We start from the raw sequence: 56,905 nt of genomic DNA, 5'->3' as shown, positions 1-56,905 counted from the left end.
TGATCGATGCCAGACGGCGACGGTTGTCCCGATAACCATACGGAAACTCTGGCGCACATATGGACTATCTACTTGCTTTGGCGGCCGACCCGGCGGTGTGGGCGGCGCTTGTCACGCTGGTGGTCATGGAGGTCGTGCTCGGCATCGACAACCTGATCTTCATCTCGATCCTGACGAACAAATTGCCGTTGGCGATGCGCGCACGCACGCAGCGCATGGGTATCGCATTGGCGCTGATCATGCGGCTGGCGTTGCTCGGCACGGTGGCCTGGATCGCCAAACTGACGACACCGCTCTTCGAACTGTTCGACCACGGCTTCTCGTGGCGTGACCTGATCCTGATCGCCGGTGGTCTCTTCCTCGTGTGGAAGGCGACGAAGGAAATGCATCACCACGTGGCGACGGGAACGGAAGACGAAGCGAACGGCGACGCGTCGGGCACGCTGGCGACGATCACCGCACGCGCGGCCGTCATGCAGATCCTGGTGCTGGACCTCGTGTTCTCCATCGACAGCATCGTGACGGCAGTGGGGATGACCGAGCACATCCCGATCATGTTCATTGCTGTGATCGCAGCAGTGACGGCGATGCTGTTCATGGCCGGTCCGCTCTCGCGCTTCATCGCGGCGAACCCGACGGTGGTCATGCTGGCGCTGGGCTTCCTGCTGGTGATCGGTATGACGCTGATCGCCGAGGGCTTCGGGTCGCACATCCCGAAGGGTTACATCTACGCAGCCATGGCGTTCTCGGCCTTCGTCGAAGGGCTGAACATGATGACGCGTCGTGCCAAGGCGCGACGTGACGCAGAGAAGACGCGCGTACTGCACTAATCGAGACGTCACCGAGAGGTGAATAAAAGCGGTGCCGGTGAAAATCGGCACCGCTTTTTCGTTTGCGCGGATGGGTTGAGTGTTCGGTTTTTTCGAACTTTGGTGAATAGAAATGCAGGTTTTTCCGTTTCGGCACGCTCGGTACATTGAAAGCGTTGTCCTTTACGTAACGGAGCGAAACGATGAAGTGTCCTGTATGCGGTACCCCGGATTTGCTGATGACGGAGCGTCAGGGTGTGGAGATCGACTACTGTCCGAAGTGTCGCGGCGTGTGGCTCGATCGCGGCGAGCTGGACAAGCTGATCGAGCGCACGGACGAGACTCCCGCGATGGCGGCGCAGGCTGTTCAGGGCGGGCAGGGCGGATTTGGACGCGGCGGGTACGACGCCCGAGAACATCGGGCGTCCCACGAGTATCGCGACGACGATGATCGTCGTGACGACGACGGCAGACACCGCAACACCCATCATGGCCACGACGACCGCCGTCGCCACTATGAACGTTCGCGCAAAAAGAAGTCGCTATTCGAGATGTTCGACTTCGATTGATCGATGCGCGGGGCGGGCAGAAAGCGAAGTTGATCTCAGCGATGACGTTGGCGGCCCGAAATGGGCCGCCGAGTTTTCATGCCGCTACGTCCGCCAGTCTCACGCGTATTGCGAGAGACCGAGCCCCAGCGACCAGTTTTCTTTCTCTACTTCGACAAGATTCACGAACACGTCTTCGGGGCGAATGCCGGGACTATCGCTGAGCAATTCGGCAATCCGCCGGAACAACGCCTTCTTTTGTTCCTTCGTGCGGGTGTTGTTCGCGGTGATCTGAATGAGCACGAGGTCGTCGCTTCGGGCGACGTCAAGGTAAGTCGACCCGTAGCGGAAGTTCGCCGCGTCATGTTCGGTCAGTGCCATGAACTGGTCGTCTTCGGGCACGGTGAAGGTTTCCCGCAACGCGTGATAAACGCCATCGAATATGGCTTGTCTGTAAGCCTCGGTCTTTCCCGTACGCATTGAAATGTGAGCGAGTGGCATCGTGAGTTTCCTCGGTGGTTGACCCGCTCCATAGTATCTATTCTGATAATCTATGCGTTCTTATTTCAATGATAAAGATTTGAAATGACTGAACGCTCACTTGATCTGGAGGCGGTTCGAGCCTTTATCCGTATTGCGGAGCTTGGCAGCTTCACGCGTGCTGCCGAGGCGTTACGGACAACGCAGGCGGCGGTGAGCCTGAAGCTCAAACGCCTTGAAGACAGGTTGGGTTTCCGGCTTGTTGAACGCACTCCCCGGTACGTCGAGCTTTCGGCGCAGGGCATCACCTTTCTCGACCACGCGCGTAAGCTGATCGACGCCCATGACCGGGCGGTCGCTGCGGTGGCGGGCGCGCGCCAGCGTCTCACCATCGGCATCAGTGAGCATGTCGCGGGGCCGGAACTGCCTGCGTTGATTGCGCGGATGAATGCGCAGGATCCTCAGCTTCTAATCGAGATCAGGATCGCAACGTCGGCGGATTTGCTTCAGCGTTATGACCGGAGAGAACTCGATACGGTGCTGGTTCGCATGCATGTTGGCCGAAGCGACGGGGAGGTCGTCACCGAAGAAAAGTTCGGCTGGTTCGCGGCACCCGGCTGGCAGCATCGCGCGGGGGAGCCGTTGCCGCTCGCCACGATGGCGGAGCCTTGCGGCGTGCGCGCAGTCGCTGAGCAACTGCTCGACGAGGCGGGTATCCCCTGGACGGAGGTCTTCGTTGGCGGGGGTGTGATGGCGGTTGCCGCTGCTGTGATGGCCGGGTTGGGTGTGGCGGCGCTTTCGCCACGGATGGTGCCGTTTGGTGCGGTGGACGTCGGGCCCAGACTGGCGCTGCCGGAGTTGCCGCGTCTGCCCATTGTGCTGCACACCCGCGTGAAGGACAGCCGGGCGCGCGGTGCGCTGGCTGCACTTGGCGCGGCCTTTCGGGGTGCGGTACGGAGCTGATCGACCGCTGTGTGACGCAGCGCGAGCAGAAAAGAAAAAAGGCCATGATTGCTCATGGCCTTTTTAAATTTGGTGGCGAATCAGTAGGGGCTTATTTTCGAAAATGATCTGATTCGTCGACATATAGTTTCCAAAAAAGCGGGTCGAATTCTTGATGGTTGCCCGCAACTCAAAGCAGGACCAGCAGTGTGCCGAATATGAACAGGAAACCTCCCGCAAGGAGCTCGGATTGGAGAATGCTGTGCCATCCTGGGTAGCCATATGGCACCGGCGGAGAGAATCTGGTTTTGACAGGCAGGCGTAAAAGCCAAGTGCGCCAAGTGCTTATTATCCCGAATAAGCCGAAAGTAAGGACAAATAGCGAAATCGGCAGAATCGTATCGAATTGAGTCGGGATGTTAAATATGTGCACAACAAAGAGTGCAAGCCCGCCTAGCACCAAAATTCCACACAGCGCGCAATAGAGCAAGGTGAGGCTCGTCTTCAGCCACGTTGGCGCAGCGCTTTCGCCGTGAGGTGCCCAGTTCATTCCGTTTTGCCAACCATAATGAGTTATTGAGGTCAGTTCTGTGCCAACGGTTAGCGCTTGGATTCGAGCCTGACGAAGGTCATTCGCTCAGAGTTGAGGGCGATACTTTCTTGTTGCGAATGATTCGCAAATCTTAGACGCGAGCGGGGAGGAAGGGCGGGGGGCAGCGTGTGAATGGGGTGTATCCCACCCGAATGTGCGTGAGCGAAAAGGCGACAAGGTGGGGCTGACTCGATAGGTTTGGATTTCGCTATTGGCGAAAATTTATTGCTTTTCGCGAAAACTCTGCTACTCTTGTTCCTGAGGTACCGGAATAACTCGCTGCTGTATTGACCATCCGGTCGTGGGGCTTATGCCCTAATGTTTGTCGTCGCTCGGTCTGTCCCGGTCGTACAGGGTAGATGGGTGCGGCGCGAGAGTGCACGTTGCGAAACCGTGCACTCACTTCGGATGTGGGGGGTAGTCCCGTCGTTTGCTCCGTTTCAGTTACACGCGAGAGCTGTCGCACCCCGCGGCAGCGTAACTGAAGAGGCCCTATATGGACCTGAATACCTCCAAACGACGGGGGCTAGTCGGCAAGATGGTGTCCGTTCTTATTCGGCCGGAAACTTGGCGCTGTGCTGTGTATTTCGTGCGCTTGGTCTGGTTGGTTGGGCGGATTTACGATCAATGGCGCCATTAGCGCCCCCCGCTTTTTGAAGAAGGAGCTTGGAGCTATGCTGCATCGTGCACTTAAGCTCATGCGAACGTTTCATCAGTTGTCGCAGACAGATCTCGCGAAGAGACTGGAAATTTCAAATTCATATCTGAGTGAAATCGAGTCCGGTATAAAAACACCGGGCATCGACCTCCTGTCCCAATACTCTCAAGTCTTCAAACTACCGGTGTCGTCGATCTTGCTCTTTTCGGAGCAACTGGACGCGGGTACGAGCGGAGGCAAGTTGCGCGTAAAGGCTGCTGACAAGATTCTGCGGTTGCTCGAATGGGTTGCGGACAGGGAGGCGCTTGCCAATGAGCGCTAGGCCCACTTATCCGCTCGATCAGTCCCCGTTGTTTCGGCTTCCCTCCAAGAGACGTGCGGCGGAAGTGTTGGGCATTGATCTGCATCAGATTGAGCAGTTGGTTGGGGAGCGGAACTATCGCGTATTCGTGAACGCGAAGGGGCGCACCATCCAGCATCCCGTTGGGGAACTGGCAGGGGTGCATAAACGTATTGCGTCTTTGCTTGGACGGTTAGACGTACCGTCCTACGTCCGATCAGTTAAGGGGGAGTCGTACGTGTCCAATGCCGGCTCGCATGTCGGCAACGGCCCCTTGATCAAGACCGATATAGCTCAGTTTTACCCAGGTACTAATTTCAGTGCCGTGTACGGCTTTTTCCGCCGAGACATGGGGTGTGTTCCGGATGTCGCTCACCTTCTGGCGCGGCTATGTTGTTTTCGGCAGCGGCACCTCCCGACGGGGAGCTACCTTAGTGGGCCGTTGGCGTTCTTCGCGCACCGTGCAATGTTTGATCAGATTTACTGTCTTGCACAGGATCGAGGGTGCGTAATGACATGTTACGTCGATGACATTGTCATTTCTGGGGCAGGAGCATCGAAGGAGTTGCTTTACCGAGTGCGGGGGCTCATTCGTGCCGCCGGCCGAACTAGCAAGGACGATAAATCCAAGACCTTTCCTGCCCACAAGCCTAAAACTGTGACCGGAGTGATCGTAACTTCAGACGCTCTGCGCCTTCCCAATTCACGTCACAAGCAAATGCACGAGACTCGATTGGCTATCCGAGAAGCTGGCGGGGAGGGGGAGCGGCGGTCGCTTCGTGCGTCGCTCAAAGGGCGGCAGCAGGAGGCCGGTCAGATTTCCAATTGGAACGTGCGAAATGCTGAGTTGCGCGAGATGGACCCGTAATGAACGGGTTTTGCGGAGCGAGCTGAAGTTTGCGGAGCAAAAAAAACGGCTTCCATCGCTGGAAGCCGTTCTCAAATTTGGTGGCGAATCAGGGACTCGAACCCCGGACCTGCGGATTATGATTCCGTCGCTCTAACCGACTGAGCTAATTCGCCGTAGGAAAAAGAGTATATGGGGAAGGCTATAGCCTGTCAACAGGTATTTTGCGAAAGCTATGAAAATACTTCGGGGGGCCTTCATGGGCGGTGTCTCGCCCGGGCACCGAGCCATCCCACAAACGACAACGCCGGGACTCGAAAGCCCCGGCGTTGCTAAGTCAGACGTACCTTCTACCTGTCCGACGGGTTACCCCATCAGTCGTTAGCGTAGATGTCGACGTCCTTCGTCTCCTTGATGAAGAGCATGCCGATGACGAAGGTGATGAGCGCAATCACGATCGGGTACCAGAGGCCGGAGTAGATGTCGCCCTTAGCGGCCACGATGGCGAAGGCCGTTGCCGGGAGGAAGCCCCCGAACCAGCCGTTACCGATGTGATACGGCAGCGACATCGATGTGTAGCGAATGCGCGTCGGGAACATTTCCACCAGCATCGCCGCAATCGGGCCGTACACCATCGTCACGAAGATCACCAGAATCGCCAGCAGGACCACGACCATCGGCTTATTCATCTGCGCCGGGTCGGCCTTCGGCGGATAGCCGTCAGCCTTGAGCGTGGCCGACATATCCGTCTCGAACGCCTTGGTCTTGTCCTTCGCGTCCGCTGCCTTGCCGTCGACCGACGAGATCACCTTGTCGCCAATCTTCACCGTGGCCAGCGTGCCTGCCGGTGCCGCTTCGTTCTGATAGTTCAGACCGGCGCGCGACAGGTAGCTCTTCGCGATATCGCACGAGCTGGTGAACTTCGACGTGCCCACCGGGTTGAACTGGAACGAGCACTCGTTCGGATCGGCGATGACCGTGATCGGCGAACGGGCGGTGGCCGCTTCGAGCGCCGGGTTGGCGTAGTGCGTGAGCGCCTTGAAGATCGGGAAGTACAGCAGTGCAGCCAGCAGGCAGCCCGCCATGATGATCGGCTTGCGACCGATCTTGTCCGACAACGCGCCGAAGAACACGAAGAACGGGCTGCCGATCAACAGACCCAGCGCGACCATGATGTTCGCGGTGTTGCCGTCGACCTTAAGCACCTGTGTCATGAAGAACAGCGAGTAGAACTGGCCCGTGTACCACACGACTGCCTGACCGGCGGTCAAGCCGACCAGCGCCGGAATCACGATCTTCAGATTCTTCCACTCACCGAACGATTCCTTGAGCGGGGCCTTCGAGGCCTTGCCCTCTGCCTTCATGCGCTGGAATGCCGGCGATTCGCTCAGTTGCATACGAATCCACAGCGACACGAGCAGCAGCACGATCGACAGGATGAACGGAATGCGCCAGCCCCAGTCACCGAACGCCTCTTCACCCATCACCATGCGGGTGCCGAGAATCACGAGCAGCGAAAGGAAGAGACCCAGCGTGGCGGTCGTCTGAATCCACGACGTGTAGAAGCCGCGACGGCCATGCGGCGCGTGCTCGGCAACGTACGTGGCAGCACCGCCGTATTCGCCGCCCAGGGCGAGACCCTGCAGCAGACGCATGGCGATGAAGATCACCGGCGCGGCGATGCCCCAGGACGCATAGCCCGGCAGCAGACCGACGACGAGCGTCGACAGACCCATCAGCGTGATGGTGACGAGGAACGTGTATTTACGACCGACGAGGTCACCGATGCGACCGAACACGATGGCGCCGAACGGACGCACCGCGAAGCCCGCAGCAAACGACAGCAGTGTGAAGATGAAGGCCGCCGTCGGGTTGATCCCGGAGAAGAAGTGACGGCTGATGAATGCGGCCAGCGAACCAGCCAGATAAAAGTCGTACCACTCGAACACCGTGCCCAGCGACGACGCGAAAATGACCTTTCGTTCTTCTTTGGTCATCGGCGCATGGGTGGTGGCTGCCGTTGTAGTAGCCATGCGGTTGTCTCCTGTAATGTAAGCACGCCCCTGGGACGCACCCGGGCCGCTGCAAATGATTATTGGAGGACAACCTTACCGTCGTCTGACGCCAAACTGACTCGAACCTTACGTGGCTAGGGAGTTACCCTCGAATTTGGTCGAAAAGTGGCCGTATTTAGCGGATTTTCGTCACGCATGAGGGTTTTCGATAGGCACCTCGGCGAGCGGTAACGTCACCCGAATGAGTGTGCCGGTTGCTTCGGGATGCTGCGCATCGACATGATCGAGCACACTCACATCGCCGCGATGAATCTGCACGATCTCGCGCACGATCGCGAGACCCAGTCCGCTGCCATCGCTGTCGCTGCCGAGAATGCGGTAGAAGCGCTCGAACACGCGCGGACGCTCCGACGCAGGAATGCCCGGCCCCGTGTCCTCGACTTCAAGATGCACGAAGCCGTCGGACGCTTCGTGACGCAGCCGCACCGTCACCTTGCCACCGGCCGGTGTGTAACGGATCGCATTGTCGATGAGGTTGTTGAGCAACTCGCGCAACATCACCGGCTGTCCGGACAGATGCACCGGAAACGGCGGCTCTTCGAAGCCAAGGTCGATGCGTTTGGCGAAGGCGGCCTGAAACCAGTCCTGCATGGCGCTGCGCGCGAGCAGGCTGAGGTTGAGCGGCGTGAAGGCGGCGGCGTCGTTGGCGCTGTTCTCGGCGCGCGCGAGTGCGAGCAACTGATTGACGAGACGCGCGGCCTGTTCGGAGCTCATCGCGATTTGCGAGAGCGAGCGGCGCAGTTCGTCAGGAGATGTCTGCCGCAACGCCAGTTCAGCTTGCATGCGAAGGCCTGCGAGCGGTGTCTTGAGCTGATGTGCAGCGTCTGCAATGAAGCGTTGCTGGAGTTTCATGTTCTGCTCGAGGCGTCCGAGCAGATCGTTCAACGAGTTGACGAGCGGCGCGATTTCCGGCGGCGCTTGTCGTGCTTCAAGTGGTGAGAGATCGTCGGGACGGCGCGCGCGAATGTGCTCCTGCAACGCATGCAGCGGCGCGAGACCGCGCGACAGACCGAACCAGACGAGCACGATGGCCAGCGGCAGAATCACGAACTGCGGCAGGATCACGCCCTTGATGATTTCGTTGGCGAGCTGGCTGCGTTTGTCGAGCGTCTCCGCGACCTGAACGAGCGCCATGCTGCCCGGCGGCTGCATGCGCGGCAGATCGACATAAGTGAATGCGACGCGAATGTCGTTGCCGCCTACGGTTTCGTCGCGAAACTGGACCACGCCGGGTTGTGGACGATCGTCCTCATGAGGCAACGGCAACTCTGCCGTGCCACCCACGAGTTCGCCCTTCGCGCCGAGCACCTGATAGTAGATGTTGTCGGTCGCGTCGGCGCGCAGCAGATCCCGCGCGGGCATGGGCAGCGTGAGCGTGACCTGGCCGCGATCCGAGTGAACCTGCTGAGCGAGAACGTAAGTATTGGTCTCCAGCGCGCGGTCAAACGGGCCGTTCGCGATGGATTTTGCGACGAGATACGTCACCGCAATGCTCATCGGCCAAAGCAGCAGCAACGGCGCGAGCATCCAGTCGAGGATCTCGCCGAAGAGCGAGCGCGGCGGTGGCTCGGCCTCGCGCTCTAATGGCGCGCCGAAGCCCGGGCGTACAAAAGGATCGGCGTAAGGGTCGAAGGGGTCGGCGGCGTCCGCGGGCGGATGGCGTGGGTCGTCCTGATCGGCATGGGACGCGGTGTCCGACGACGCAGGCGCGCCGCGATGGGGGTGACGAAAGCTCAGACGCATCGGACGAACCCGATCATGCCGCGTTGGCGGGGGCCGCTGCCGGCTTCTCCAGACAGTAGCCCAGTCCGCGGATGGTGGCGATGCGTACACCGCTCGGCTCGATCTTCTTGCGCAGCCGGTGCATGTACACCTCGATGGCGTTGTTGCTCACCTCTTCGCCCCATCCGCACAGATGATCGACGAGCTGTTCCTTGGAGACGAGCCGCCCGGTGCGCAGCAGCAGCACTTCGAGCAATTCGAGTTCGCGCGCGGACAGATCGAGCATCTGCTCGTTGATATAGGCGGTGCGCCCGACCTGATCGAAGCTCAGCGGCCCGTGGCGGATGACGGTCGAGCCGCCACCAGCGCCACGCCGGGTGAGCGCCCGCACGCGTGCTTCTAGCTCGGCGAGGGCGAACGGCTTGGCCATGTAGTCGTCGGCGCCGAGATCGAGGCCCTTCACGCGGGCGTCGACGCTGTCGGACGCGGTCAGGATCAGTACTGGCAGGTGGGAATTGCGAGCACGCAGACGGCGCAGGACTTCGTGACCGGGAAGACGGGGCAGACCGAGGTCGAGAATCAGCAGGTCGAACGTCTGGGCGGACAGCGCGGAATCGGCTTCGAGCCCCGTTTTGACGTGATCGACGGCGTAGCCCCCCTGACGTAGCGAGCGGGTCAGGGCGTCGGCCAGAATGCTGTCATCCTCTGCGATGAGAATTCGCATGGGCGTGATAGGCTTGTGTAGGCACCAATGCCTGACGGCACGGGTGTGTCTCCTGTGATGTTGCGGCGCGTGGTTCGCGGCTTTTTTTGTCGTTTCGGCGCTTTCGGACAACAGGCACTTGCAAAGAGCACTGGTTTTTTATACAGTACCGACAGTCACGCCTCACTCGAGCCGTCTCGCTCATCATATCAAAGGACGATTCATGGAAGAAAGCAAGAAAGGGTCTGCCAATCTGTCGGCCGAGAAAGGCAAGGCGCTCGCCGCCGCCCTCGCGCAGATCGAGAAGCAATTCGGCAAGGGCTCGATCATGCGTCTTGGCGACGGCGAGGTCGAAGCGGACATCCAGGTCGTCTCCACGGGCTCGCTGGGTCTGGACATCGCGCTGGGCGTCGGTGGCCTGCCGCGCGGCCGTGTGATCGAAATCTACGGCCCGGAATCGTCGGGTAAGACCACGCTGACGCTGCAAGTCGTGGCGGAAATGCAGAAGATCGGTGGCACCTGCGCGTTTATCGACGCAGAACACGCCCTCGACGTCGGCTACGCCAACAAGCTGGGCGTCTCGGTGCCGGAACTGCTGATCTCGCAGCCGGACACGGGCGAACAGGCGCTGGAAATCGCCGATGCGCTGGTGCGCTCGGGCTCGATCGACCTCATCGTCATCGACTCGGTCGCGGCACTGGTGCCGAAGGCCGAAATCGAAGGCGAGATGGGCGATTCGCTGCCGGGTCTTCAGGCACGTCTGATGTCGCAGGCGCTGCGTAAGCTGACCGGCACGATCAAGCGCACGAACTGCACGGTGATCTTCATCAACCAGATTCGTATGAAGATCGGTGTCATGTTCGGTAACCCGGAAACGACGACGGGCGGTAACGCACTGAAGTTCTACTCGTCGGTGCGTCTGGACATCCGCCGTATCGGTTCGATCAAGAAGGGCGACGAGGTGGTCGGTAACGAAACCCGCGTCAAGGTCGTAAAGAACAAGGTGTCGCCGCCGTTCCGCGAAGCGATTTTCGACATCCTCTACGGTCAGGGTATTTCGCGCGAAGGCGAAATCATCGATCTGGGTGTCAACGCCAAGATCGTCGAGAAGGCCGGTGCCTGGTACAGCTACAACGGCGAGAAGATCGGTCAGGGTAAGGACAACGCGCGTGAATTCCTGCGCGAAAATCCGGAAATCGCCCACGAGATCGAGAACAAGGTACGTGCATCGCTGGGCGTGACGGCGATCAACGAAACCGGTGAGATCGAAGAAAACGACGAGGCCTGATCGTTTGATTGGCGCCTGAGTTGTTGGAACGGCAGCGCGAAGCCCAACGGCGTCGCGCTGCCGTTTTGCATTCTTGCTGCGGAAAGCAGCGCTACGATGAACTCATGATCAATCGACGTCCTCCCCGTGATCCGAATGCGCCGCCGCCCCCGCCGGGCGACGAGGCTGTCGCGGTCAAGCGATCTCGCAAGCCGACGCTGAGTCTGAAAGGGCGCGCGCTGTCTTATCTGGCACGTCGCGAATACAGCCGGGCGGAACTGCGTCGCAAGCTCACGCCTTACGCAGATGCCGAGGATCCCGAAGCACTCGAGCGCGTGCTCGACGCGCTTGAGCAGGAGCGTTGGCTGTCGAACGAACGGTTCGCGGAAAGCGTGGTGAACCGGCGCGCCTCGCGCATGGGCACGACGCGTATCGTCGGCGAGCTCAAGCAGCATCAGGTCGACGCGGAAACCGTCGCCGCGATCTCCGAGCAGTTGCGGGAGACCGAACTCGCGCGCGCCCGGGCCGTCTGGCAAAAGAAGTTCGGCGAAGTCGCTACAACGCCCGAAGCGCGTGCCAAGCAGATGCGTTTTCTGGCGGCGCGCGGTTTCTCGCGTACCGTTATCAGCAAAATCGTGCGGGGCGCGGACGAGTTTCTGGACGACGTCTGACACCGATGTCGTCACTTTCGTTATGGATGCGTGCGCATTCATCGACGAAGCGTGCGTGGCGTCCAGCTTCACGCAACCCGCATGAATGCTCGCGTGACACGACGATGAATCTCGTGTGACGCGTGGTGTCTCGCTTATCGCGTTATGGCGTTGCACCATGCGCGGCCGTCACTCGGAATTTTGATAACCCGACCGATGGGTCGGGTTATTCAGCCTTATGCGACGGGCTTCTGCTGCGCTGCGGCAGACGGCGCCGTCGCCTATGCTAGAATCAAGATCTTTCTGCGTTCATGCATTGCACACTTCCGCATGCCGCTCTCCGCGCCTGCCCCTCGTACCTTGCGTCACCGTCGCACGATCGCTGTTGAAGCGTATTCGCGCGAAGATGGCCTATGGGACATCGAAGCCCGACTCACCGATCATAAGGATCGGGATTTTGCATTGGCAACGGGCCTTCGCAAGGAGGGCACGCCGATCCACGAGCTATGGCTGCGGTTGACGATCGACGAAGATTTCGAAGTGCATGACGCCGAGGCCGTCTCCGACTGGGTGCCTTATCCCGGTATTTGCGATCAGATCGGCCCCGAATATCGTCAATTGATCGGTCTTAACCTGCGGCACGGCTTCCGCCGCGGGGTTCGCGAGCGCCTTGGCGGCGCGGCGGGCTGTACCCATCTCACAGAACTTTGTAGTGTCCTGCCGACGGCAGCGATTCAGGCGTTTGCCGGCGTGGTGATTCATACCCCCGACACGGCAGCGGCCAACGATGCCGAGAATTCGGCACCTCCTTTCCAACTCGGACATTGTCACGCCCTGCGGTTTGATGGCGAGGCGGTGCGCCGGTTTTACCCGCGCTGGTTCAACGGCCGCGCAAACGATCGAGCGAACGAGCCCACGACGCCCGTCACATCAGAAGCGGTGCGCGATGCGGCCTCGACTCGCAAGCTCGAACCCAAACTTCCAACTCAGCAAGAAGGGAATCACGCATGAAGATTCATGAGTATCAAGGCAAGGAAATCCTCCGGAAATTCGGAGTCGCGGTGCCCCGCGGCATTCCGGCGTTTTCCGTGGACGAGGCCGTGAAGGCAGCCGAAGAACTCGGCGGTCCGGTTTGGGTGGTCAAGGCCCAGATTCACGCAGGCGGTCGCGGTAAGGGCGGCGGCGTGAAGGTTGCCAAGACGATCGAGCAAGTGCGTGAATACGCCAGCCAGATCCTCGGCATGCAACTGGTCACGCACCAGACCGGTCCGGAAGGTCAGAAGGTCAATCGCCTGCTGATCGAAGAAGGCGCCGACATCCACAACGAACTGTACGTCAGCCTGGTGGTTGACCGCGTCACGCAGAAGATCGTGATGATGGGTTCGAGCGAAGGCGGCATGGACATCGAAGAAGTCGCCGAAAAGCACCCGGAACTGATCCACCACGTTGTGATCGATCCGTCGGTTGGCCTGACGGACGCGCAAGCCGACGACTTCGCCAAGAAGATCAGCGTGCCGGAAGCTTCGGTTCCGCAAGCGCGCACGATCCTGCAAGGTCTGTACAAGGCCTTCTGGGAAACGGACGCTTCGCTGGCCGAAATCAACCCGCTGAACGTGAGCAAGAACGGCACGGTCACGGCACTGGACGCCAAGTTCAACTTCGATTCGAACGCGCTGTATCGCCAGCCGGAAATCGTCGCTTTCCGCGATCTGGACGAAGAGGATCCGGCTGAAGTCGAAGCTTCGAAGTTCGATCTGGCTTACATCTCGCTCGACGGCAACATCGGCTGCCTGGTGAACGGCGCCGGTCTGGCCATGGCCACGATGGACACCATCAAGCTGTTCGGCGGCGAGCCGGCCAACTTCCTGGACGTGGGCGGTGGCGCCACGGCAGAGAAGGTGACCGAAGCGTTCAAGATCATGCTGAAGAACCCGAACCTGACGGCCATTCTGGTCAACATCTTCGGTGGCATCATGCGCTGCGACGTGATCGCCGAAGGCGTGATCACGGCGTCGAAGGCTGTGTCGCTGAAGGTGCCGCTCGTCGTGCGCATGAAGGGCACGAACGAAGACCTGGGCAAGAAGATGCTCGCCGAATCCGGTCTGCCGATCATCTCTGCGGACAGCATGGAAGAAGCTGCCCAGAAGGTTGTCGCGGCTGCCGCAGGCAAGTAACCAGAACAGTCGAAGCCATTGCGGCGTGCCGCTCGCGAAAGGCTGAGCGCACACCGTCAGGCAACAGGACGAAGGAAATCAAGCAATGTCGATTCTGATCAACAAAGATACCAAGGTCATCACCCAAGGTATTACTGGCAAGACCGGCCAGTTCCACACCCGTATGTGCCGCGAATACGCGAACGGCAAGAACGCGTTCGTCGCTGGCGTGAACCCGAAGAAGGCCGGCGAAGACTTCGAAGGCATTCCGATCTACGGTTCGGTGAAGGACGCCAAGGAACAAACCGGCGCAACCGTGTCGGTGATCTACGTGCCGCCCGCAGGCGCTGCTGCCGCCATCTGGGAAGCCGTCGAAGCCGACCTGGATCTGGCGATCTGTATCACGGAAGGCATTCCGGTCCGTGACATGATCGAAGTGAAGGACCGTATGCGTCGCGAAGGTCGCAAGACCCTGCTGCTCGGACCGAACTGCCCGGGCGTGATCACGCCGGACGAACTGAAGATCGGCATCATGCCGGGTCACATCCACAAGAAGGGTCGCATCGGCGTGGTCTCGCGCTCGGGCACCCTGACGTACGAAGCCGTTGGCCAACTGACCGCTCTGGGTCTGGGCCAGTCGAGCGCCGTCGGTATCGGTGGCGACCCGATCAACGGTCTGAAGCACATCGACGTCATGCAAATGTTCAACGACGATCCGGAAACGGACGCCGTGATCATGATCGGTGAAATCGGTGGTCCGGACGAAGCCGCTGCCGCCGAGTGGATCAAGGGCAACATGAAGAAGCCGGTCGTCGGCTTCATCGCAGGCGTCACGGCGCCCCCGGGCAAGCGCATGGGCCACGCCGGCGCGCTGATCTCGGGCGGTGCCGATACGGCCGAAGCCAAGCTGGCCATCATGGATGCCTGCGGCATCAAGGTGACCCGCAACCCGTCGGAAATGGGCCGTCTGCTCAAGGCAGCGCTGTAATTCCCGCCGGACGACCCAGTCGTTGCAGTCGCCGGAACCGGCGGTTGCGCGTCGGGTCTTGAAAGAGGGAGCCCGGAACATCGGGCTCCCTCTTTTGTCTTTGTGCCGCAATTGGCATCATCCGTCTGACTGGTTTCAAACGTTCCCCGAGGATTTCCGCGCATGCTTGCGTTTTTTGCCGAGCTGAACTGGGCCGCCGTGCTGCAGATCATCATGATCGACATCCTGCTGGGTGGCGACAACGCTGTGGTGATCGCGCTCGCCTGCCGCAATCTGCCGGCCAAGCAACGCCTGCAAGGCATTGTCTGGGGCACGATCGGGGCAATCGTCCTGCGCGTGATTCTGATTGCGTTTGCCGTGACGCTGCTCGCCGTGCCGTATCTGAAGGCCATTGGCGGGTTATTGCTGCTCTGGATCGGTACCAAGCTGCTGGTGCCCGACCATGACGCGCACGACAGTGTCAAACCGGCCGACAAGCTCTGGACGGCGGTCAAGACCATCATCGTGGCCGATCTGGTGATGAGCATCGATAACGTGATCGCCATTGCCGGGGCTGCGGAAGGCGCGGCCGACCATCATCAATTGCCGCTGGTGATCTTCGGTCTGCTCGTGAGCATTCCGCTCATCGTCTGGGGCTCGCAACTGGTGCTCAAGGCGCTCGATCGCTTCCCGGTCATCGTGATGGCGGGGGCGGCGTTGCTCGGATGGATCGCTGGCGGTCTGATCGTCTCGGACCCGGGCATCGGTCATCTGCTGCACCTGCCGGGTGATGCGGCGAAATACACGCATTACGTGGCGTCGGCCATCGGTGCGCTGTTCGTCCTGATCGTGGGGCTGGTGCTCAAGCGCCGCAGCGAAGCACGTCAGATGCGTGCAACCTCTTCGAAATAATCGAGTCCATTGCCGGGACTGCGGGTCTCGCCGGATGAATCGTCCGGCTTCGCATCGGACGATTCCGTAGACCGATAAGGCACGCGCCGATTTTGATCTGCGGCAGGGCATTCGCGGCAGGGGCTATGTCATACTCCGCCCACTTCCCCGATGTCCCTTTTGTTTTCATTGCTTTTGCAGGGAGTTACACAATGCGTCGTTTCGGCCACCGGACTACCGGTCTCGCCAAATCCCGGGGTTTCACCCTGATCGAACTGATGATCGTGCTGGCGATCATCGGCGTACTGGTTACGGCAGGGGTTCCGTATCTGCAGAATTATCTGGTGCGCGCGCGTGTCGTCGAAGGGTTGGGCGCTGCGGCGTCGGCCAAGGCGCTCGTGAGCGAGAACGCCATGCACGGTGCACCGTTCAACAGTGGCTGGCAAGCGCCGAGCCCGACGGACAACGTGAGCGGCGTGAGCATCGATTCCGTGAGCGGTAACGTCACGGTGGCGTACACGCAGCGCGCGGGTGACGGCGCGATCGTTCTCGTGCCGACGAGCGCTGGCGCATCGGGTTCGCCTGCGGCACTCTCCGTTGGCAAGGCGCCGGAGGGTCAGATCGTCTGGACGTGCTACGCACAGGGCCGCGAAGGCGCGCCGGGTGGCGCAACGTTGCCGGGCAAGCTGGCACCGCCCGAGTGCCGTGGCGAAACGGCGGTCAAGTCGAGCTAAAGGCCGCGTCATCACGCGCGTCAGGCATGAAATGGCTGCCCTCGGGTGGCCATTTTTTCGTTATGCTTGCGCATCTTCCAACCGGTGCATTGCACGGCGGCGATCTTGTTTCCTCCTCTGCTTCTTTCGATGATCGGGCTCACGCTGGCCCTGATCTGGGCGCTGCCCTACAACTTCGTCAAACACACGTATCCGATCTCGACGTTCTATTCGGAAGCGCTGACCTTTAGTCTCTTCGCACTGCTCGGCGCGTTGTCGATGGTGGCGGTCTGGCAGCGTGACGGACGTGCGCTGCGCATGCCGCGTGTCACGTGGATGCCACTGGCGTTTGTCGCCGTCGTCCTCGTGCAGCGGGCCATCATGCCGACCGAGCTGCCGCAGTTGATGATGACGGCGCTGCTGTACGGGGTCGCGATGATCGTCGCGGTCAACACCGGGTATTGGCTGGCGCAGTTGGGGTGGCGCGGTGTCCTCATGCGCTGGAGCGCGGTGGCCCTCACGCTGGGCGGGTTGTATGCCGTGGGCGCACAGGTCGTGCAGGCGTTTCATCTCGAAGCGAATGTGCCGTGGCTCGTGGCGAAGTACACGGTCACAGCGGCACGCCGTCTGTTCGGCAACATGTATCAGCCGAATCATCTGGCGACGTATCTGTCGATGGCGAGCGCGGGGGCGTTCTATCTCTGGTATCAGCGAAAGCTGCCGGGCTGGGCGTTATTGCTCGTGTGGGCGATCTTCGACATCGGCATCTGTCTGACGGGCTCGCGCGCGCCGTGGCTGCAACTCGCGCTGCTGTGCGCATTTGGCCTGTGGCTCGTGTGGATGGAGCGCGTCGAAGAAACGCGCAATATGCGTCGTTCGATGCGCTGGTTTGTGCCCGCCGCCATTCTCCCGGTGCTAGGTCTGATGACGCTTGCCGTCGGCTGGGCGAATGTGAACTGGGGGCTGCAACTCGACGGCAGTGCCGTGGCGCGCATGCAGCAGGCGGGCCAGGTGGCCGGGCGACTGAATCTGTGGGAGTACGGACTGGCGATCTTCCGCGAGCACTGGTTCTTCGGTGCGGGCTGGTCGAATTACATCGATGCGCAGTTCGCGCTGGTCGACAAGCTCGGGCCGGTCGAAATGGCAGACAACGCGCATAACGTCTTGCTCGATCTGCTGGCGAAGACGGGCATCGTCGGTACGCTGGCGGTGTTGCTTCCGCTGGCGTTCTGGTTTGCGCGTGCGGTGCGTGGCCTGAAGTCGGCACCGATCGCATTTGCGTTCATCCTGCTCGGCATGCTCGCGATGCATGCGATGTTGGAGTATCCGCAGCACTATGCATTCTTCCTGCTGCCCGGCTTGTTTCTGCTCGGATTCTGCGAGACGAAGCCGATCGACAGCGTGTCGCCGACGGCGACAGGGGCCATCAATGGCGTGATCGTCCTGTTCGCATGCGTGGCGATTCCGTGGCTGTATCACGACTACCAGCGTGTCGAGGTGGCGTATCGCGCGGGCAAGGTCGAGACGTATCGCACCGACCCGGCGCTGTTCTTCGCGCCCTATGGCGATTACGCCGTGACCGGCGCGTTGTATTTCAGCCGAGATCAGCTCGACGAGAAGCTGGCCGCTCATCGTGAAGCGTTGGCGCTGGGTGCGGGGCCGACGATGATCAAGCGCTACATCGTGTTGCTGGCGCTGGCCGGGCGCGACGACGAGGCGTTGCAGGACATCCAGCGGCTGAAGAACTACAACATGCTGATCTTCGAGGGACAGTACGCCTCGCTGGTGCGCATGTTGCGCGCGCAGGGCGACGACCTGAAGCCGTTCGTCAAACGTGTCATCGATGCATGGGGACGGCCGAAGGGTGAGTCCGATCAGGACGCGATGGTGGTGCCGGGTGAGCGCGCGAGCCGTTCGTCTTGAACCGTCGTCGCTCGTCACCACGCATTGTGGTGACGCGCCCTCTTAACCCTAGCCCTGACGCAAACGAAAAAACGCCCGCAGCGATTGCGGGCGTTTTTCTATCCAGACACGGGTTCGTAAGGCGAGTCGGATGCCTACCGACGGGGCTTACGCTTGTGCGCCGCTATTGCCGCTATCGTCCTGCTCGGTTTCCTCGGTGCGTGCCCAGAAGAAGCGATCGGGGAAGTGACGGCCCATGCCAGGCCGGAAAGCGTTCTCGAGCACCTGTTGCAGATACTCCTGTGCTTCGCGCACGGCCTCGGGCACGGCGAGTCCGTTGGCGAGCATGGCGGTGACGGCGGCGGCGAGCGTGTCGATTGCGCCCGCGACGTTGTGGGCCGGACGGTCCCAGGCGTCTTCGCGGACGATACCGCCATCGCTGTAGAGCGTATGGGTGAACTGCGGGGCGTTGCCGTCGCTGATCAACACGAACTCGCAGCCGTTTTCCAGCAGGATCGAGACCGCTTCGTCGAGGGCCAGATTTTCGTTCTCGGTGATCGTCTGAGCCAACGCGACGGCGCTCTGCGGACTCACGACCAGCACGCTCGCCTGCGGTACGAGCAGGCTGGCGGTGGCTTCTCGCAATTCGTCGGTCGAGAGCAGATGCTCGCCTGCCAGCCCGAAGTCCGGCGCAACGACGAGGGGTGTTTCGTCATAGTCGGCCACGATCTCGGCAATGGCGGCGACGTTATCGGCATTGACCGCACTGCCGACCTTGAAGGCTGCGACCGGCATGTCTTCGAGCAACATGCGGGCCTGATCGCCGATCCAGTCGGGATCGATGGGTTGCACGTCGTCGCACGAACGCGAGTCCTGTGAGGAGTAGCCGGTGAGCACCGACACGCCGTAGCCGCCCATGCTGGCGAAGGTGAGCAGGTCGGCCTGCACGCCGGTGGCCGAAGTGGGGTCGGAAAGCCCGAAGGTCAGGAGAATGGGTGGGGATTCAGTGTGCATGGAGGCAGGATAGACGGCGATCTGGTCAGGCTTTGGGTTCGTTGGTACCATCACGCCTTAAATGCCCGTTTCGGAGCGCTCGAAAGCGCCGTGGGCAGCGCCCGCCGGACATTGCACCGGCAGGGTTCCCACAAGACCGTCCGGCATCTCTGCCGACGGGACCCGAAGCGGTTGACAAGCCATTGTAACGGAACGCTCGTCGCTGAAGAAAGAATGGAATACAAGAGCTGGATGTGCCTCATTTGCGGTTGGATTTACGACGAAGAGGCAGGATTGCCCGACGAGGGCATTGCGCCCGGTACGCGCTGGGAAGACGTGCCGATCAACTGGACCTGCCCGGAGTGCGGTGCTCGTAAGGAAGACTTCGAGATGGTGCAGATCTGAGGCCGCACGGCCAGGAGATGGCCCATGGTGATGTCTGAATCGTCCGGATCGTCCGAAGTGCCGCAATCGTCACCCGACTCCGTCGCCCCTGTTGCAGCGAACGCCGCGCGTGAGACGCGTGACGCGCCGCTGTGGCGTCTGCCCGAAGTCGCAGAAGCGCTGACCGAAGCGTCCGATGCCTGGTCCAACGGCCCGGCCGCGGCACTCGGCCCGCTACGGCGCGCGAACCGGTTGCTTCAGTCGAGCGGTCACGCCGACTGGGCGTTGCATGGCGAGCGTCTTGTGAAGGCGATTGCCGAAGCCGCCTATGGCGAGCCGGGCAGTCAGGACGCGCAACGCAATGCGCTGCGGCAGTTCGAGCGCGATATCTGGCAGGCGGGGGCTGTGATGCCACCCACAGCGTTGGCGTCGTCGGCGCCGTCGACATCTTCTGCATCTTCCGCATCCCCGAGTCCCGACAGTTGGCCCGGCGCACCCACGCCGGGCGAGCTTCGTATGGCGGGATGGGCGATTGCCGAGCCGCGTCTGCATGGATTGCCTGCGGGCACGGCGCCACTGCGCGCAGACGTCGAGCGTGTGCTCCTGCGTCTGCTGCGCCCGGATGCCGACGCCCTCGACACCACAGCGGCGTTGGGGCAACTCGCGGATCTCGCGGCTGATCTTCATCGAGCCGGGGCGACCGCTCCGCTCGATTACTGGCGTCTGGCGGCTGCTTGGCTGCGCTTTGCCCGTGCGCCTCTCTCGCTGGCGGACAAGCGGCAGATCGGGCGCATGAACATGGCACTGCGCAAGCAACTGACGCGTCCGGCCGAACCGGCCGAGGGCGGTGTAGCCGACACATCGGTGGCACCGGCGTCGGCAGCAGGCGCGTCCAAAACGGCATCGGAATTCGTCCCCGGACACGATCTGCTCGAAGCGCTGGCGACCTGGCATGCCCAGGCACCGGATAGCTGGCTCGGCACGCTACTGGCCGATTTCGGCGTATTGCGCCGTCCCGGCCATCTGCCCGAGCCATTGGCCGACGCCGCGCAGGCTGGCCAGAAACAGGGCGCGGGCGCGAGTTCGCGCGACTGGCTGCGCATCGGACCGCTCGCGGTTCGGCAAGACGTTTGCCAGACGTTCCTGAGTCTGGCGGATGAGGCGCTTCCGAATCTGAACGATCCTGCGGTGGCCGCGCAAGTGGCACAGTATTCTGCGGCTATCGGGCTTGCCCCGGTGGCGCGGCTGGCGGCGGCAGTGGCCGCCACGGGCGAACGTCTGGCGGCGTCGCCCCCGGCGGAGCCGGGTGGTCCGGCGGCATTGGCCATGACGGTCAAGGCGTTGCGCGGCATGCTGCACCAGTTTGCGGCGGACACCTATCCCGAATCGCGTCCCGATCTGATCGCCGAGATGGCCCTGTGGCGCGAGCGTGCGCTTGACGCCAGCGTGTTCGGGCAGCGGCTAGTCACCGGGCGTGACGTTCCGTGATACAGTCGGCCCAAAGGCTGCCGCTGGCGGCCGATGGCCGTATCACGATGCGGAAAAAGTTCGTCCGCTGACCGGCCGCGGCAAGTGACGCAGGGCGCCTGAGGGCGTCGGCGTCAGCGCTGCGGGGCGCGAAACCGCAATATCGCAGAATCGCGAAATTGCGGTACCGGGCGGCAGTCCGTCAAACAGGTTCCGATAAATTTTGGCCCTATGCCGAACGACCGTATCAACCTTACGAATCAGTTCCTAATCGCCATGCCCGGCATGGCCGATCCTACCTTTTCCGGCACCGTCGTCTATCTGTGCGAGCACAGTGAAAAGGGCGCGATCGGGCTGGTGATCAACCGTCCGACCGACATCGATCTCGCGTCGCTTTTCGAGCGGCTCGATCTCAAGCTGGAAATCGATCCCCTTGCGCATCAACCGGTCTTCTTCGGCGGCCCGGTGCAGACCGAGCGCGGCTTTGTGCTGCACGACGCCACGGGCACGCCGTACAGCTCGTCGCTGTCGGTGCCGGGCGGTCTGGAGATGACCACCTCGAAGGACGTGCTCGAAGCCGTCGCGAACGGCCAGGGGCCGAACCGCTTCCTGCTTACGCTGGGCCATTCGGGCTGGAGTGCCGGGCAACTGGAAGACGAAATCAGTCGTAACGGCTGGCTGACGGTGGCGGCCGATCCGGGCATCGTGTTCGATGTGCCGCCCGCAGAGCGTTTCGACGCTGCGCTGGCGCTGCTTGGCGTCACGTCGTCGATGCTTTCCGCCGACGCGGGTCACGCATGACCGCTGGCAAGACGGCGGGCAGTTCCACGGTGCTGGGTTTCGATTACGGCGAGCGCCGTATCGGAGTGGCGATCGGTAATCTGATGCTGCGCGAGGCGCGTGCCCTCACGGTCGTCGCCAATCTGAATCGCGACGTTCGCTTCGCCGAAATGGGCAAACTCATCGCCGAGTGGCAACCCGAGCTGATCGTCGTAGGCCTGCCATGCCATCCAGACGGCACGCCGCACGAGATGACCCAGCAGGCCAAGCGCTTCGGCAATCAACTCAACGGGCGGTTCGACGTGCCTGTCGTCTGGGTCGACGAACGCTATTCGTCGGTGGCCGCTGCGGCGGCGCTGGCCGAAGCGGGCGTGAAGGTCTCGCAAAAGACGTCGCTCGACGCCGAAGCCGCCCGCATCATCCTCCAGCAGTACTTCGACGAGCATGTGCCTGCCTGACATCCCCACGCCTCACGCGACGCAGGCCACTGCGGCTGCGTCGGCCATCCGCGGCCCTGCCACGGAGCGCGCTCATGGCTAACGGCATTCTCGGCCGTCGCGGCCATCCCCAACTCACCCGTAATGGCGAGCTGAAGCATCTGCTGACGGTCGAGGGGTTGCCGCGTGCCGTGCTCATGCACATTCTCGACACGGCCACGCAGTTCGTGAGCGTGAACGATGCCGACGTCAAGAAAGTGCCGCTGCTGAGCGGCAAATCCGTCTTCAATCTGTTCTTCGAGAACTCGACGCGTACGCGCACGACGTTTGAAATCGCAGCAGCGCGCCTGTCCGCAGATGTGCTGAATCTGAATATCAATGCGTCGTCGACGAGCAAGGGCGAGACGCTGCTCGACACCATCGGCAACCTGTCGGCGATGCACGCGGATCTGTTCGTCGTGCGTCACGCGCAATCGGGCGCTCCGTATCTGATTGCCGAGCATTGCGCGCCGCACGTCCACGTGATCAACGCAGGCGACGGACGCCATGCGCACCCGACGCAGGGCTTGCTCGACATGTACACGATTCGCCATCACAAGGGCGAATTCCAGAATCTGACGGTGGCGATCGTGGGCGACATTCTGCACTCGCGCGTCGCCCGCTCCGACATCCACGCACTGACGACGCTCGGCGTGCCTGAAGTGCGCGCCATCGGCCCGCGCACGCTGCTACCGACGGGCCTTGAGCAACTCGGCGTGCGCGTGTTTCACGACATGGACGAAGGGCTGCGAGACGTCGACGTCGTCATCATGCTGCGGTTGCAGAACGAACGCATGAATGGCGCATTGTTGCCGTCGGCGTCCGAATACTTCAAGTATTACGGACTGACGCCAGCGCGCCTGGCGCTCGCGAAGGCCGATGCCATCGTGATGCATCCCGGGCCGATGAACCGGGGCGTGGAGATCGATTCGGCGGTGGCGGATGGCCCGCAGTCGGTCATCCTCGAACAAGTCTCGTTCGGCATTGCCGTGCGGATGGCGGTGATGAGTATCGTCGCCACGAATAATGGGTAAGCGCGCCATGAAACTGCATCTGAAGGGTGGCCGCGTAATCGATCCTGCGACGCGTCTCGACCGCGTACAGGACGTCTTTATCGCCGACGGTGAACTGCTGACGCTCGACGCATCGCCCGCCGACTTCACGGCCGAGCGGACCGTCGACGCGAAGGGACTGGTCGTCGTGCCGGGCCTCGTCGATCTGTCCGCGCGGCGGATGACGGCGGCAAGCGAAGCGACGGCGGCGCTCGCCGGTGGCGTGACGCGCGTGGTGTGCCCGCCCGACACCGATCCCGTACTCGACGAACCGGACCTTGTGGAGATGCTGCAACTGCGCGCCCGCGCAACGCATCTCGCGCAGGTGCATCCGCTGGGTGCGTTGACGGTCGGTCTCGCAGGTCGCGAACTCACCGAAATGGCGCAACTGACGCAAGCGGGATGCATCGGTCTTTCCCAAGCGAACGCCGCGATGGCCGACAACCGCACGCTGCTGCGCGCGCTGCAATATGCCGGTACGTTCGGGCTGACGGTCTGGCTGCGGCCGCAGGATGCGGCACTTGCAGCGGGCGGCGTGGCCGCGAGCGGCGCGGTGGCGTCGCGTCTCGGGCTGGCGGGTATTCCGGTCGCGGCCGAGACCATCGCCCTGCACACCATTCTCGAACTCGTCCGCGTGACGGGCACGCGCGTGCACCTGTGCCGCCTGTCGTCGGCGGCTGGCCTCGCGCTCGTGCGTGCAGCGAAAGCCGAAGGATTGCCGGTCACTTGCGACGTCGCCGCGCACCATCTCCATCTCACGGACATGGACATCGGGTACTTTGACGCGCAATACCGGCTCGATCCGCCGCTGCGCTCGCAGCGCGATCGCGAAGCCGTGCGTGAAGCCGCGCGAGACGGTACGATTGACGCCGTTTGCTCGGACCATACGCCGCTTGCGCCCGACGCCCGTCTCGTCCCTTTCGCGGAAGCCGAGCCGGGGGCCACGGGCCTCGAACTGCTCCTGTCTCTGGTGTTGAAGTGGGCCGAGGAGTCGCGTGTGCAGCTCGTCGACGCGCTCGCCCGGGTGACGCACGGCCCCGGCCAGCGATTGGCGGCGGTGGCACCGGGGGCTGGCCGTTTGTCGCCGGGCCACGCGGTGGATGTCTGCGTGTTTGCACCGTCGACGTACTGGACCGTGTCCGCGCCGCAGTTGCGCAGCGCCGGTCATAACACCCCGTTTCTGGGATACGAACTACCGGGCCAGGTACGGCTCACGCTGGTCGGTGGCCGCGTGGCGTACGAAGCCCCTTGCGTCTAGGATGCGATTGCCGTGCTGTTGATCAAAAAACTTCGTCTTGGCCTGCATCTCGCGCGCGGCATGTTGACTGCGGCGACGCTGTTTCCGTTTCTGTCGCAGCCGCAGAAGGATCGTCGCATCCGTGCGTGGTCGCAGAAGCTGCTGAAGCTGTGCGGCATGCGTCTGGAGGTGGAGCAGCACGCGCCGGTGCCGGAAGGGGGCGTGATGCTGTTGTGCAATCACGTGTCGTGGATCGACATCTTTGCGCTCAATGCGTGGCAACCGGTGCGCTTCGTTGCCAAGGCGGAGATTCGTCACTGGCCGCTCGTCGGCTGGTTGTGCGTGCAGACGCGTACGATCTTCCTGCAACGCGAGCGGCGAGCCGATGCGCGCCGCATCATGCATTACCTGGCCGATTGCCTGCGCGATGGCGACGTCATCACCGTCTTCCCTGAAGGCACCACGACGGACGGCCGCAGTCTGCTGCCGTTCCACGCGAATTTGTTGCAAGCGCCGGTCACGACCGGCAAACCGGTCCAGCCGCTGTGCCTGTTCTATACGGACGCGGAGAGCGGACGCCACACGATGGCCCCGGCCTATATCGGTGAGACGAGCCTGATCGAATCCATCGACATGATTTTGCGTGCGCCGCCGATGACGGTGCGTCTGTCGATCGGCGCACCGCAATATCCGCAGGACGGCGAGCATCGTCGCGAGTTCACGTTGGGCGCGCAGCAAGCCGTCGGCTCCGCATTGCAGGGCTTCCTGCCCGAAGCTGTGTTGCCTGAGAGTGGCTCTGTCGGTTCGCGTGCATCGGGATTGGGTGACGACGAGAGCGATGCCGTGCAGGCGGTTCAGGCCTGACTCGACTCAGCAAAATGAAAAACGGCGCCTGCGGGGCGCCGTTTTCGTTTGAGGGAGATAGGAACGGGGACGTGTCAGACGTTCGCGGCGTCGATCACTCGCCTTTGCGCTTCGTCCCTTTGTCTGCTTTGTCCGCCTTCTCTGACTTCTCTGCCTTCGCGGCCTTCTCCAGCTTGCGCGCGGCCTTTTCGACCTTACCGAACTTATCGAGCTTTTCGGCTTTCGCGGCCTTCAGTGCGTCCTCGGCCTTGTCGGCCGTCTTCATCTTGCTGCGCTTTTTGTCGGCGAAGGCAAGCGGGTCGCGAATCTGCGGGCAGTCGATCTGAATCAGCTCGCGCCCGGCGGGTGAGTCGGCGAGTTTCACCGCCGTGAGCTTGCCGCCCCAGACGCAGCCTGTGTCCAGACCGAGGATGTTGTCGCGCATCACCAGCCCGAGCGCCGACCAATGCCCGAAGACCATCGTAACGTCTGCCGTGCGGCGGCCCGGGGCATCGAACCACGGCTTGAGCGTTTCGGTCGAGGCGTCGGCCCCTTCCTTGATCTTGAAGTCGATCCGTCCGTCGGCCGAGCAAAAACGCATGCGCGTGAGCGCGTTGATTGTGAGACGTCGGCGGTCTTCGTCGCTCAGGTCCGGCTGCCACTGGTCGGGCTGATTGCCGAACATGCGCGAGAGGAATGTCTTCCAGTCGTCTCCGCGCAGTTGCGTCTCGACATCGCGCGCGAGCGAGACGACCTGCTCGGCGTCCCACTGCGGCAGCACACCGGCGTGCACCATCAGATGCCCGTGGGCGAGATGTGCCAGCGGCTGACGGCGCACCCAGTCGATGAGCGCGTCGCGGTCGGGCGCGTTGAGAATGTCGTCGAGGGTGTCGCTGCCGTGCGCCTGACGCACGCCAGCCGCTACGGCCAGCAAATGCAGATCGTGATTGCCGAGTACGGCGGTGACACGGTCACCCAATGCAATGACCTGACGCAGCGTATCGAGCGAGCGCGGGCCGCGATTGATCAGATCACCGGCAAGCCAGAGATCTGCGTCCTGGGGGAGGCGCTCGAGCAGTTGTTCAAACGACGTTTGGCAACCTTGGAGGTCGCCGATGGCATAGATGTCACGCATCGCAATGGTGGCGCTGTCTTGTTGTCCCGATCAGGGGGTTTCCGTGTGCCGCGGCCGCGCACCATTTCAGATGCGTCGCCCCCCGTGGTCATTCATTTCTTGTAGATCAGCCAGCGCGGCACTTTGAAGCGGACGATGCTCAGGTACAGCCACACATACGTCACCATGAAGGCGACGCAGCACAGTGCGAGCACCACGCTATGCCGCCAGAAGACCGTCGCCGGGATCACTGCCAGCAAGCATAGCAGCCAAAGGTACGGAGAGGTCAAGGAATTGCGCTGCGTGAGTGCACTGGCCGTACGTGGGCCTGCGGCCCAGCGCATCAGGCGCTTGTAAACCAGCATGTGCAGATGGACGCCGTCCGGAATGCCGGGCGAAATGCCGCGCACGAAGCGCTTGCGATAGATCGAGAAACAGACCTCGAAGGCGGGATAAATCACCATCAACGCGGGATACCAGGGCGACACCTGCGGATTGCGCATGACCAGCAGGACGGCGATCTCGGCCAGCATGAACCCGAGGAAATAGGCACCGCCGTCGCCGAGAAAGATCAGGCCGCCGGGGAAGTTGAAGATGAAGAATCCGAGGATGGCACCGACCATGATCATCGACGTGGTGAGCACGATCGGGTCCTGCACCTGAAATCCGACGTAGCCGAGCGAGGCAAACATGATCATCGCGACCATGGCCGCGAGTCCGTTGAATCCGTCGATGATATTGACGGCATTGGCCATGCCTGCCACGCATAGCACCGTCAGGGGCACCGAAATTGCGGCAAGGGCCAACGCCCTGTCGACTACGCCGATATCGACGCGTGTGATGTGGATGTCGAGGACGAACCAGGCCAGCAGCGCGGCGAACATCGTGCAGATCAGCCGTACCGTGGGCGTGACCTTCTTGGTCACATCCTCGACGAAGCCGGACAGGAACGCAGGCAGGCCGCAGACGACCAGCAACAGGATGTCGCGCGACACTGTGGGATACGAAAAGCCGAGCGCTGTGGCCGCGACGAGCAGGCCGGCGAGAATGCCGACCCCGCCAATGCGGGGCACCGGACGCACGTGAAACTTCTGCACTCCGGCGACATCGCTATCGCCTGAGAAGCGGGAGTGAACGTGCGCGTAGCGGACGATCAGCAGCGTCGCGACAAACGACACGACGAGGGCGATGGCAAGACTCAGCATGATGCGGGGCGATAGCCGGAGATCCGGCTATCGAAAAGAGAATTCGGAAGACAGCTTACTTCTTCGTGAAGATCATCCAGCGCGGCGAACGGAAGCGCACGATCCGCTTGTACAGCCAGACGTAGCCAACGATGAATACCAGGCAGCAGCCGGCAAGCACACCGCTGTGACGCCAGAAGATCGTCGCCGGCAGCACGGCGGACAGACACAGCACCCAAAGATAGGGCGACGTCATCGAGTTTCGATGCGCCAGTCGCGAGGCGACCTTGGAGCCCACGGCCCAGCGCAACACACGCTTGTAAATGAGCATGTGCAGGTGAACGCCGTCCGGCATGCTCGGGGATACACCGCGCACGAATCTGCGGCGGTAAATCGAAAAACAAACTTCGAAAATCGGATAAATCAGCATGAGTGCCGGATACCACGGCGACACCATCGGATTACGCATCACCAGAAGAATGGCGAGTTCCGCCAGCATGAATCCGATGAAATAAGCACCGCCATCGCCGAGGAAAATCAACCCGTTTGGATAATTAAGAATAAAAAATCCAAAGACGGCACCGGTCATAATCAGCGCCGTGGAAAGTACGATGGTATCGCCCACCTGGAACGCGACATAGCCAAGGGATACGAACATGAAAATACTGACCATCGCGGCGAGACCGTTGAAGCCGTCGATGATATTGATGGCATTGGTCATGGCTGCCGTACAAATCACGGTCAGAACGACTGAAATGGCAGGAATGGCGAGCAGACGATCGACCGGTGCGATGTCGATCCGATTGATGTGAATGCCGAGCACCCAATAGGCGACAAGCGCCGAGAACATGGCACAGAGCAGACGGGTGCGGGGCGAGACGCGCTTGGTCACGTCCTCGATGAAGCCACCGATGAACACTGGCGCGGCACTTCCCGCGAGCCACAGAATTTCCTTGAACCGCCCCGGGTAGTAAAGCGTGGCAAACGTTCCGGCCGTGAGCAGGCCGAGCATGATGCCCAATCCACCGATGCGTGGTACCGGGTGCGCATGAACCTTCTGAACCCCTTGCGTATCACTGTCGCTGGAAAAATGGGCATGCACATGGGCGTACCGCACAATCAGCAGCGTGGTGACAAATGAAACTACCAATGCCAATGTCAGGTTCAGCATAGTACGGACAAGTTAACCGCGTTACTTAGTTTTTATGAGCGATTGGCGCTCTCACGCCAATCCCGATTAAATTAACGCTGGGTGGGATTCAGCGGACTTCCCCCGTTGATTTCACCAAGTATTCGGAAATACTCGGCGATCACCAATCGCTCGTCGAAATTTTGCGCTACTTTAGCACGCCCGGCCCTACCGACAGCCGCAAGATCACATGCCGACATGTTGGCGACCTGCGACATTCGTGCCGCCAGCGCTGTCGCATCCTGTGCCGGCACAACCCACCCGCTTACGCTTTCGGTCACAACCTCCCGGCACCCCTGAACGTCCGTTGTGATAACCGGGCGTCCCATGGCTCCGGCTTCGAGCAGCGTCCGGGATAGGCCTTCCCGGTACGACGGGAGCACGACGCAATGGGCCTGCGCGATGAACGGGCGCACTTCCTGCGTGACGCCCAGATATTCGACAAGTCCTTCGTCTTCCCACCGGGCCACCTGTTCGCGCGAGATTGCCGTAGGGTTTTCGACGTCGGCCGGCCCAAGCAACTGGAAGCGCACGTGGGGCATCGACGCTTTGATCGCCCGCGCGGCCTCCACGAACTCCAGTACGCCCTTGTCGCGTAACAGTCGCGCGATCAGCAAAAATCGGAACGTCCCGTCATCGTCAGGCCAACGTGAGAGCGCGAAGTGGTCAAGATTGACACCTTCTCCCGGTAGCAGCCGTGCTTTGCGCATATCGACGAGTCCGCCGCCGACCATCGCCTTGAAATCCTCGTCATTTAGCAGCCAGTTTTCGCGGGTATGTCGGAAAGCGTACTTGTAGAGCATTCGAACGATGTGCGTAAGGAATGACCTATTGATGAAGACAGTGCCCATGCCTGTGGTGATCGACACCGAGGCAATGCCAGCGCAGTGCGCGGCCACTGCACCGTAAATGTTGGGCTTGATGGTGTAGTGGAAGCAGACCGTGGGACGAATGCGGCGATAAAGCCGGTAGAGATTCAGCGTCAGTGCAATGTCCTGCAATGGATTCTGACCTTTGGACGCCATTGGCATAACGTGAACGTGGCAGCCCATATCGCGCAGCAGAGGGGCGTAATCGTCGTCGGGCGCGACCACATGTACGGGGTGTCCATCCGCAAGCAAGGCCCGAATGGGGCCGCCACGGAAGTTGTGGATCGACCAGAAGGAATTCGAGCAAAAGAGAACAGGTGCTTGCATAGCGTTCAGTGAGAGGTGTGGCGCTGCACGGCCAGGCGAGCGTAAGTGTCGAGCCACCGTGTCACGATGGCGTCGAGAGAAAAGTGGGTGACGATGCGTTCGCGGTTGGCCGCGCCGAGGGCCTGACGTGCTTCGGGGCTGGCACGCAGTTGGCGGAGCAGGGCATCGCTGAGGGCTTGCGCATCGCCCACGGGCACCAGTGCGTTGTGCGCGCCATCGTGCTCTGCATCGCCCAGCAGTTCGCGAACCCCGCCGCAGTCTGTCGACACGACGGGCAGACCGCTTGCCATCGCTTCGCCGACGACCAGGGGCAGGCCCTCCCACGCGGACGACATGACGTACACGTCGGCAGCTTGCATCCATCGCGCGATGTCGTTGCGACGACCGAGCAACGTCACGGCCTGCGCGAGGCCACGGGCGTCCACCTGCGCCTGCACAGATGCGCGCAACGGTCCCTCGCCTGCGATGAACAGTCGCGCTTCCGGCATGGCGTTCGCAACATGCGCGAAGGCGTCGATCAGCGTCGGATAGTCCTTCGCTTCGACCATCCGTCCGGCGGCGAAAACGACGGGCGCGCCAGCATCCGACAATACGTCGGACGCATCGCGCCACGCGGCGCGCGCCTGCGCGTCCGGATGGTAGCGCCCGGTGTCGATGCCATTGGGCATGCTGGCGATGCGCGCGGCGGGCGCGGCCCGGTGTGCGACGAACGCGGCGACAGCGTCATCGCTCACGTTGGTCGTCAGATCGGTCCATCGATCGGTCAATTGATACGCGAGCATGCGCGCGCGGCCGCCTTCGTTGCGGCTGTGGGCGCTCGTCACCAGCACCGGCACGGACGCAAACCATCGCGCGACGCGTGCCATCAGATTGGCGTGGACCATATGGGCGTGCACGACATCGGGTCGCCAAGTCCTCAAATACGCTGCAAACCGGGCCAGTGCCCCGATCAGCGATCCCGGCGATTTGCCCGCCTTCAGTTCGACGAGCGTGAACTGCGGCGACGTCGGTAGCGCAATGGCGCAGGGGCCGGTCAGCGAGACGAGCGTGACGTCGTGGCCACGTGCGAGAAACCCCCGCGCGAGATCGGCCACCTGCGTTTCTGCGCCGCCGAGTTGCAGCCCCGTGACGAACAATACGATCTTCATCGCGTGGCCTCCGTGGCGCGGACGTCATTGGTCACATCGTCTGCCCAGAGCGCTTCCCAGTGCTCGGCAATGGCGTCCGCTCGGAAGTCCTGCGCGTGCACGTAACCGGCCAGCCCGAACTGACGGCGCAGCGCGGCGTCGCCGATCAGTCGACGCAGTGCATCGGCCAATGCCGGAATATCGCCGTCGTCCACGACGAGGCTGTCGACGCCGTCATGCAGCAGGGCGCGCGGTCCGGCGTCGGCCGCGAAGGCGACGACCGGCAGCGCATACGCCTTGGCTTCGAGCAGCACCAGTCCGAAACTCTCGCGTCGCGACGGCAGGCAGTAGATCGACGCGTGTGCATAGTGCTGCGCGATATCGGACACGGCGGGCAGCAGCCGGACGGTGTCGCCAACGCCAGCGTCGCGCGCCTGCGCGAGCAGATCGTCGCGTAACGCGCCGTCGCCGACGATATGCACCTGCCAACCCGGCGCGTCGGCGGCGATGCGCGTCCATGCATCGATCAGACGATCGAAGCCTTTTTCGGGGATGAGACGGCCGACGGCAAGGATGCAGCGCTCGTCGCCATGCGCGGGTGGGGTGCCGGGCATCGGAATGCCGAGCGGATTGGCGACTGTGACGAATTGCGCGCGCGCGTCGGGATGATGCGTCTGCCAGGCGCTGCGATCTGCCTCCGTGAGCACGACAACCGCGTCGTAGCGACGTGCGGCCAGCGCACGTGCCCATCGACGTGCGCGACGGCCGAGATCGCTCGCGTACGTACTGTGCTCCCAGGCAATGCGTCGCACGGGCAAGCCGAGCGTGGCGGGCATGGTGTAGAGGGCAAGCATCGGATCGACGTCGATCATCACGTCGATACCATGCTCGTGAACATAACGCCGCACCTGCCGAACGATGGTCAGGTAGTGACGTTTGAACGCCAGGCGTGCAGCGAACAGCGCGTGATGCGCGACACCGGGTGCGAGCGGGAAGACGGGCGTGTGGCCCCACAGCGACAGCACATGGACGCGATGCCCGCGTGCGGCGAGTGCGTTGGCCAGTGTGGCGGTCGCGCGCTCAGCACCGGCGAAAGCGGCGAGCGTGCCGGTGAACAGGCATATCGTGCGTGCGGTGGGCAAAGGATTCATGACATGTGAGCCGGAAGTCGTCATCGTCTCAATCCCGCCGAAGCAGCCACACGCCGAGCACCAGCGCCGCAGCGTAACCCGCGCCATACCCCAGTGCCCCGGCAAGCGCACCGAACTGCGGTGCCAGACCTCGCACGACGACGAATGCCACGACGGCCGCGCACAGCCATTTCGCGATCACCCAGCGACCCGCGCCGCGACGCACGAGCGTGAGGTTCAGGGCGGCGTCTGCGAACACAAGAATTCCCATGAGCGCCGAGACGCGCAGGATCTGCGCCGATTCCGCGAACCCTGCGCCGTAAATCAGGTGCACGATCCACGGCGCGAGCACGGCGATCGGAATCGCCAGACTCGCCCCGGCGGCGACCATCAGCCAGACGGCGCGGACTGTGTTGCGTCGCGCCGTCAGGTTGTCCATCGTCTGAAAAATCAATTGCGGTGCGAGCGAGTTCGCAATGATCGGCGCGACCAGCACGAAGTTCTCCGTGACCTGCATGGCGGCCGCGTAAGCCCCCAGTTCCGAGAGCGGAATGATCGGCTTGAGGACAAGCTGATCGACGCGCTTGAACAGGATCATCAGCATCAGCCCGCCCCAGAACGTCGATCCGCTTGCCAGCAAGTCGATCAGCAGACGTCGGCTCCAGACGACTGCCGTCTGCGGCGAATGGCGCAGGTAGTAGCGCACGAGCAGTGCGGCTGCCACGACCGCCTCGACGGCGTAGACGACCGCGAAAGCCGCCACGTTCGCATGGGTGACGAACAGCACCGCGACCAGCGCGAGCTTCACGAACAACGCGCAGAGGTTGGCCGTCACGCTGGGCCGGTTGAAGGTGCGGGCTTGCAGCCAGGCGATCACGATGCCCGACGGCTCACGGAACCACAGCGCCACCCCGAGCCAGAGCGCCACGACGACCAGATCGGACTCCGCAAAGCCGACGACGTAGATCGTGAGGATCGTATAGGCGACGGCCGCCGCCGCCAGCCGCAGTACGAAGGCATGCGCAATGACCGTGCGTTGTTCGTCTTCCGGCTTGCCGACCAGCCGGGGCACCACGACCTCGCTGCCGCACAGCAGCGTCAGCGACGCGGCGAGAAACACGAGCGATTGCGCGTACTGAAACAGGCCGAACTGGGCCGCGCCGAGGCTGCGGGCGAGCAGGCCGGAGACGGCAATGCCGCCGGCGATCTGTGCGCCGCGCTCGGTGAGCATCCAGAGGATGTTGCGAAAGATGGTCCGATAGGTTCGGTAGGGCATGGGGCGCTCGCGCGTCTCACTCGTTCTCGAGATAAGCAAAACCGGCCTCGTGAGGCCGGTGCGGTGAACCGAAACTGGGACTGTCGGCGCTTGTCGGTCGGCACGGCTACGGCCGGTAGGGCGAAAGTAGGCGCTGGCTGACAAGGGTTTTGGGAAATGCCGCAGTGCGGCGAAGTCCCGTATAATTTTAGCGTAATGCAGCCGCTCCCGGCCGGGCTTCCCGCCGGGATTTGCGTTTGTGACGCTGGCGGCCCCGATGGCTCTTTTTTGGCGCTTGACGGCGATTTTCGCCGACTGCTCAGCTTTCTCCCCCTCGTTTCCGAGAGACTCTTTCCCATGACGCAAACCACGCAAGTTTCGCCTGCGATTTTCAAGGCTTACGACATTCGCGGCATCGTCGGCAAGACGTTGGATGCCAACGTCGCGCACCTGATCGGACGTGCTTTCGGCACGGCGCTGCGTCGCGAAGGTGGCAATGCGGTCGTCGTCGGCCGTGACGGCCGCCTGTCCGGCCCCGAACTGGTCGGCGCACTGTCCGACGGCCTGCGCGCCGCCGGCGTCGATGTGGTCGATATCGGCGTCGTCGTCACCCCGATGGTGTACTTCGCCACGAACGTGACGCTGCACGGCCGCGTTGTCGACTCCGGCATCATGGTCACGGGCAGCCACAACCCGCCCGACTACAACGGTTTCAAGATGGTGCTGCGCGGGCGCGCGATCTATGGCGACGCGATTCAGGGTCTCGCGAAGCTGATCGAGGCGCAAGACTTCGAAACGGGTCAGGGCACCTATACCGCCGACGAGATCGGCGAGTCGTATCGTGCGCGCATCGTCAACGACGTGCATCTGGCGCGTCCGATGAAGATCGCCGTGGACTGCGGCAACGGCGTGGCGGGCGCGTACGCCCCGGCGCTGTTCCAGGCGCTCGGCTGCGATGTCATCGAACTGTTCTGCGACGTCGACGGCACGTTCCCGAACCATCACCCGGACCCGGCGCATCCTGAGAACCTTCAGGACCTGATCCGCACGCTGCAAACGACCGATGCCGAAATCGGTCTGGCGTTCGACGGCGACGGCGACCGTCTCGGCGTGGTGACCAAGGACGGCCAGATCATCTATCCGGACCGTCAGCTGATGCTATTCGCCGCCGAAGTGCTGAGTCGCAATCCGGGCGAGAAGATCATTTACGACGTGAAATGCACGCGCAATCTCGCGAGCTGGGTGCGCAAGCACGGCGGCGAGCCGCTGATGTGGAAGACGGGCCACTCGCTGGTCAAGGCCAAGCTGAAGGAAACGGGTGCACCGCTTGCTGGCGAAATGAGCGGCCACGTGTTCTTCAAGGACCGCTGGTACGGTTTCGACGACGGCCTGTACACGGGCGCACGTCTGCTCGAAATCCTCTCGAAGACGGCCGATCCGAGTGCTGTGCTCAACGCGCTGCCGAACTCGATCTCGACGCCGGAGCTGCAAATCCCGCTGGCCGAGGGCGAGAACTTCGCGCTGATCGACAAGCTGCGCGAGACAGCCAAGTTTGACGGCGCACAGGAGATCGTCAAGATCGACGGCATTCGTGTCGAGTACCCGGACGGTTTCGGTCTGGCGCGTTCATCGAACACCACGCCGGTCGTGGTGCTGCGTTTTGAAGCCGACAGCGACGCCGCCATCCAGCGTATTCAGGACGACTTCCGCCGCGCGATTCTGGCCGTCAAGCCTGACGCCAAGCTGCCGTTCTGAGGCCGCAGGGGCGTTGAATGGCCACCTGAACGCTGCCGGGCCGCCGTCGGTCGATGGCTCGGAATGGCGTTGTAAGGTGGCCGTCTCGCGGTGAATGGGCGGGCGACGCCGACAATCATGATTGGCGGGCCGGGACGGGGTAAAATCGCGGTTTTGCTCACGAGGCCCGGCCGAACCGCCGGGGCGTTCGGTTGCAGGTTCTGATCGTCAAAGTCTCGTCGCTCGGCGACGTCGTCCATAACATGCCCGTGGTGCAGGACATCCTGCGCCAGTATCCCGACGCCCAGATCGACTGGGTCGTGGAAGAGGGATTCGTCGACCTCGTCAAGCTCGTGCGCGGCGTGCGCCGGGTCATTCCGTTTGCCTTGCGCCGCTGGCGCAAGAAGCCGCTCGCGGCACGCACCTGGCAGGAGATCGGTGCGTTTCGCCGCGCGTTGCGTGAAACGCCCTACGACTACGTCATCGATACGCAGGGTCTGGTCAAGACCGGCTGGATCTCGCGCACTGCGCGCGGCGCGGTCTGGGGGCTGGGCAACCGCACGGAAGGCGCCAGCTATGAATGGCCGGTCCGCTATCTGTATCAGCACATGGTGCGCATCGAGCCGCACACGCACGTGGTGACGCGTTCGCGTCTGCTGGTGGCTGAGGCGATGGGCTTCAAGGTACCGGGCGAGATCGACTTCGGCATCGCCACCGAGCGGGCCGATCACAGTCAGTGCCCGGACCGTCCGTATGCGGTGTTCGTGCATGCGACCTCGCGAGACGACAAGACCTGGCCGGAAGACGACTGGGTCGCGCTGGGGCGCGATCTCGCTTCGCAGGGATTCCTTATCGTCTTGCCGTGGGGTAGCGCTGCCGAGCGTGAGGTGTCGTTGCGTCTGGCCGCTGCGCTGGGCGAGGACGCCTGGGTGCCGCCGAAGATGAACCTGTCGCAGGTTGTCGGCCTGATCGATTGCGGGGCGATTACCGTGGGCGTGGACACCGGGTTGGTACATATCGCCGCAGCGCTGAACCGTCCGACCATCGAGCTATACAATTTCAGCACCGCGTGGCGCACCGGCGGGTTCTGGTCGCCGCAAATCGTCAATCTCGGCGACGCAGAACACAAGCCGACGCTCGCCCAGGTGCGCGATGCCGTGCATGCGCTGGCACCGGCGCTGACGTTGTCGCCTGCGGCCGTGCCGAGCGGCACTGCCGCGTCTGAGGAGGACTGAATCGCATGAATCAAAACACCCAAGCTCACGACGCCAGCGAATCGAGCGAGCGCGGCCAGATCGTCACCGTCGCCTCGGGCGATTGGCAGGGCGGTCAGTTGCCGGTCGCGCGCGAGACGCTGGTCGCCGACGTCGAAGCTGGCAAGGTGCTGTACTTCCCGCATCTGGCCTTCGCCATCGACGCCGCCGAGCAAGCGTTGCTCGCCCCGAAGATCGCGGACCCGAAACGCAAGAACATCAGCCTCGACCCGAAGACGGGTGTGCTCGTGGGCGTGGCCGCCGACGACGCTACGCAGCGTGCCGTTCACGCACTGGTCAAGCGCTACTACACGCAGGCATGCAGTCTGATCGACGGCCTGATGCCGGAGTATCGCGGCAAGCTGCGCGCCGCACCGACGAGCCTGCGACTGCATCAGGTAGAGACGCGTCAAACCTCGTGGCGCAAGGACGACAGCCGTCTGCACGTCGACGCCTTCCCGTCGCGCCCGAACTACGGCGAGCGCATTCTGCGCGTGTTCACCAACATCAACCCGGCCGGTCAGCCGCGCGTGTGGCGCGTGGGCGAGCCGTTCGAGGATGTGGCGAAGCGCTTCCTGCCGAAGGTGCCCACACAGTGGCCGGGCTCGGCATGGCTGCAAAACGCCGTGGGCATCACCAAGCGCCCGCGCAGCGGCTACGACCACATCATGTTGCATCTGCACGATGGCATGAAGGCCGACATGGGGTATCAGCACGACGCTGATCAGCAGACCATGCCGTTCCCGCCGGGCAGTGTCTGGATCTGCTTCTCGGATCAGACGTCGCATGCGGTGATGTCCGGCCAGTTCATGATGGAACAGACCTTCTTCCTGCCCGCCGAAGCGATGGTGCACCCCGAGTGCTCGCCGCTGGCGGTATTGCAACGTCTTACGCATCGCGCGCTGATCTGAATGTTGCTGCGTCTTGTCTATCGCGCGCTCTGGTGGATCGTCGCACCGCTGGCGGTGGTGCGCCTGTGGTGGCGCGGCCGGTTCGAGCCGGGCTATCGCCGTCACATCGGCGAGCGTTTCGGTTTCTACAGCACGCCGCCTTACACCGGGCGTCCGCTGATCTGGGTGCATGCGGTCTCCGTCGGAGAGACGCGTGCCGCGCAGCCGCTCATCGATGCGCTGCTGGAACGCTATCCGTCGCACGGCATCTTGCTCACGCACATGACGCCGACAGGTCGTGCCACGGGTGAAAGTCTGTTCGGCGATCGCGTGGTGCGGTGCTATTTGCCTTATGACATGGTCGGTCCGATCCGGCGCTTCCTGAAGCACTGGCGACCGAGCGTCGGCATGGTGATGGAGACGGAAGTCTGGCCGAACCTGATCTTCACTTGCCGCGAAGACGGTGTGCCGTTGGTGCTGACCAACGCACGCATGTCGGCGCGCTCGTTCCGTCGTGCGGCGCGCTTCGGTGATGCGACCAAACCCGTCTACGGCGGATTCAGTCGCGTGCTGGCGCAAAGCGATGCCGATGCCGAGCGTCTGCGCATGCTGGGGGCCAGCGACGTCGATGTGATGGGCAACCTCAAGTTCGACATGACGCCACCGCCTGCGCTGCTGGCACTGGGCGCACGCTGGCGCGAGCGCTTCGGCGACCGTAAGGTGTGGCTGGCGGCGAGTACGCGCGACGGTGAGGAAGCACTGGTGCTTCAGGCGCGTGCGATGCTCGCGTCCGCCTCCGACGAGGGACGTCGCTCGTTGCTGGTGCTGGTGCCGCGTCACCCGCAACGTTTCGACGAAGTGGCGGCGATGCTCGAAAAGGTCCGCTTGAACTACGTGCGCCGCAGTGCATGGCCGGATGACGACACGCCGCTGCCCGCCGACGTCGACGTCGTACTAGGCGATTCGATGGGCGAGATGGCCGCTTATTTCTCGGCAGTCGACGTCGCATTTATCGGTGGCAGTCTGCTGCCGCTGGGTGGCCAGAATCTGATCGAAGCGTGTGCGGCGGGTACGCCTGTTGTGTTCGGTCCGCACATGTTCAACTTCACGCAGGCGAGCGAGAATGCACTGGCAGCAGGCGCGGCGCGGCGTGTGAGCGATGCCGGTGAGCTGGCGTCGACGCTGGCCGACCTGCTGATCAACGACGACAAGCGGCTGGCAATGCGCACGGCGGCGTTGTTGTTTGCGAAGCAGCATCAGGGCGCAACCGCCCGTACCGTCACTGCGTTGGGACGCTGGCTCGATACCGGATTCGTCGCACCGCAGGAGTGAGTCGATAAGACGTCGCAACGTCGACGTCGGAAAGCAAAAAGCCTCGCATGCCGGAACGGTCATGCGAGGCTTTTTGTTTTGATGAGGACGATGTCAGCGACGCAGCGGTGCTGTCGTTCCCGGTCGCACACCGCGCGCCGGAAGTCCCGTGCCTGCGTTTGCCGGGGCCGCTTCGCGGGCACCGGCCATGGCGGCGGAGGCGTCCGGATTCTCGGTCAGCAACGCGTTGAGCAACTGCAAGTCCGTATCGACGAGCGTGGCGGCGCTGGCCTTCAACTGGAGGCTGGAGAGCAGCGTGCTGTAGCGCGCCTTGGCGAGATCGCGTCGCGTGGTGAAGAGCTTGTCTTCGGCGTTGAGCACGTCGGCGTTGATACGAATGCCGACCTGATAGCCGAGCTTGTTCGACGCGACCGACGACTGCGCCGATTGCTCGGCCGCTTCGAGCGCCTTGACCTGCGCCAGTCCGCTCGACACGCCGAGGTACGAGGTGCGCGCGCTCAGCACGGCCAGACGTCGTGCATCGTCCAGATCGCTCTGCGCCTTGTCTTCGAGCGCCAGCGTCTGACGCATCTTGCTCTGCACCGAACCCCCTGAGAAGATCGGGATGCTGATCTGAATGCCGATCTGCCCGGCCGAACTCGGCCCCGAGCCCTGACTCGACGGACTGGACATCGCGGACGATAACAAGCTGTTGGCGTTGCCGACGTTCGAATGCGCACCGGCCGCTACCAGATCGACGGACGGCATATAACCCGACTTCGCCTTCGACGTTTCGCGTCGCGCGATTTCCAGCGTGAGCGATTGCAACTGCACGCCATAGTTGGCTTGCTCGGCTTGCGTGACCCAGTCGGCAACGTTGTTCGGTTCGGGCGACGGCAGCGTCGACCCGGCGCGCAGCGTGGCGAGCGAGCCGACGGGATGGCCGACGATGCGAGCAAACGCGGCACGGCGCACGTCGAGCGTGTTCTGTGCGGCGATTTCCTGAGCGGTGGCCTGGTCGAAGCTGGCTTGCGCTTCGTTCGAGTCGACGATGGTGGCGTTGCCGACTTCGAAGTTGCGTTTGGCCGACGCGAGCTGTTCCGCGATGGCCTGCTTGTGTGTGCCTGCGAGGGCGAGATCGTCCTGTGCGGCGAGCACGTCGAAGTAGGCCGTCGCGACGCGCAGAATCAGATCCTGCTGCGCCTGCGCGAAGGCGGCTTCGGCGCTCGCGACCGTCAGCTTGCCCTGCTGGTACGACTGCCAGCTATCCCAATGGAAGATGGGCTGCGTCAGTGCAAGGCTGTAGCCGCTGCTGCCGAATGTGTTCGAGATGTTGCCGGAGCCGTAGTGCGTGTTGACGGCCCCGTAGCGCGCCGTGACCTGCGGCAAAAGCGCGGCGCGGGCTTGCGGCAGCGCTTCGATGTTCGCGAGGTACGACGAGCGTGCGCTGGCGATGAGTGCGTCACGCCCCTGGGCTTCGCTGTAGAGCTGAAGCAAGTCGGTCGCGCTCGCGGGTGCCGAGTGCCCAATGAGGGCAGCGAGCATCGTCGCGGTGGCGAGGACGCTCGCAGAGCGGGCATTGAGGATGCTACGGGTGTTACGGGTGGGGCGGACGGACGCACGCCTCTCCGCGCGCAGCCGCGCGGCAAACCTCGGGGGGCGCATGGCCCTGGCTCAGTAAGTCGGCATCGACGGATCGACCTGGCGTGCCCAGGCATCGATTCCGCCGTCCAGATTGAACATCTGGGTAAAACCTTGTTGCTCCAGGAACATGGCGGCGCGAGCGCTGCGCATGCCGTGATGGCAAATGCACACGATGGGCGCATCGGCGTCGAGTTCGCCCTGACGCGACGGCACGTCGCCGAGCGGCACGTTCTTGCTCTGGGCGATGTGGCAGGTCTGCACTTCCCAGTCCTCACGCACGTCGAGGAGCGTAGGTTGGCTGCGGTCCCCGTCCGCGAGCCACTGGGCCAATTGCGCCGGTGTAATGTTTTGCATGATGTTCTACGTGTGTCGAATCGATGGCGTCCGGGCTTCGTCTAGCCGCTTCATCGTCCCCAAACGATAAAAGCGCGAGACCGGTTCGCTCACGGCATCAGGGGCGCGCCGTTCGCTATCGAATGGCGCGTCCCCGGTGGCCGGGCTTTAGAACTTGAAGCTCGACGGTTGCGGGGCGACCAGATAGGTCACCTGCGTCTCGAACAGGTTTTCGCGACGGAACTCGGTCTCGGACATGCGCGTGATGAGCACGGCTTCCATGACCGGGCTACCGCCCACGAACGCAGCCAGGCGGCCGCCGACCTTCAGTTGGTTCTGGAACGCTTGCGGCAGTTCGGCCAGCGCGCCCGAGATGCAGATCACGTCGTACGGTGCAGCGGCACTCCAGCCCTGCGCACCGTCGGCGTTGACGACTTCGACGTTCGTCACGCCGTTGGCGCGCAGCGTCTGCTGGGCCGACTGTGCGAGGTTCGCGTCGAACTCGACGGTCGTCACGTGATGCGCGTTGTATGCCAGCAGGGCGGCCATGTAGCCCGAACCCGTGCCGATTTCGAGCACGTTTTCGTTCTTCTTCGGCGCGAGCGCTTGCAGAATGCGCGCTTCGACGCGCGGGAACATCATGTGCTGGCTCTTGTTCGGGATAGCAGCGCCCGAGAGCGGCAGTTCGACGTCGGTGAACGCGATCTCGCGCAGTGCCGTCGGCACGAAATCTTCGCGCTTGACGACTTCCAACAGCTTGAGCACGTCCTGATCGAGCACGTCCCAGGGACGAATTTGCTGCTCGATCATGTTAAAGCGGGCCTGTTCGTAATTCATTTCGATTACTCGTGGGTAGTAGGCAAACACAACCCGGCATTTTACCAGTTCCGGACGGCAGCCATGATGACGTGTGAACTTTTGCCGCAAATCGGCCCGAAAGCCGGGCCAATGTGACTGGCCCCGGGGCTCAGGCGGCCTTGTCCGGCGGGATCGAAAGCGCGGGCGAGTCCACCCGGACATCCGTGCCGGACTGGGCGACGCACTGCAAATACGCCCCGCACATCGTGGCCATCTGGTCGGCGATCTGGCGGGAGAGCGTCTCTGAGCAGGCGCCCACGGGGGCGCGGTTCTCCAGAATGGCCTTGATCGGCCCCGTCATGGAGTTAAGGAAGACGAAGGCCACCGTCTCCGGGTCCTCGAAGCGCGCGTTGTGTGCGGTCTTCAGCATGCCGACGACGGCCGCATGCATACGCGCCGACGCCCCTGCAAATACTTCCCGCCCGTCCAGATCCTCCGAGAGCCGGTATAGCGCCTGCGCCTCTTCGATATCGCGCATCTTCGCGCCGACGTAAGCCTTCGCCAGTTCCTGCGCCATCGTTTCCAGCGGCTTGCCATGTGACGCCTGACACGTCTGCTCGACCGAATCGACGATGCGGTCGATGTGACGCTCAAGCACTGCATAGAGCAGCACCTGCTTGTTCTGGAAGTACTGATAGAGGGTGCCGACGGACACCCCGGCGCGCTCGGCCACCCGGGTGGTGGTCAGTTGGCGCCCGCCATCGAGCAGCAAAACCTGAAGCGCGGCTTCGAAAATGGCGTCGATGGTGACCCGCGAACGCGCCTGTTGCGGCGATTTACGGGGCGTTGCGGGTGGTTGACCGGCCGGTTTCATATGCGAATAGAAAATCTGAAGGATTCTTCATAAACTCGATGCTAACAAATTTGCGTGCGGCCGAGCGCAGAACAACGGGAATTCGACGGGAGCAGTGATGAAACGGGACGCTATCGAACATACGGTACGCGAGGACGCCGAACGCCATCTGGGAAGAGTGGCGCTGGTGACTGGCGCGACCCGGGGAATCGGATTGGAAGTGGCGCGTGAGCTGGCCGAAGCGGGCATGACGGTGCTGGTCGGCGCGCGCGATGAAGCCAAGGGGGACGAGATCGTCGCCCCGTTGCGCAAGGCGGGTTTTCAGGCGGAGACGCTGGTGATCGACTTGCTTCGCTCGGAGACGCTGCACGCAGCGGCCTACCGGATCGGGCGCTATCACGGACGGCTCGACGTGCTGGTCAACAACGCAGGCGTGACCGATCCGCGCGACGACACGCCGGAGAAGGCGTCCATTGAGGCAGTCGAACGGGTCTTCCAGACCAACTTCTTCGGCACGTTGCGCGTCACACAGGCGATGCTGCCGTGGCTGTCGCGCTCGGACGGTGCGCGCATCGTCAACGTGTCGAGCGGCCTCGGCTCGCTTGCACAGAATAACGATCCGGCGTGGGAGCATGCGGCTTTCCGGCAGATCGGGTTCAACGCGTCGAAGGCCGCGCTGAACATGTTGACGGTGCAGCTCTCGCACACGTTGCGCGAGACGTCGATCACGGTGAACTCGGTCGACCCGGGTGCACCGGGCGATCTCACGGTCGACGCGAGCGGCAAGCGCGGGCGTCAGGGGTTGGCCGACGGCACGCGCAGCGTGGTGATGCTCGCACTGGGCGAGCGCGGCCCGGTGACCGGTGGCTTCTTCGATCTCTCGGGCACGCTGCCCTGGTAAATGCGGTGATCAATGCAGAGAGGGCGGGTCGGGTAAAATCCGCCCCCATGAATTGCCGACCTCACTGCGCTGCGTGCTGCATCGCGCCCTCTATTTCGACGCCGATTCCCGGGATGCCCAACGGCAAACCGGCGAACACACGTTGCGTGCAGTTGGACGACGCGGACCGCTGCCGCATCTTCGGCAGCCCGCAGCGTCCGGCCGTGTGCGGATCGTTGCGGCCCTCAGTGGAGATGTGCGGCGACGACCGCACGCAGGCCATCGCGTGGTTGTCGGAACTGGAGGCGATGACTGCGCCGATGGCCGCCTGAGGCTTGCCAGCGGGCTGCGGGAAGCTGCCAGAAGGCAGCGCCGGGCAAACCTCAATTCCTGTCGTATCCGAGTGCTATAGTCGCGCGTGTCGGGCCTGATGCGCCCAGAAGCGGAACGCGAAATGCCGGGTAGCACTCATCCAGATCGTCCCATTCCTCAGCAGTGCGATGCGACTGCGTCGTTCACTGTCTCGCGCCGTCGCTGGCTGACGATGACCGGTGCGGCTGCACTCGCTGCCGGTCTCGCCGCATGCGCGGGCTTGCCGTTCGGCAACGACTACACCTTTTCTGAGAGCCAGTTGCAGCGTGCGCTCGAACGCAAGTTTCCGTTCGACCGTCGTGTGCTGGCCGTGCTCGACGTCAATCTCACGCATCCGCGACTGACGCTGCTGCCGGATCGCAACCGTCTCGCAGTATCCGTCGACGCCACCGTGACGCATCCGCTGGGTGGCGCGCCGCTCACCGGCACACTCGCCATCGACAGTGCGCTCGCGTACGATCCGGCCACGCTGTCGGTCGTGCTGCGTGACCCCGAAGTAGAGACGTTCACCATCGACGGTCTGCCCGATCGCTGGTCGCGTCAGTTGAACGCGGCCGGAGCGCTGATCGCGACGCAGTTGCTGCAAGGCGCGCCGATCTACACGTTCAAGCCGGAGCAACTCAACATCGGCGGCGCGATGCGTCAGCCGGGGGCGATCACCGTGCTCTCGCACGGCGTGAACGTCAAATTCGACACGCGCTGATGTTGCACCGATTTCGCGCGAACGCATTCGCCTGAACCTACAGAAACTTCTTAATCCACGACTCCTCAGGAACTCATTGCATGGACTTGTTGCTGGCGCTCAAAGCCGTCATTCTCGGCGTAGTTGAAGGTCTGACCGAATTTCTGCCGATCTCGTCGACCGGCCACTTGATTCTGGTCGGCAGCCTGCTCGACTTCAACGACGAGAAGGGCAAGATCTTCGACATCGTGATTCAGTTCGGCGCGATTCTGGCGGTGTGCTGGGAGTTTCGCGCGAAGATTGCGCAGGTCGTGTTCGGGCTGGGCAGCGACGCGAAGGCGCGTCGCTTCGCGGTGAACGTGATCGTGGCGTGCATCCCGGCCATCGTGCTCGGCCTGTTGTTCGGCAAGCACATCAAGGCGGTGCTGTTCAACCCGCTGGTTGTGGCGACCGCGTTCATCATCGGCGGCGTGATCATTCTGCTGGTCGAGCGTCACAACCGTCGCAACGTCGAGGCGGGCAAACTGCCGCGCGTGAATTCCATCGACGAGCTGTCGACGTTGGACGCCCTGAAAGTCGGCTTCGCGCAATGTCTCGCGCTGGTGCCGGGCACCTCGCGCTCGGGGGCGACGATCATCGGCGGCATGATGCTCGGGCTGGAGCGTCGTGTGGCGACCGAGTTTTCGTTCTTCCTCGCGATCCCGATTCTGTTCGGCGCGACGATTTACGAACTCTACAAGTCGCGCTCCATGCTGGAAGTCGCGGACTTCGGTCTGTTCGGTATCGGCTTCGTGTTCGCCTTCATCAGCGCGTTCATCTGCGTGCGCTGGCTGCTGCGCTACATCGCGTCGCACGATTTCACGGCGTTCGCCTGGTACCGCATCGTGTTCGGTATCGTGGTGCTGGTGTCGGCCTACAGCGGGCTCGTGGTTTGGGCGGACTGATCGCGCGTTGTTGAACGTCGCATGAAAAAAGGGCACCGAAAGGTGCCCTTTTTGCTGTCCGTCAGTATCGGCGCAATGACGTCGACGCCGCTTAGCCGCGTTTGCGGAAGACCAGATCCCACACGCCGTGACCGAGGCGCAGGCCGCGGTTCTCGAACTTCGTCACGGGACGGTAATCCGGACGCGGCGCGTAACCGGCCGCCGTGTTCTCAAGCGACGCTTCGCCACCGAGCACTTCGAGCATCTGCTCGGCATATTCCTGCCAGTCCGTCGCGCAGTGCAGGTAGCCGCCCGGCTTCAGACGAGAGGCCAGCAATGCCACGAACGGCGGTTGCAGCAGACGGCGCTTGTGGTGACGCTTCTTGTGCCACGGATCAGGGAAGAACACGTGCACGCCGTCGAGCGAGCCTTCCGGGAGCATGTGCTGGACGACTTCCACGGCGTCGTGCTGGATGATGCGCACGTTCGAGAGCGGCGTCGTGCCGATGAGCTTGAGCAGCGCGCCTACACCCGGTTCGTGCACTTCCACGCCGAGGAAATCGTCTGCCGGACGTACCTTCGCGATGTGCGCGGTGCCGTCGCCCATGCCGAAGCCGATTTCCAGAATGCGCGGTGCGTCGGCACGATCGAAGGCTGTCGGCCAGTCGAGCGCTTCAGGCGCATACGGCAACATGAACTTCGGGCCGAGTTCTTCGAAGGAGCGCTTCTGCGCTTCGGAGCTACGTCCCGCGCGGCGCACGAAACTGCGAATGCGGCGTGGGTGCGCGACGCCGTCCGGGCCGACGTATGTGTCGTCGTCTTCCGAAGAGGTCGTTTGCGACGCGTCGAGTTCAGCGTCGTCGTGGGCCGGGAGCGCGTCGTCGGCCGGCGGTTGTCCGTGGTTCGTCATGGAAACAAAAAGCCGTCTGGAGCGACGGCTTGTCGAGGGAGACTTCGGCGGGCAGTGCGTACAGCGCCCAACACGATGATTTTTCAAAGGATTTTCCCGCGCCTTGGCAGCGGGAACGGGCTCGATTATCCACCGGAACCGCGTGCGCTGGCAAGTTGGCGCCCGCTTCGCGTCCCGGCGTGATGCTGCTTGACGCCGCGAGCGCGCGCCGCCGTCAGCGAGCCTTGGCGCGCGACGGTTTGGCGCTGGCTGCCACGCGGGCCGCGCTCTTGTTGCCGAAGACGCCCGTCGTTTCCATGTCTTCGAGCCAGGAGAGGGCGTCGGCGTGGCGAAGGAAGTGACGCAGATAGTCGGGTGACACGTCGTGCATGAGCGAGAGCGCGCGATGCACGAGATGGCTGGAATTGAGTGGTCCCGCGTTTTCGGGCACCTGCGCGAGCGACTGGCGCAGATTGCCGTCGGTGCTCAGCTTCGACCATGTTTCGCGGAAGTATTCGAGAACGTCGAGGTCTTCGAAGGCGTCGTCCGTCGCGATGACCGTCGGCGTGATGGCGACGGGAATCGGTGCGGGTTGGGTGACGGTGCGCTTCGCGGGCGTGGACGATGTCGCGACCGATTGTATGGGCGCGTCGGGGGCCTTCGCTGAGGGCGACGGTGCCGTCGGCTGAGCGCCACGGGTCGGCCTCGACGTCGCGGGCGATGCAGACGGCGTCGGCCGTTCACCGGTGCCGATCCGTCGCGTGATGTCGGCCGTCAGGGCAACAAGCGGCGATGCCACGCGCGACGTCGCGGAGTCGCGTGCGGAACTCTCTGCATCGGCAACCGACTTCGCGAAGTCGTCCACCAGCGCCTTCAGACGCGTTTCAAGCACGCGCCGCACGTCACCCTGATAGGTGAGCATGCGTGTGCAAAGTGCTTCGATGCGATGAAAGCGAGCCGGGTCGCGCTTGTCGGCACCGGCTTCACGCCATGCGACAAGTTGCGTGGTCGTCGGATCGATGGGATCGGCATGCGAAACGGCTAGCGTATCGTCTGCGTCTGCGGCGACGGTGTTCTCCAGCGGGGGCGTCTGCGTGCTCATCGCCTCACCGTCACGCTTTCGGCTTGCCAGCGTTGCCAGCACTGCTGCGGGGCATCGGTGCGATTTCCACGCGGCGGTTCTTGGCGCGTCCGGCTTCATCGACGTTAGACGTCACCGGTTGTTCCGCACCGAAGGCGGCCGAGAACACGGAGGACGGCGGCACCCCGGCGGCGATCAGCTCGCGCGTGACGGTCAGCGCCCGTTGTGCCGACAATTCCCAGTTATCGGCAAAGCGGCGGTTCGTCTCGCGCACTTGCTGGTCGTCGGTGAAGCCGCTGACCATGAGGATTTCGTCGCTCGCGCGCAGATAGGCGGCCAGCGGCGCGGCCAGACTGCGCAGCACTTCGCGGCCCTGCGGCTGCAACTGGTCCGAATTCAGGGCGAAGAGCACGTTACCGCTGATGCCGATGCGACCGTTCACGAGCGTCACGCGGCCACCGGCGAGCGGTCCGGCGAGCGCTTTCTCAAGCGTTTCGCGGCGCTGTGTCTCGACCTGACGCTCCTTCACTTCGCGTTCCAGCTTTGCGGACAGTTCGATCTGCACACCGATCACGCCGAGCATGATGAGCACGAACGCGCCGAGCATCACCGACATCAGATCGCCGAAGACGGCCCACGTCGGCGCGGCGGCACCTACGTCGCCCGCGTCCGCGATATCCGCGTCGAATTCGTCTCTCATGCTGCCACGCTACCCGGTTGCACACCGGCTTGTGCGGCGTGCGAGCGCGCTTGTGCCAGGTCCTGAAGGTTCTCAAGGATCTGCTTTTGCGACATCACGCTCAGCTCGACCACTTCGCGTGCCTGTGCGACGTAGTACCCGAGTTGTTCGTCGCTGCGCGCCATCGACTTGTCGAGCGCGGCCTCGATGCGTTGCAGGTGCTCCAGCAATTGCGTGTTCGATTCGCCGAACGACTGGACGGCGGCACCGAAGGCGTCGCCCAGGCTGGCGATTTCCACCACGCTGCCGGTGACCTGTGCCGACGCTTCCGTGAGCTTCTCCGTTTGCGCCGCGATGGCGTCGCCGAGGTTCGCACTCGCGCGTTCCAGCAGTTGCGCGGAGGTCGTAACGAGTTCGTCGACGGCCGCACGTTGTTCGTTGCCCGCGTGCTTGACGGTGTCGAGCAGCGTACCCAGCGTGTCGAGCAGTCGCGAGCGCTCTTCGAGCATGGCGTTGTCGCGGACCATGCTGTCCGAGAGCTTTTGACGCAGTTCGCCGATGATTTCGGCGGCCGCCTTCGGGGCTTCCGAAGCCGTCTGCACCAGACGCGAGATTTCCGCGATGGTGTCGCTGGCGTTGGCGCGCGTCTGTTCGGACATCTCCAGCGCGGTGCGGGCGAGCGTGTCGCAGATCGCCTGTTGCTGGCTGGCCGTTTGTGCGCCGACCTGCTGCCATTCCGAGCGCAGCGTGGACAGCGTGCCTTCGAGCGTTTCCGTCCAGGCGGACAGGCGCTGCGTTTCGCGCTCGGCGGTGGCGTCGTGATGCGTGGTGTTGGCGGCGCTGAGGGCTTGCAGCAGCGACGCACTATGTTCGGTGAATGCGCTGGTCGTGGCCGCGACGAGTTGCTGATTGCCGTCGGCCAGACGTTCGCTCGTGCGCGTGTGTTCGGCGATGGCGTCGCGCCAGGTCTGAGCCACGTTGGAGGACGTCGAGTCCAGTTGCGTCGAGACGTTTTGCAGCAATTGCGACGCCCGCGATTCGAACGTTTCGGCGAAGCGAGCGAGGGCGGCGGCGAGATCGGTGGTGAGCGCGTCGTTCGCCGATTGTTGCGCGACGAGGGCCTGCTTCCATTCGCCCGACACGACCGCAGCCGTCTCAGACACGCTGTGCATTGCGCCTTCCGTACGCTGGCTGACGCCGTCGATCAGATGAGCGGCGCGTTGCTCGAACGTTTCCGTGAAGCGGGTGAGGGCTGCGGCGAGTTCGGTGTTCAGTGCGTCATTGGCCTGCTTTTGCAGCCCGATCGATTGCTCCCAGGCCGATGCCACGCGCTCGTGTGCGCCGCTGACATTGCCGCTCGCGGCGTCGAGCTTGGCGGCGACATCTGCCAGCAAGGCACTTGAGCGCGCTTCGAACGTCTGCGCGAAGCGTTCCAGTGCCGCGCCGAGCGACTGCGTGAGCGTGTCGTGCGATTGCTGTTGCTGGCCGAGCGCTTGTTCCCACGCTTGCGCGACGGTCGTCTGTGCCGTGGCGATGCTGCCCGTTGCGCTGTCGAGGCGCGTGATGACGTCACCGAGCAGGCTCGCGGAGCGCGTCTCGAACGACTCGGTGAATTGCGCGAGCGTTGCACCGAGTTCTCGTGCGAGCGTGTCGTTGGTTTGCTGCTGCGTGGCGAGCGACGCTTGCCACGTCTGCGCGATGCCTGCGTGTGCGGCGTTGACCTGTCCCGTCGTGGCGTCGAGGCGTGCAGCGACATCGTCGACCAGCTTGGTCGAGCGCGTCTCGAACGTTTGTGCGAATTGCGTGAGTGCCGCGCCGAGGTTTTCGGAGAGGGCATCGTTGGTGCGTTGCTGCGTGGCGAGCGACATCTCCCATGTCTGAGCGACGTTCGCGTGGGCGGCGTCGACGCGGCCTGTGGTGGCCTCCAGGCGAGCCGCGACGTCGTCGACCAGCTTGGCCGAGCGCGTCTCGAAGGTCTGCGAGAAGTGCGCGAGGGCTGTGCCGAGGTTCTCGGAGAGCACATCGTTGCTGCGCTGTTGCGCGGCGAGCGACGTCTCCCACGTTTGCGCAACACCGGTCTGCGCGCTGCTGACTTGTGCCGTGACGGTTTCAAGACGTGCGGCCACATCGTCGACCAGTCGCGATGAGCGGGTCTCGAACGTCTGCGTGAAATCGCCGAGTGCCGAGCGCAGGTCGGTTGCGAGCGATTCATTGGTGCGCAACTGAGCGTCGAGCGAATCTTTCCAGACGCTGGCGACGCGTGCCGTCGTGGCTTCGAAGCGATCGGAGAGGCCGTCCATACGGTCTTGCACGGCGTTCGACACCGTCTGATGCCACGTGGCGGTTTCGCGCGCGAGGCTCGCCATCGTCGCTTCGACTTCCGGACGAATCGCCGCACCGGCGGCGCTTGCCGTGGTGGTGACGCTGTCCTTCAGATACTGCTGCATCGCGTTGGTGAGTTGCGCGTAAGACGCATCCGTCTTGGCGTGCAGGGCGTCCTGATTGGCGACGAGGCGTTCGCCGAGCGCCTGACTCTGACGCTCCATTGCGGCCATCATGTCTTGCAGACGGTCGACGAGGGCAGGCATGACCGTCGCTTGTTGCTGAAGCAGTTGCAGCGTGGTCTCGCGTTGGTGCTGCTGCGAGAAGCCGCGCAGTGTCGTGACGATGCGTGCATCGAGCGATTGCACGACCTGTGCGCGTTCCTTGCGCGCGAGTGCGGCGAGCAGGCCGAGCATGGCCGACGTAGCGACACCTGCGACCGACGTCCCGAACGCGAAGCCGAGTCCCTTGACCGGCGAGGCGAGCGAGGCGCGAATCGCCTGCAGATCGGTCGCGCCTTCGAGTGCGATGCCGGTGCCACGCAGCGTGGCGGCCATGCCGAGGAAGGTGCCGAGCATGCCGAGCAGCACGAGCAGGCCGACGAGATAGGGCGTGAGCGCCGGGCCGGGCAGACCAACGCGCTCGCCTTCCACGCGCCGACGCACGGCGGTGCGCAGACCGGCGGGCAACGTCTCAAGCCACGCGGGCAGGGAGGCGGGTGCTGCGTTCAGACCAGAGACGGCACTGGCAAGGGCGTTCGTCGACTGATGAAAGCGTTTGAGTTCGAGCGCGCCGAAGAGATAGACGGCGGCGATCAGCAGAGCGACGGCGAGCGCGAGGGTATTGGTTCCGGCATAGCCGATGGCGATCCAGCCGACGACGGCAAGACCTGCGACAAAGGCAATGAGATCAACGAGGTAGCGTGGCAAACGGGTCATGTTGTCCGGGTTCACTAACGTTTTCGCCGGGAGTGACCGAGGCGAGGGCGGCAATCAGCCCTTCGATCGGTTCCAGGCGGATATCCAGTTCTGCGAGCAAAACGCTCTGCATATCCCGGTGGAAGGTGTCTAGCCAGGTGCCTGCTGGCGCGAGCGGCGGTGCGCCGGGCACGCGCGGGGCCGCCATCGCGGCCTGCTCCGTGTCGCGCAGACGCACGAAGTGTCCTTCGAGCAGATTCGGCACGCTCGCGAGCAGTGTGCGCTCACGTGCGCCCATCACGCGCTCCATCACTGCATCGACGCTGGCCAGACGCGCGGCGTCCGGTGACATCGTAGCCAGTTGCGCGCGAAGGCGGGTGCGCAGGGCGCTGATTGCCGTGTCCATCGTCTGTTGCGACGTCGCGTAGCGCTGGCGATATGCCGGAAACTCCGCGAACGAGGCCGCCCGTTGACGCTCGGCAGCGCTCAGTGCACGGATCTGCCCGCCGGGCGCGGCCGCCAGTCCGCAATCGCGGGCGATGGCAGCGGCGAGGTCGACGCGCACACGTGCCAGTTCGCCTGCCGGGCTCTGCGCGGCCGAACGCGCGCCGGGCGTTGCCGCCGACGGGTTGGCTGGGTTGGCCTTAAGGGCCGACGACAAAGCGATGGCGTCGGTCCAGCCCAACCACTGGCTCAGACGGTCCGAGAGCGACGGCGCGGCCTCCGGGGGCGCGAACGAGCTCAGGCGGGCCAGCGAGCGTATGAGTGTTGGGGCGCTGATAACGGGACGCCGGGACACTTGCACCATTCCTCTGGGGGGTCGAAAACCCAGCAGTTTACACTGCGCGCGCCCCGCGACCCCCACCGGCCGCCCGGTCGGGGGATTGACGGGCGAGCAAAGCGCCCGACTCCCTCCTGAAACGCCTCCGAAAGCCCCGCCGGACGCCGACTGTGATTTATCTCAGTTTTCAGGTGCCGACCCGAGGTTTATCTTTCACTCAACCCGCGACAAACGCGAAACAAACGAAACGAAACCGGAGGTGTGAAATGGCTTTTATCGGAACTGCATGCGACGTAATGGTGACGATCGGAACGTGGGCTAGCCGGGCCGCTCCGGTGGCCAAGTTCTTCAACGATGTGATGGCCCTGTTCTGAAATTTCCTGCGACTAACGCAAAACAACGAAACAAAACTGGAGGTGTGAAATGGCTTTTATCGGAACTGCATGCGACGTAATGGTGACGGTCGGAACGTGGGCAAGCCGGGCCGCCCCGGTGGCCAAGTTCTTCAACGATGTGATGGCCCTGTTCTGAAATTTCCTGCGACTAACGCAAAACAACGAATCAAAACTGGAGGTGTGACATGCCCGCAATCGGACTCATCTGCGACGGACTGGTAATGATCGGAAGCTGGGCACGCGCTGCGGCCCCGGTCGCAAAGTTTCTCGCCGACACGGTCAATATCTTCATGTAAGGCGCGTTTAGCGCAACTTAAGACATCAATAGCTGGAGGTGTGAAATGTCCGCCATCGCATTCATGTGTGACGGAATGGTGGCAGCGGGTACCTGGGCAAGTCGGGCCGCGCCGGTGGAGAAGTTCGTTTTTCAGGTGATCGCGCTTTTTTCGTAAGCGGTCATGTGTCGAGCAACCGCAACACTCAACAGCGGAGGTGTGAGATGGGATGGGGAATGGTGACTAATTTGGTGATGAACGCAGTGGCGTGGGGCAGCGATTCCGAGTCTCTCCACAACTTCTTCTCGGACTTCGCTGCCACCGTCTTCTGATTCAGTTCAGGTCGTCGAGCAGGCAGTTTCGGGGGCTTGTGCAAGACCCGTCCGAAGGTAAGGCAACAAACTGGCGAGACCGACGGCGGCCATCGCTGCGCCAATCCACAACGGCGCGCGCATGCTGTAGCCCGCATCGATCGCCGCACCACCGGCCCACGTCCCGAAGGCGAGGCCCGCAGTAATCACCGACGTATGCATCGTATTGACGAGCGGCCCAGGCGCTGCAGCGCGCATCACTCGCGCGACCATTGCCGGATTGAGCGAAACCCCCGTCAGGCCGATGGCAGCGAACGCGGCGATGCCGACCGGCGTCAGTTCGGCCCAAAGCGCAAAGCTGATCAGGGCGAGTGCGAGCACTGACAAACCGGCCACCAGCACCGTGAGCGTGTGACGGTCGGCGAAGCGTCCGACGACGGCGTTGCCGATGATGTTCGCGATGCCGTACATCGCGAGCAGATTCGGAATCGAGGTGGCGGACACACCGGCCACATTCAAAAAGATCGGCGAGAAATAGCTGAACGCGGCAAACGTCGCGCCGATGATCAACCCGCTGGTCGCAAACGCGGCCCACAGCGGACGATTCAGCAACGAACGGAATTCGCCGGACAGGCTGACCACTTCAGCGTCGGCGCCATCCTGCTTATGGTCGGCCGGTGCCCACAGCGCAATCGCGACGGTACAGAGTGCCGCGAGCACAGCGACGAGCCAGAAGCTGGCGCGCCAGCCGTAGTGTTGTTCGATGAAGGCGGTGAGCGGCACGCCGACCACCGGCGAGAACATCAGGCCGCCGAGCACGAACGAAGCGGCACGTCCGCGCACCGACGGTGCGACGAGATCGGCGCAGAGCGTGAGTGCGACACCGAACGTCGCCGAGCTGGCCACGCCCATGATGATTCGCGCGACAGCCATCATTTCATAGCGGGTCGACATGGCGGCGAGTACGCCACCGGCTACGTTGATCGAGAGCAGCCAGATGAGGGCGCGCTTATGCGGCGTGCGCAGCGCGAGTAGCACGGCGGTGAGCACCGGGCCGCCGATGGTCATGCCGAGGGCATAAAGCGAAATCAGATTGCCGATCTTGCCGATGCCGACGTTCATGGCATCGGCCAGCGCGGGCATCATCCCGGCGACCATGAACTCGGCCGTGGTCATGGCGAAGACGGTGAGTCCTAGTAAGTAGACGACAGGTGGCATTGCGGATTTTTGCGTCATATTCTTTAACGTGCATTCCATATTGGCGGGAGGAATATCGACCCGCGATGGGGGGAGTCAAATGTTGGGAGTTGTGGGTGACGTGCTGCGCGAGAAAGTGTCGGGTGTGCGGACTGAAAGTGGTTGTCCGTCAGAGCTGAGCCAATATGCCTTCCATGATGCCTTCGAGGAAAGCGCGGTCGCAGACGGTGCGCCCCAGCGCACGCAGGCCGTAGTAGCTCGACAGGAACGTGCGGGCGACCACGACCGGGGAGCGTTCGGTGGACAGTTCGCCGTTGTGTTGTCCGACGGCGATCAGATGCACGAGCACCTGTTCGAAGCGGACGAAGTAGGCCTGACTGATCTGGCGGACGCGTTCGTCCTTGGCACCGCGCTCGAAGGCCGCGAACAGGGACATACAGCCGCGTTGCTTCTCGGGATCGAGATCGTCGTCGATGCCCCATTGCATGAGTGTGCGCAGACGATCCTTGACGGGGCCGTTGCCGTTGAGAATGTCGACTTGCTGCTGAAGGCCGAGCGTCTGATAGCGCTCAAGCGCTTCGTGATAGAGATTGAGCTTGCTGCCGAAGGCGTTGTAGAGACTGCCGCGCCCGAGGCCGGTGCACTCGACGAGCGCCTGCGCGGAAGTGCCTTCATAGCCGTTCGTCCAGAAGACGTCCATAGCGGCGTCGATGACGGCTGCGTCATCGAATTCTCTGGGTCTTCCGCTCATGATGGACCTCGTCATTCTGGAGGGATGGAAATAGCCGGTGCCACGTCGCACCAGTCCGATGGCGTGACTATAGGTGATTTTTTACCATTCGTTCAAATAACCGGATGTCGGTTGTGGATTTGGGCGGATGGTGGGGGAGAGGGCGATGGCGAACGACGTCAGAAAACAAAAAAGCCGTCACAAGGACGGCTTTCTCGAAAATTCTCTGGAGCGGGCGATGGGAATCGAACCCACGGCTCTAGCTTGGGAAGCTAGGGTATTACCATTATACGACGCCCGCGCAGGCCGCCATTTTACGCAGGGATTGAGGTTCTTGGCAATCGCGAGCTGATCCTGACGACCGATGTTCGCGACATCGATCGCCAGGACCCGTCGGCGCGTTTAGCGCAATTCCGGCATTTTCAGTAGCGTGTCCTGCAGTTTGATCATAGCGTCTGCGGTAGCCCGACGACTGGAGAGCGAAAAGTCGCTCTTGAACTCGCTATAGTCGGCGTGGCCCGTGCCGGTCACGGTCTGTGTGGCGAAAATTGTGCCGTCCAGATTACGAATCTCGCACTTGAGATTCACCGTGAAATCCGTTGCGGGCCAAGTGACTAAGCTCGCCGAGGAGGAATCTGTCGTTATCGTCGGCACAACGACATAGGCAAGCGCGCCTTTCTTCGTCGAGGCATTGTCATCGACAGATTTCAGGCGCGTCACATTCGTGAAGACGTTCGAAAACATCTTGTAAAACGCAGTCTCGGTATCGGCATACGGCTTATAGCTGATTTTGTCGCCGCCGCCACCGGGTGTCGTAACGGTCAGTTCACGCAACTGATCCGTGATAACGAAACCCACGTGCTTATCGATACGCGTGGCGCCTTCCGGTGCATTAACTGCCGCGATGTCAGGGGTCATGCTGACCTGATGCGCGCAGCCCGAAGCCAGCGCCACGACGAACATGGCGCAGAGTAGTTTGAAAACTCGCATTTTTTGTCTGTCCGCTTCGGATGGCGTTTATTGAAGTGCTTTCAGGAATGCGTCGTCATCGAGCAATGACGTCAGGAGCTTCTGAACGAGCTTGGGATACGCCTCGGTGGCGCGCGGAATGGCGATGGCCGCCACGAAATTCGATGACCACTCCGTCTCGGCAGACTTCACCTGGTCATAGCGCGTCGTGTTACCGCTGGTCACGACAATACGTGCCTTGATGATGCCCTTGCCGGTAGCGACACCGGTGTCGAGGTCGTTCTCCAGCAACGTGCCGGTAATCTGAACGGGCGATGTAGGCGCGAGCTTGCCTGCCAGCGACAGTTCCTGCTTGATCGCTTCAGCCAGATACTGGCTATAAGAGTTGCCGTAGGGCGACGACATGGACATCGCACGCAGCGTGATTCCTGACTCGGTCTTCAGGTCCGTCGATGGTGCGAACTTGCCAACCGTTACCTTATATTCGCCGCCCGCCTTCAACTTGTCGACGTTATCCAACGAAGCGTTGTAGTTCGGTGCCGACGTTGAGCACGCGCCGAGAAACACGGCGCAGGACACCGCGAGTACAACCCCGATTCTTTTAAACATGGAAATCCCCGATTGACGTGTGAATGCTTCGCTACTCTGACGTTGCGTCGTAGCTGGTCTAATGATTCTATGTAATGCCGGGAAAGGATAGGGGGCGCGATCAGGCCGTGTCAACGGTAATTCAGATGATAAAGAATCGATGTCCGAACGATGCAACATCCTGATTTCCGAACGCAGCGCCCAATCATTCCCTTCCCTCATATGCGGTTGCGATCAGTATTTTTGCGTACCGATCGCACGTAGCACTGCGGATTCACCGATGTTTTTTATCGGATATATCTAACTCGTAATTCAAAAGGAGATGGTTAGTTAAACGAGATAGATAAAGGGAGACGTAGATGAATGGCATTTCTCTATACACGCGATGGGTGGCCGCAACCGGATTGGCGAC

At 62.7% G+C, this 56,905-nt stretch carries 52 protein-coding genes and 2 tRNA genes; 27 read left to right on the top strand and 27 right to left on the bottom strand.

Annotation, left to right across the window (positions count from 1 at the left end; translation table 11 throughout):
• Positions 1-59 precede the first annotated feature (59 nt).
• Both ACIQWO_RS22160 and ACIQWO_RS22155 read left to right on the top strand, forming a co-directional pair.
• Positions 60-830: a TerC family protein gene (locus ACIQWO_RS22160; protein ID WP_402828927.1), complete on the top strand. Its 771-nt coding sequence runs from the start codon at positions 60-62 to the stop codon at positions 828-830.
• A gap of 182 nt (positions 831-1,012) precedes the next feature.
• Positions 1,013-1,378 carry a zf-TFIIB domain-containing protein gene (locus tag ACIQWO_RS22155; RefSeq protein WP_402828925.1) on the top strand — a complete coding sequence of 122 codons (366 nt, stop codon included), beginning with the start codon at positions 1,013-1,015 and terminating at the stop codon, positions 1,376-1,378.
• Positions 1,379-1,477: 99 nt separating this feature from the next.
• On the opposite strand, the gene ACIQWO_RS22150 is transcribed toward ACIQWO_RS22155, so the two are convergent.
• Complete coding sequence (locus tag ACIQWO_RS22150; protein ID WP_402828923.1) at positions 1,478-1,858, bottom strand: tautomerase family protein; 381 nt, start codon at positions 1,856-1,858, stop codon at positions 1,478-1,480.
• Positions 1,859-1,942: 84 nt separating this feature from the next.
• On the opposite strand from ACIQWO_RS22150, the gene ACIQWO_RS22145 reads away from it, so the two are divergent.
• The gene (locus ACIQWO_RS22145) at positions 1,943-2,800 is read left to right on the top strand and encodes a LysR family transcriptional regulator (RefSeq protein WP_402828921.1); all 858 of its coding nucleotides are present in this window, start codon (positions 1,943-1,945) and stop codon (positions 2,798-2,800) included.
• 1,245 nt (positions 2,801-4,045) lie between these two features.
• On the top strand, positions 4,046-4,351 hold the full coding sequence (locus tag ACIQWO_RS22140; RefSeq protein WP_150560691.1) for a helix-turn-helix transcriptional regulator: 306 nt from the start codon (positions 4,046-4,048) through the stop codon (positions 4,349-4,351).
• Between the two features lie 964 nt (positions 4,352-5,315).
• Here the strand turns inward: ACIQWO_RS22140 and ACIQWO_RS22135 are convergent.
• From ACIQWO_RS22135 to ACIQWO_RS22120, 4 genes are all read right to left on the bottom strand, one after another.
• Positions 5,316-5,392 (bottom strand) — tRNA-Met (locus ACIQWO_RS22135).
• A gap of 198 nt (positions 5,393-5,590) precedes the next feature.
• On the bottom strand, positions 5,591-7,249 hold the full coding sequence (locus ACIQWO_RS22130; protein WP_402828919.1) for an MFS transporter: 1,659 nt from the start codon (positions 7,247-7,249) through the stop codon (positions 5,591-5,593).
• 171 nt (positions 7,250-7,420) lie between these two features.
• A complete protein-coding gene (locus ACIQWO_RS22125; RefSeq protein WP_402828918.1) occupies positions 7,421-9,034 on the bottom strand; it encodes a sensor histidine kinase in 1,614 nt (537 codons plus the stop codon).
• A 13-nt stretch (positions 9,035-9,047) separates the two neighbouring features.
• Complete coding sequence (locus ACIQWO_RS22120) at positions 9,048-9,737, bottom strand: response regulator transcription factor (protein ID WP_039393077.1); 690 nt, start codon at positions 9,735-9,737, stop codon at positions 9,048-9,050.
• A 202-nt stretch (positions 9,738-9,939) separates the two neighbouring features.
• Between ACIQWO_RS22120 and recA the strand changes: the two genes are divergently transcribed.
• From recA to ACIQWO_RS22080, 8 genes are all read left to right on the top strand, one after another.
• On the top strand, positions 9,940-11,004 hold the full coding sequence (gene recA / locus ACIQWO_RS22115; protein ID WP_402828915.1) for a recombinase RecA: 1,065 nt from the start codon (positions 9,940-9,942) through the stop codon (positions 11,002-11,004).
• Positions 11,005-11,108: 104 nt separating this feature from the next.
• Positions 11,109-11,654, top strand: coding sequence for a recombination regulator RecX (gene recX / locus ACIQWO_RS22110; RefSeq protein WP_402828913.1), 546 nt, complete (start codon positions 11,109-11,111; stop codon positions 11,652-11,654).
• A gap of 309 nt (positions 11,655-11,963) precedes the next feature.
• On the top strand, positions 11,964-12,644 hold the full coding sequence (locus ACIQWO_RS22105; RefSeq protein WP_150666627.1) for a DUF2889 domain-containing protein: 681 nt from the start codon (positions 11,964-11,966) through the stop codon (positions 12,642-12,644).
• On the top strand, positions 12,641-13,807 hold the full coding sequence (sucC, locus tag ACIQWO_RS22100; RefSeq protein WP_402828911.1) for an ADP-forming succinate--CoA ligase subunit beta: 1,167 nt from the start codon (positions 12,641-12,643) through the stop codon (positions 13,805-13,807). The genes ACIQWO_RS22105 and sucC overlap by 4 nt, the downstream gene beginning before the upstream one ends.
• 85 nt (positions 13,808-13,892) lie before the next feature.
• Complete coding sequence (gene sucD, locus ACIQWO_RS22095; RefSeq protein WP_039393073.1) at positions 13,893-14,774, top strand: succinate--CoA ligase subunit alpha; 882 nt, start codon at positions 13,893-13,895, stop codon at positions 14,772-14,774.
• Between the two features lie 162 nt (positions 14,775-14,936).
• Complete coding sequence (locus ACIQWO_RS22090) at positions 14,937-15,665, top strand: TerC family protein (protein ID WP_046289765.1); 729 nt, start codon at positions 14,937-14,939, stop codon at positions 15,663-15,665.
• Positions 15,666-15,856: 191 nt separating this feature from the next.
• A complete protein-coding gene (locus tag ACIQWO_RS22085) occupies positions 15,857-16,378 on the top strand; it encodes a pilin (protein ID WP_402828907.1) in 522 nt (173 codons plus the stop codon).
• Between the two features lie 105 nt (positions 16,379-16,483).
• Positions 16,484-18,280, top strand: coding sequence for a Wzy polymerase domain-containing protein (locus ACIQWO_RS22080; protein ID WP_402828905.1), 1,797 nt, complete (start codon positions 16,484-16,486; stop codon positions 18,278-18,280).
• Between the two features lie 147 nt (positions 18,281-18,427).
• On the opposite strand, the gene ACIQWO_RS22075 is transcribed toward ACIQWO_RS22080, so the two are convergent.
• Positions 18,428-19,273 carry a hydroxymethylpyrimidine/phosphomethylpyrimidine kinase gene (locus ACIQWO_RS22075; RefSeq protein ID WP_402828903.1) on the bottom strand — a complete coding sequence of 282 codons (846 nt, stop codon included), beginning with the start codon at positions 19,271-19,273 and terminating at the stop codon, positions 18,428-18,430.
• Between the two features lie 213 nt (positions 19,274-19,486).
• Here ACIQWO_RS22075 and ACIQWO_RS22070 point away from each other — a divergent pair, with 213 nt between their 5' ends.
• The 7 genes from ACIQWO_RS22070 to ACIQWO_RS22040 all read left to right on the top strand — a co-directional run bounded on the left by ACIQWO_RS22070 (position 19,487) and on the right by ACIQWO_RS22040 (position 25,512).
• Entirely contained in the window at positions 19,487-19,657 is a 171-nt protein-coding gene (locus tag ACIQWO_RS22070; protein WP_006400971.1) for a rubredoxin, read from the top strand.
• Positions 19,658-19,681: 24 nt separating this feature from the next.
• Positions 19,682-21,124, top strand: coding sequence for a hypothetical protein (locus tag ACIQWO_RS22065; RefSeq protein ID WP_402828901.1), 1,443 nt, complete (start codon positions 19,682-19,684; stop codon positions 21,122-21,124).
• A gap of 210 nt (positions 21,125-21,334) precedes the next feature.
• Entirely contained in the window at positions 21,335-21,904 is a 570-nt protein-coding gene (locus tag ACIQWO_RS22060) for a YqgE/AlgH family protein (protein ID WP_039393068.1), read from the top strand.
• Complete coding sequence (ruvX, locus tag ACIQWO_RS22055; RefSeq protein WP_039393067.1) at positions 21,901-22,341, top strand: Holliday junction resolvase RuvX; 441 nt, start codon at positions 21,901-21,903, stop codon at positions 22,339-22,341. The genes ACIQWO_RS22060 and ruvX overlap by 4 nt, the downstream gene beginning before the upstream one ends.
• Positions 22,342-22,415: 74 nt before the next feature.
• Positions 22,416-23,393 (top strand): aspartate carbamoyltransferase catalytic subunit, encoded by a 978-nt coding sequence (locus ACIQWO_RS22050; protein ID WP_402828898.1) that lies wholly within the window; start codon positions 22,416-22,418, stop codon positions 23,391-23,393.
• A 7-nt stretch (positions 23,394-23,400) separates the two neighbouring features.
• Entirely contained in the window at positions 23,401-24,669 is a 1,269-nt protein-coding gene (locus tag ACIQWO_RS22045) for a dihydroorotase (protein WP_402828896.1), read from the top strand.
• 12 nt (positions 24,670-24,681) lie between these two features.
• Positions 24,682-25,512, top strand: a complete 831-nt coding sequence (locus tag ACIQWO_RS22040) for a lysophospholipid acyltransferase family protein (RefSeq protein ID WP_402828894.1) — start codon at positions 24,682-24,684, stop codon at positions 25,510-25,512.
• Between the two features lie 94 nt (positions 25,513-25,606).
• Here the strand turns inward: ACIQWO_RS22040 and ACIQWO_RS22035 are convergent, their stop codons facing one another.
• From ACIQWO_RS22035 to ACIQWO_RS22005, 7 genes are all read right to left on the bottom strand, one after another.
• Positions 25,607-26,626: a symmetrical bis(5'-nucleosyl)-tetraphosphatase gene (locus ACIQWO_RS22035; protein ID WP_402828892.1), complete on the bottom strand. Its 1,020-nt coding sequence runs from the start codon at positions 26,624-26,626 to the stop codon at positions 25,607-25,609.
• A 92-nt stretch (positions 26,627-26,718) separates the two neighbouring features.
• Complete coding sequence (locus ACIQWO_RS22030; protein ID WP_402828890.1) at positions 26,719-27,810, bottom strand: glycosyltransferase; 1,092 nt, start codon at positions 27,808-27,810, stop codon at positions 26,719-26,721.
• 55 nt (positions 27,811-27,865) lie between these two features.
• Complete coding sequence (locus ACIQWO_RS22025; protein WP_402828888.1) at positions 27,866-28,960, bottom strand: glycosyltransferase; 1,095 nt, start codon at positions 28,958-28,960, stop codon at positions 27,866-27,868.
• 71 nt (positions 28,961-29,031) lie between these two features.
• Positions 29,032-30,174, bottom strand: a complete 1,143-nt coding sequence (locus ACIQWO_RS22020; protein WP_402828886.1) for a glycosyltransferase family 4 protein — start codon at positions 30,172-30,174, stop codon at positions 29,032-29,034.
• Between the two features lie 5 nt (positions 30,175-30,179).
• The gene (locus ACIQWO_RS22015; protein WP_402828884.1) at positions 30,180-31,322 is read right to left on the bottom strand and encodes a glycosyltransferase; all 1,143 of its coding nucleotides are present in this window, start codon (positions 31,320-31,322) and stop codon (positions 30,180-30,182) included.
• On the bottom strand, positions 31,319-32,452 hold the full coding sequence (locus ACIQWO_RS22010) for a glycosyltransferase family 4 protein (RefSeq protein WP_402828882.1): 1,134 nt from the start codon (positions 32,450-32,452) through the stop codon (positions 31,319-31,321). Before ACIQWO_RS22010 ends, ACIQWO_RS22015 begins: the two co-directional genes overlap by 4 nt.
• A gap of 28 nt (positions 32,453-32,480) precedes the next feature.
• Positions 32,481-33,707 carry an oligosaccharide flippase family protein gene (locus ACIQWO_RS22005; protein ID WP_402828880.1) on the bottom strand — a complete coding sequence of 409 codons (1,227 nt, stop codon included), beginning with the start codon at positions 33,705-33,707 and terminating at the stop codon, positions 32,481-32,483.
• A gap of 336 nt (positions 33,708-34,043) precedes the next feature.
• Between ACIQWO_RS22005 and ACIQWO_RS22000 the strand changes: the two genes are divergently transcribed.
• The 4 genes from ACIQWO_RS22000 (at position 34,044) to waaA (ending at position 38,895) form a co-directional block, all read left to right on the top strand.
• Positions 34,044-35,441, top strand: coding sequence for a phosphomannomutase/phosphoglucomutase (locus tag ACIQWO_RS22000; RefSeq protein WP_402828878.1), 1,398 nt, complete (start codon positions 34,044-34,046; stop codon positions 35,439-35,441).
• A gap of 242 nt (positions 35,442-35,683) precedes the next feature.
• The gene (gene waaC / locus ACIQWO_RS21995; RefSeq protein ID WP_402829206.1) at positions 35,684-36,655 is read left to right on the top strand and encodes a lipopolysaccharide heptosyltransferase I; all 972 of its coding nucleotides are present in this window, start codon (positions 35,684-35,686) and stop codon (positions 36,653-36,655) included.
• Between the two features lie 5 nt (positions 36,656-36,660).
• Positions 36,661-37,584: a Kdo hydroxylase family protein gene (locus ACIQWO_RS21990; protein ID WP_402828876.1), complete on the top strand. Its 924-nt coding sequence runs from the start codon at positions 36,661-36,663 to the stop codon at positions 37,582-37,584.
• 3 nt (positions 37,585-37,587) lie between these two features.
• Complete coding sequence (waaA, locus tag ACIQWO_RS21985; protein ID WP_402829204.1) at positions 37,588-38,895, top strand: lipid IV(A) 3-deoxy-D-manno-octulosonic acid transferase; 1,308 nt, start codon at positions 37,588-37,590, stop codon at positions 38,893-38,895.
• Between the two features lie 93 nt (positions 38,896-38,988).
• On the opposite strand, the gene ACIQWO_RS21980 is transcribed toward waaA, so the two are convergent.
• The 4 genes from ACIQWO_RS21980 to ACIQWO_RS21965 form a co-directional block, all read right to left on the bottom strand.
• Positions 38,989-40,419, bottom strand: a complete 1,431-nt coding sequence (locus tag ACIQWO_RS21980) for a TolC family outer membrane protein (RefSeq protein WP_402828874.1) — start codon at positions 40,417-40,419, stop codon at positions 38,989-38,991.
• A 129-nt stretch (positions 40,420-40,548) separates the two neighbouring features.
• Positions 40,549-40,872 carry a rhodanese-like domain-containing protein gene (locus ACIQWO_RS21975; protein WP_150666860.1) on the bottom strand — a complete coding sequence of 108 codons (324 nt, stop codon included), beginning with the start codon at positions 40,870-40,872 and terminating at the stop codon, positions 40,549-40,551.
• 147 nt (positions 40,873-41,019) lie between these two features.
• Positions 41,020-41,688 carry a protein-L-isoaspartate O-methyltransferase gene (locus ACIQWO_RS21970; protein ID WP_402828872.1) on the bottom strand — a complete coding sequence of 223 codons (669 nt, stop codon included), beginning with the start codon at positions 41,686-41,688 and terminating at the stop codon, positions 41,020-41,022.
• 130 nt (positions 41,689-41,818) lie between these two features.
• A complete protein-coding gene (locus ACIQWO_RS21965) occupies positions 41,819-42,523 on the bottom strand; it encodes a TetR/AcrR family transcriptional regulator (protein ID WP_402828870.1) in 705 nt (234 codons plus the stop codon).
• Positions 42,524-42,620: 97 nt separating this feature from the next.
• Here ACIQWO_RS21965 and ACIQWO_RS21960 point away from each other — a divergent pair, with 97 nt between their 5' ends.
• The 4 genes from ACIQWO_RS21960 (at position 42,621) to ACIQWO_RS21945 (ending at position 45,380) form a co-directional block, all read left to right on the top strand.
• Complete coding sequence (locus ACIQWO_RS21960) at positions 42,621-43,403, top strand: SDR family NAD(P)-dependent oxidoreductase (protein WP_402828868.1); 783 nt, start codon at positions 42,621-42,623, stop codon at positions 43,401-43,403.
• 47 nt (positions 43,404-43,450) lie between these two features.
• Complete coding sequence (locus ACIQWO_RS21955; protein ID WP_402828866.1) at positions 43,451-43,714, top strand: YkgJ family cysteine cluster protein; 264 nt, start codon at positions 43,451-43,453, stop codon at positions 43,712-43,714.
• A gap of 122 nt (positions 43,715-43,836) precedes the next feature.
• A complete protein-coding gene (locus ACIQWO_RS21950; protein WP_402828864.1) occupies positions 43,837-44,457 on the top strand; it encodes a DUF1439 domain-containing protein in 621 nt (206 codons plus the stop codon).
• 80 nt (positions 44,458-44,537) lie between these two features.
• A complete protein-coding gene (locus ACIQWO_RS21945) occupies positions 44,538-45,380 on the top strand; it encodes an undecaprenyl-diphosphate phosphatase (protein WP_402828862.1) in 843 nt (280 codons plus the stop codon).
• 91 nt (positions 45,381-45,471) lie between these two features.
• Here the strand turns inward: ACIQWO_RS21945 and trmB are convergent, their stop codons facing one another.
• The 10 genes from trmB to ACIQWO_RS21895 all read right to left on the bottom strand — a co-directional run bounded on the left by trmB (position 45,472) and on the right by ACIQWO_RS21895 (position 56,514).
• Positions 45,472-46,269 (bottom strand): tRNA (guanosine(46)-N7)-methyltransferase TrmB, encoded by a 798-nt coding sequence (gene trmB / locus ACIQWO_RS21940; protein WP_402828860.1) that lies wholly within the window; start codon positions 46,267-46,269, stop codon positions 45,472-45,474.
• A 214-nt stretch (positions 46,270-46,483) separates the two neighbouring features.
• Positions 46,484-47,350: a DUF2894 domain-containing protein gene (locus ACIQWO_RS21935; protein WP_402828858.1), complete on the bottom strand. Its 867-nt coding sequence runs from the start codon at positions 47,348-47,350 to the stop codon at positions 46,484-46,486.
• A 10-nt stretch (positions 47,351-47,360) separates the two neighbouring features.
• Positions 47,361-48,029, bottom strand: a complete 669-nt coding sequence (locus tag ACIQWO_RS21930) for an OmpA family protein (protein ID WP_402828856.1) — start codon at positions 48,027-48,029, stop codon at positions 47,361-47,363.
• Positions 48,026-51,268: a DUF802 domain-containing protein gene (locus ACIQWO_RS21925; RefSeq protein WP_402828854.1), complete on the bottom strand. Its 3,243-nt coding sequence runs from the start codon at positions 51,266-51,268 to the stop codon at positions 48,026-48,028. The genes ACIQWO_RS21930 and ACIQWO_RS21925 overlap by 4 nt, the downstream gene beginning before the upstream one ends.
• A complete protein-coding gene (locus ACIQWO_RS21920) occupies positions 51,240-52,055 on the bottom strand; it encodes a DUF3348 domain-containing protein (protein ID WP_402828852.1) in 816 nt (271 codons plus the stop codon). The genes ACIQWO_RS21925 and ACIQWO_RS21920 overlap by 29 nt, the downstream gene beginning before the upstream one ends.
• A 981-nt stretch (positions 52,056-53,036) precedes the next feature.
• Entirely contained in the window at positions 53,037-54,245 is a 1,209-nt protein-coding gene (locus tag ACIQWO_RS21915) for an MFS transporter (protein ID WP_402828850.1), read from the bottom strand.
• Between the two features lie 130 nt (positions 54,246-54,375).
• Positions 54,376-54,957, bottom strand: a complete 582-nt coding sequence (locus ACIQWO_RS21910) for a TetR/AcrR family transcriptional regulator (RefSeq protein ID WP_150664567.1) — start codon at positions 54,955-54,957, stop codon at positions 54,376-54,378.
• Positions 54,958-55,163: 206 nt separating this feature from the next.
• Positions 55,164-55,237: transfer RNA gene (locus ACIQWO_RS21905), tRNA-Gly, on the bottom strand.
• Positions 55,238-55,338: 101 nt separating this feature from the next.
• Positions 55,339-55,926, bottom strand: a complete 588-nt coding sequence (locus ACIQWO_RS21900) for a hypothetical protein (protein WP_402828848.1) — start codon at positions 55,924-55,926, stop codon at positions 55,339-55,341.
• Between the two features lie 27 nt (positions 55,927-55,953).
• On the bottom strand, positions 55,954-56,514 hold the full coding sequence (locus ACIQWO_RS21895; protein WP_402828846.1) for a hypothetical protein: 561 nt from the start codon (positions 56,512-56,514) through the stop codon (positions 55,954-55,956).
• Positions 56,515-56,905 lie beyond the last annotated feature (391 nt).

Origin of the sequence: Pandoraea sp. NPDC090278 (assembly GCF_044772185.1) — a bacterium.
Taxonomy (GTDB): Bacteria; Pseudomonadota; Gammaproteobacteria; order Burkholderiales; family Burkholderiaceae; genus Pandoraea.
This window is presented reverse-complemented; position numbering and strand designations above follow the sequence as displayed.

Coding starts and splice junctions, on each gene's coding strand:
- ACIQWO_RS22010 (WP_402828882.1), bottom strand. CDS start 32,452: ATGAATCCTTTGCCCACCGCACGCACGATATGCCTGTTCACCGGCACG.
- ACIQWO_RS21895 (WP_402828846.1), bottom strand. CDS start 56,514: ATGTTTAAAAGAATCGGGGTTGTACTCGCGGTGTCCTGCGCCGTGTTT.
- ACIQWO_RS21990 (WP_402828876.1), top strand. CDS start 36,661: ATGAATCAAAACACCCAAGCTCACGACGCCAGCGAATCGAGCGAGCGC.
- ACIQWO_RS22000 (WP_402828878.1), top strand. CDS start 34,044: ATGACGCAAACCACGCAAGTTTCGCCTGCGATTTTCAAGGCTTACGAC.
- ACIQWO_RS22020 (WP_402828886.1), bottom strand. CDS start 30,174: ATGCAAGCACCTGTTCTCTTTTGCTCGAATTCCTTCTGGTCGATCCAC.
- recA (WP_402828915.1), top strand. CDS start 9,940: ATGGAAGAAAGCAAGAAAGGGTCTGCCAATCTGTCGGCCGAGAAAGGC.
- ACIQWO_RS21965 (WP_402828870.1), bottom strand. CDS start 42,523: ATGAAACCGGCCGGTCAACCACCCGCAACGCCCCGTAAATCGCCGCAA.
- waaC (WP_402829206.1), top strand. CDS start 35,684: ATGCCCGTGGTGCAGGACATCCTGCGCCAGTATCCCGACGCCCAGATC.
- ACIQWO_RS22050 (WP_402828898.1), top strand. CDS start 22,416: ATGGCTAACGGCATTCTCGGCCGTCGCGGCCATCCCCAACTCACCCGT.
- ACIQWO_RS22035 (WP_402828892.1), bottom strand. CDS start 26,626: ATGCGTGACATCTATGCCATCGGCGACCTCCAAGGTTGCCAAACGTCG.
- ACIQWO_RS22085 (WP_402828907.1), top strand. CDS start 15,857: ATGCGTCGTTTCGGCCACCGGACTACCGGTCTCGCCAAATCCCGGGGT.
- ACIQWO_RS22090 (WP_046289765.1), top strand. CDS start 14,937: ATGCTTGCGTTTTTTGCCGAGCTGAACTGGGCCGCCGTGCTGCAGATC.
- ACIQWO_RS22125 (WP_402828918.1), bottom strand. CDS start 9,034: ATGCGTCTGAGCTTTCGTCACCCCCATCGCGGCGCGCCTGCGTCGTCG.
- ACIQWO_RS22075 (WP_402828903.1), bottom strand. CDS start 19,273: ATGCACACTGAATCCCCACCCATTCTCCTGACCTTCGGGCTTTCCGAC.
- ACIQWO_RS21970 (WP_402828872.1), bottom strand. CDS start 41,688: ATGAATTACGAACAGGCCCGCTTTAACATGATCGAGCAGCAAATTCGT.
- ACIQWO_RS21910 (WP_150664567.1), bottom strand. CDS start 54,957: ATGAGCGGAAGACCCAGAGAATTCGATGACGCAGCCGTCATCGACGCC.
- ACIQWO_RS21915 (WP_402828850.1), bottom strand. CDS start 54,245: ATGACGCAAAAATCCGCAATGCCACCTGTCGTCTACTTACTAGGACTC.
- ACIQWO_RS22145 (WP_402828921.1), top strand. CDS start 1,943: ATGACTGAACGCTCACTTGATCTGGAGGCGGTTCGAGCCTTTATCCGT.
- recX (WP_402828913.1), top strand. CDS start 11,109: ATGATCAATCGACGTCCTCCCCGTGATCCGAATGCGCCGCCGCCCCCG.
- ACIQWO_RS22160 (WP_402828927.1), top strand. CDS start 60: ATGGACTATCTACTTGCTTTGGCGGCCGACCCGGCGGTGTGGGCGGCG.
- ACIQWO_RS21945 (WP_402828862.1), top strand. CDS start 44,538: ATGGACTTGTTGCTGGCGCTCAAAGCCGTCATTCTCGGCGTAGTTGAA.
- sucC (WP_402828911.1), top strand. CDS start 12,641: ATGAAGATTCATGAGTATCAAGGCAAGGAAATCCTCCGGAAATTCGGA.
- ACIQWO_RS22105 (WP_150666627.1), top strand. CDS start 11,964: ATGCCGCTCTCCGCGCCTGCCCCTCGTACCTTGCGTCACCGTCGCACG.
- ACIQWO_RS22130 (WP_402828919.1), bottom strand. CDS start 7,249: ATGGCTACTACAACGGCAGCCACCACCCATGCGCCGATGACCAAAGAA.
- ACIQWO_RS22150 (WP_402828923.1), bottom strand. CDS start 1,858: ATGCCACTCGCTCACATTTCAATGCGTACGGGAAAGACCGAGGCTTAC.
- ACIQWO_RS21975 (WP_150666860.1), bottom strand. CDS start 40,872: ATGCAAAACATTACACCGGCGCAATTGGCCCAGTGGCTCGCGGACGGG.
- ACIQWO_RS22060 (WP_039393068.1), top strand. CDS start 21,335: ATGCCGAACGACCGTATCAACCTTACGAATCAGTTCCTAATCGCCATG.
- ACIQWO_RS22070 (WP_006400971.1), top strand. CDS start 19,487: ATGGAATACAAGAGCTGGATGTGCCTCATTTGCGGTTGGATTTACGAC.
- ACIQWO_RS22065 (WP_402828901.1), top strand. CDS start 19,682: ATGGTGATGTCTGAATCGTCCGGATCGTCCGAAGTGCCGCAATCGTCA.
- ACIQWO_RS22015 (WP_402828884.1), bottom strand. CDS start 31,322: ATGAAGATCGTATTGTTCGTCACGGGGCTGCAACTCGGCGGCGCAGAA.
- ACIQWO_RS21950 (WP_402828864.1), top strand. CDS start 43,837: ATGCCGGGTAGCACTCATCCAGATCGTCCCATTCCTCAGCAGTGCGAT.
- ACIQWO_RS22025 (WP_402828888.1), bottom strand. CDS start 28,960: ATGCTGAACCTGACATTGGCATTGGTAGTTTCATTTGTCACCACGCTG.
- trmB (WP_402828860.1), bottom strand. CDS start 46,269: ATGACGAACCACGGACAACCGCCGGCCGACGACGCGCTCCCGGCCCAC.
- ruvX (WP_039393067.1), top strand. CDS start 21,901: ATGACCGCTGGCAAGACGGCGGGCAGTTCCACGGTGCTGGGTTTCGAT.
- ACIQWO_RS22030 (WP_402828890.1), bottom strand. CDS start 27,810: ATGCTGAGTCTTGCCATCGCCCTCGTCGTGTCGTTTGTCGCGACGCTG.
- ACIQWO_RS22045 (WP_402828896.1), top strand. CDS start 23,401: ATGAAACTGCATCTGAAGGGTGGCCGCGTAATCGATCCTGCGACGCGT.
- ACIQWO_RS21960 (WP_402828868.1), top strand. CDS start 42,621: ATGAAACGGGACGCTATCGAACATACGGTACGCGAGGACGCCGAACGC.
- ACIQWO_RS22155 (WP_402828925.1), top strand. CDS start 1,013: ATGAAGTGTCCTGTATGCGGTACCCCGGATTTGCTGATGACGGAGCGT.
- sucD (WP_039393073.1), top strand. CDS start 13,893: ATGTCGATTCTGATCAACAAAGATACCAAGGTCATCACCCAAGGTATT.
- ACIQWO_RS21925 (WP_402828854.1), bottom strand. CDS start 51,268: ATGACCCGTTTGCCACGCTACCTCGTTGATCTCATTGCCTTTGTCGCA.
- ACIQWO_RS22005 (WP_402828880.1), bottom strand. CDS start 33,707: ATGCCCTACCGAACCTATCGGACCATCTTTCGCAACATCCTCTGGATG.
- ACIQWO_RS21955 (WP_402828866.1), top strand. CDS start 43,451: ATGAATTGCCGACCTCACTGCGCTGCGTGCTGCATCGCGCCCTCTATT.
- ACIQWO_RS22140 (WP_150560691.1), top strand. CDS start 4,046: ATGCTGCATCGTGCACTTAAGCTCATGCGAACGTTTCATCAGTTGTCG.
- ACIQWO_RS21980 (WP_402828874.1), bottom strand. CDS start 40,419: ATGCTCGCTGCCCTCATTGGGCACTCGGCACCCGCGAGCGCGACCGAC.
- ACIQWO_RS21930 (WP_402828856.1), bottom strand. CDS start 48,029: ATGAGAGACGAATTCGACGCGGATATCGCGGACGCGGGCGACGTAGGT.
- ACIQWO_RS21900 (WP_402828848.1), bottom strand. CDS start 55,926: ATGCGAGTTTTCAAACTACTCTGCGCCATGTTCGTCGTGGCGCTGGCT.
- ACIQWO_RS22120 (WP_039393077.1), bottom strand. CDS start 9,737: ATGCGAATTCTCATCGCAGAGGATGACAGCATTCTGGCCGACGCCCTG.
- ACIQWO_RS21920 (WP_402828852.1), bottom strand. CDS start 52,055: ATGGTGCAAGTGTCCCGGCGTCCCGTTATCAGCGCCCCAACACTCATA.
- ACIQWO_RS21935 (WP_402828858.1), bottom strand. CDS start 47,350: ATGAGCACGCAGACGCCCCCGCTGGAGAACACCGTCGCCGCAGACGCA.